The 41,106-nt window shown below is 63.6% G+C and carries 38 protein-coding genes and 1 riboswitch; of the genes, 16 read left to right on the forward strand and 22 right to left on the reverse strand.

Annotated elements, in window-relative coordinates:
• The first annotated feature begins 165 nt into the window (after positions 1 to 165).
• Both ACVOLV_RS12860 and ACVOLV_RS12865 read left to right on the forward strand, forming a co-directional pair.
• Complete coding sequence (locus tag ACVOLV_RS12860; RefSeq protein WP_481554743.1) at positions 166 to 897, forward strand: AraC family transcriptional regulator; 732 nt, start codon at positions 166 to 168, stop codon at positions 895 to 897.
• An 86-nt stretch (positions 898 to 983) separates the two neighbouring features.
• Positions 984 to 3,647: a M1 family metallopeptidase gene (locus tag ACVOLV_RS12865; RefSeq protein ID WP_481554744.1), complete on the forward strand. Its 2,664-nt coding sequence runs from the start codon at positions 984 to 986 to the stop codon at positions 3,645 to 3,647.
• 167 nt (positions 3,648 to 3,814) lie between these two features.
• On the opposite strand, the gene ACVOLV_RS12870 is transcribed toward ACVOLV_RS12865, so the two are convergent.
• Together ACVOLV_RS12870 and gcvP are read right to left on the reverse strand one after the other, a co-directional pair.
• Positions 3,815 to 4,030: a hypothetical protein gene (locus tag ACVOLV_RS12870; protein WP_481554745.1), complete on the reverse strand. Its 216-nt coding sequence runs from the start codon at positions 4,028 to 4,030 to the stop codon at positions 3,815 to 3,817.
• Between the two features lie 75 nt (positions 4,031 to 4,105).
• Positions 4,106 to 6,970: an aminomethyl-transferring glycine dehydrogenase gene (gcvP, locus tag ACVOLV_RS12875; protein ID WP_481554746.1), complete on the reverse strand. Its 2,865-nt coding sequence runs from the start codon at positions 6,968 to 6,970 to the stop codon at positions 4,106 to 4,108.
• A gap of 112 nt (positions 6,971 to 7,082) precedes the next feature.
• A riboswitch (glycine riboswitch) is annotated at positions 7,083 to 7,191 on the reverse strand.
• Between the two features lie 334 nt (positions 7,192 to 7,525).
• Between gcvP and ACVOLV_RS12880 the strand changes: the two genes are divergently transcribed.
• Positions 7,526 to 8,746 (forward strand): multidrug effflux MFS transporter, encoded by a 1,221-nt coding sequence (locus ACVOLV_RS12880; protein ID WP_481554747.1) that lies wholly within the window; start codon positions 7,526 to 7,528, stop codon positions 8,744 to 8,746.
• Positions 8,747 to 8,820: 74 nt separating this feature from the next.
• Complete coding sequence (locus ACVOLV_RS12885; RefSeq protein WP_481554748.1) at positions 8,821 to 9,237, forward strand: hypothetical protein; 417 nt, start codon at positions 8,821 to 8,823, stop codon at positions 9,235 to 9,237.
• 567 nt (positions 9,238 to 9,804) lie between these two features.
• Here the strand turns inward: ACVOLV_RS12885 and ACVOLV_RS12890 are convergent.
• Entirely contained in the window at positions 9,805 to 10,203 is a 399-nt protein-coding gene (locus ACVOLV_RS12890; RefSeq protein WP_481554749.1) for a hypothetical protein, read from the reverse strand.
• A gap of 262 nt (positions 10,204 to 10,465) precedes the next feature.
• Between ACVOLV_RS12890 and ACVOLV_RS12895 the strand changes: the two genes are divergently transcribed.
• The 4 genes from ACVOLV_RS12895 to ACVOLV_RS12910 are packed head-to-tail and all read left to right on the forward strand — an operon-like array spanning position 10,466 to position 15,228.
• A complete protein-coding gene (locus tag ACVOLV_RS12895) occupies positions 10,466 to 11,146 on the forward strand; it encodes a vWA domain-containing protein (protein WP_481554750.1) in 681 nt (226 codons plus the stop codon).
• 2 nt (positions 11,147 to 11,148) lie between these two features.
• Positions 11,149 to 11,904 (forward strand): PP2C family serine/threonine-protein phosphatase, encoded by a 756-nt coding sequence (locus tag ACVOLV_RS12900; RefSeq protein ID WP_481554776.1) that lies wholly within the window; start codon positions 11,149 to 11,151, stop codon positions 11,902 to 11,904.
• A 4-nt stretch (positions 11,905 to 11,908) separates the two neighbouring features.
• Positions 11,909 to 13,309, forward strand: a complete 1,401-nt coding sequence (locus ACVOLV_RS12905) for a hypothetical protein (RefSeq protein ID WP_481554751.1) — start codon at positions 11,909 to 11,911, stop codon at positions 13,307 to 13,309.
• Positions 13,306 to 15,228, forward strand: a complete 1,923-nt coding sequence (locus ACVOLV_RS12910; protein WP_481554752.1) for a TonB family protein — start codon at positions 13,306 to 13,308, stop codon at positions 15,226 to 15,228. Before ACVOLV_RS12905 ends, ACVOLV_RS12910 begins: the two co-directional genes overlap by 4 nt.
• 571 nt (positions 15,229 to 15,799) lie before the next feature.
• Here the strand turns inward: ACVOLV_RS12910 and ACVOLV_RS12915 are convergent.
• The 7 genes from ACVOLV_RS12915 to ACVOLV_RS12945 form a co-directional block, all read right to left on the reverse strand.
• Entirely contained in the window at positions 15,800 to 17,026 is a 1,227-nt protein-coding gene (locus tag ACVOLV_RS12915) for a hypothetical protein (RefSeq protein ID WP_481554753.1), read from the reverse strand.
• A 98-nt stretch (positions 17,027 to 17,124) separates the two neighbouring features.
• On the reverse strand, positions 17,125 to 17,727 hold the full coding sequence (locus tag ACVOLV_RS12920; RefSeq protein WP_481554754.1) for a hypothetical protein: 603 nt from the start codon (positions 17,725 to 17,727) through the stop codon (positions 17,125 to 17,127).
• Between the two features lie 193 nt (positions 17,728 to 17,920).
• Positions 17,921 to 19,948: a M2 family metallopeptidase gene (locus ACVOLV_RS12925; RefSeq protein WP_481554755.1), complete on the reverse strand. Its 2,028-nt coding sequence runs from the start codon at positions 19,946 to 19,948 to the stop codon at positions 17,921 to 17,923.
• Between the two features lie 69 nt (positions 19,949 to 20,017).
• Positions 20,018 to 20,452 carry an EamA family transporter gene (locus tag ACVOLV_RS12930; RefSeq protein ID WP_481554756.1) on the reverse strand — a complete coding sequence of 145 codons (435 nt, stop codon included), beginning with the start codon at positions 20,450 to 20,452 and terminating at the stop codon, positions 20,018 to 20,020.
• Between the two features lie 315 nt (positions 20,453 to 20,767).
• Entirely contained in the window at positions 20,768 to 22,423 is a 1,656-nt protein-coding gene (locus ACVOLV_RS12935) for a phosphoethanolamine transferase (protein ID WP_481554757.1), read from the reverse strand.
• Positions 22,420 to 23,190 (reverse strand): phosphatase PAP2 family protein, encoded by a 771-nt coding sequence (locus ACVOLV_RS12940; RefSeq protein ID WP_481554758.1) that lies wholly within the window; start codon positions 23,188 to 23,190, stop codon positions 22,420 to 22,422. Before ACVOLV_RS12940 ends, ACVOLV_RS12935 begins: the two co-directional genes overlap by 4 nt.
• A 219-nt stretch (positions 23,191 to 23,409) precedes the next feature.
• Positions 23,410 to 25,185, reverse strand: coding sequence for an ArnT family glycosyltransferase (locus ACVOLV_RS12945; protein WP_481554759.1), 1,776 nt, complete (start codon positions 25,183 to 25,185; stop codon positions 23,410 to 23,412).
• 119 nt (positions 25,186 to 25,304) lie between these two features.
• Between ACVOLV_RS12945 and ACVOLV_RS12950 the strand changes: the two genes are divergently transcribed.
• Positions 25,305 to 25,997: a response regulator transcription factor gene (locus ACVOLV_RS12950; RefSeq protein ID WP_481554760.1), complete on the forward strand. Its 693-nt coding sequence runs from the start codon at positions 25,305 to 25,307 to the stop codon at positions 25,995 to 25,997.
• Entirely contained in the window at positions 25,994 to 27,274 is a 1,281-nt protein-coding gene (locus tag ACVOLV_RS12955) for a sensor histidine kinase (RefSeq protein WP_481554761.1), read from the forward strand. Before ACVOLV_RS12950 ends, ACVOLV_RS12955 begins: the two co-directional genes overlap by 4 nt.
• Before the next feature lie 120 nt (positions 27,275 to 27,394).
• On the opposite strand, the gene ACVOLV_RS12960 is transcribed toward ACVOLV_RS12955, so the two are convergent.
• From ACVOLV_RS12960 to ACVOLV_RS12980, 5 genes are read right to left on the reverse strand one after another with little or no spacing between them, the layout of a single operon-like run.
• Positions 27,395 to 27,886, reverse strand: a complete 492-nt coding sequence (locus tag ACVOLV_RS12960) for a hypothetical protein (RefSeq protein WP_481554762.1) — start codon at positions 27,884 to 27,886, stop codon at positions 27,395 to 27,397.
• Between the two features lie 40 nt (positions 27,887 to 27,926).
• Positions 27,927 to 28,178 carry a cell division topological specificity factor MinE gene (gene minE / locus ACVOLV_RS12965; RefSeq protein WP_057630107.1) on the reverse strand — a complete coding sequence of 84 codons (252 nt, stop codon included), beginning with the start codon at positions 28,176 to 28,178 and terminating at the stop codon, positions 27,927 to 27,929.
• Positions 28,179 to 28,180: 2 nt separating this feature from the next.
• Positions 28,181 to 28,990 carry a septum site-determining protein MinD gene (gene minD / locus ACVOLV_RS12970; RefSeq protein ID WP_481554763.1) on the reverse strand — a complete coding sequence of 270 codons (810 nt, stop codon included), beginning with the start codon at positions 28,988 to 28,990 and terminating at the stop codon, positions 28,181 to 28,183.
• A 32-nt stretch (positions 28,991 to 29,022) separates the two neighbouring features.
• Positions 29,023 to 29,799 carry a septum site-determining protein MinC gene (gene minC / locus ACVOLV_RS12975; RefSeq protein ID WP_481554764.1) on the reverse strand — a complete coding sequence of 259 codons (777 nt, stop codon included), beginning with the start codon at positions 29,797 to 29,799 and terminating at the stop codon, positions 29,023 to 29,025.
• 1 nt (position 29,800) lies between these two features.
• Positions 29,801 to 30,391 carry a GNAT family N-acetyltransferase gene (locus ACVOLV_RS12980; RefSeq protein ID WP_057630113.1) on the reverse strand — a complete coding sequence of 197 codons (591 nt, stop codon included), beginning with the start codon at positions 30,389 to 30,391 and terminating at the stop codon, positions 29,801 to 29,803.
• A 149-nt stretch (positions 30,392 to 30,540) separates the two neighbouring features.
• On the opposite strand from ACVOLV_RS12980, the gene ACVOLV_RS12985 reads away from it, so the two are divergent.
• The 5 genes from ACVOLV_RS12985 (at position 30,541) to ACVOLV_RS13005 (ending at position 34,998) form a co-directional block, all read left to right on the forward strand.
• Positions 30,541 to 31,740 carry a sensor histidine kinase gene (locus ACVOLV_RS12985; RefSeq protein ID WP_481554765.1) on the forward strand — a complete coding sequence of 400 codons (1,200 nt, stop codon included), beginning with the start codon at positions 30,541 to 30,543 and terminating at the stop codon, positions 31,738 to 31,740.
• Positions 31,740 to 32,381 (forward strand): response regulator, encoded by a 642-nt coding sequence (locus ACVOLV_RS12990; protein WP_481554766.1) that lies wholly within the window; start codon positions 31,740 to 31,742, stop codon positions 32,379 to 32,381. The genes ACVOLV_RS12985 and ACVOLV_RS12990 overlap by 1 nt, the downstream gene beginning before the upstream one ends.
• A 329-nt stretch (positions 32,382 to 32,710) precedes the next feature.
• Positions 32,711 to 33,850 (forward strand): polyketide cyclase, encoded by a 1,140-nt coding sequence (locus ACVOLV_RS12995; RefSeq protein ID WP_481554767.1) that lies wholly within the window; start codon positions 32,711 to 32,713, stop codon positions 33,848 to 33,850.
• Between the two features lie 98 nt (positions 33,851 to 33,948).
• Positions 33,949 to 34,320: a DUF423 domain-containing protein gene (locus tag ACVOLV_RS13000; RefSeq protein WP_481554768.1), complete on the forward strand. Its 372-nt coding sequence runs from the start codon at positions 33,949 to 33,951 to the stop codon at positions 34,318 to 34,320.
• Positions 34,321 to 34,323: 3 nt separating this feature from the next.
• Positions 34,324 to 34,998, forward strand: coding sequence for a DNA-3-methyladenine glycosylase family protein (locus ACVOLV_RS13005; protein ID WP_481554769.1), 675 nt, complete (start codon positions 34,324 to 34,326; stop codon positions 34,996 to 34,998).
• A gap of 309 nt (positions 34,999 to 35,307) precedes the next feature.
• Here the strand turns inward: ACVOLV_RS13005 and ACVOLV_RS13010 are convergent, their stop codons facing one another.
• The 7 genes from ACVOLV_RS13010 to ACVOLV_RS13040 are packed head-to-tail and all read right to left on the reverse strand — an operon-like array spanning position 35,308 to position 39,546.
• Positions 35,308 to 36,129, reverse strand: coding sequence for a M15 family metallopeptidase (locus ACVOLV_RS13010; RefSeq protein WP_481554770.1), 822 nt, complete (start codon positions 36,127 to 36,129; stop codon positions 35,308 to 35,310).
• A gap of 9 nt (positions 36,130 to 36,138) precedes the next feature.
• The gene (locus ACVOLV_RS13015; protein WP_481554771.1) at positions 36,139 to 36,729 is read right to left on the reverse strand and encodes a PH domain-containing protein; all 591 of its coding nucleotides are present in this window, start codon (positions 36,727 to 36,729) and stop codon (positions 36,139 to 36,141) included.
• Complete coding sequence (locus tag ACVOLV_RS13020; RefSeq protein WP_481554772.1) at positions 36,708 to 38,003, reverse strand: alpha/beta hydrolase; 1,296 nt, start codon at positions 38,001 to 38,003, stop codon at positions 36,708 to 36,710. Before ACVOLV_RS13020 ends, ACVOLV_RS13015 begins: the two co-directional genes overlap by 22 nt.
• Positions 38,003 to 38,185: a DUF4177 domain-containing protein gene (locus ACVOLV_RS13025; RefSeq protein ID WP_481554773.1), complete on the reverse strand. Its 183-nt coding sequence runs from the start codon at positions 38,183 to 38,185 to the stop codon at positions 38,003 to 38,005. Before ACVOLV_RS13025 ends, ACVOLV_RS13020 begins: the two co-directional genes overlap by 1 nt.
• Positions 38,182 to 38,361, reverse strand: coding sequence for a type II toxin-antitoxin system antitoxin (locus tag ACVOLV_RS13030; protein ID WP_303747055.1), 180 nt, complete (start codon positions 38,359 to 38,361; stop codon positions 38,182 to 38,184). The genes ACVOLV_RS13025 and ACVOLV_RS13030 overlap by 4 nt, the downstream gene beginning before the upstream one ends.
• On the reverse strand, positions 38,358 to 38,642 hold the full coding sequence (locus ACVOLV_RS13035) for a hypothetical protein (RefSeq protein ID WP_481511105.1): 285 nt from the start codon (positions 38,640 to 38,642) through the stop codon (positions 38,358 to 38,360). Before ACVOLV_RS13035 ends, ACVOLV_RS13030 begins: the two co-directional genes overlap by 4 nt.
• 22 nt (positions 38,643 to 38,664) lie before the next feature.
• Entirely contained in the window at positions 38,665 to 39,546 is an 882-nt protein-coding gene (locus ACVOLV_RS13040; RefSeq protein ID WP_481554774.1) for an SPFH domain-containing protein, read from the reverse strand.
• A 237-nt stretch (positions 39,547 to 39,783) separates the two neighbouring features.
• Between ACVOLV_RS13040 and purT the strand changes: the two genes are divergently transcribed.
• Positions 39,784 to 40,968, forward strand: coding sequence for a formate-dependent phosphoribosylglycinamide formyltransferase (gene purT, locus ACVOLV_RS13045; RefSeq protein ID WP_481554775.1), 1,185 nt, complete (start codon positions 39,784 to 39,786; stop codon positions 40,966 to 40,968).
• Positions 40,969 to 41,106: the final 138 nt, after the last annotated feature.

The raw sequence follows: 41,106 nt of genomic DNA on the forward strand, positions 1-41,106 counted from the left end.
GTCGGCTCCACCCCCCCCACCCCCCCCCCCCCCCCCCCACCCCCCCGCCCCCCCCCCCACCCCCCCCCCCCCCCCCCCCCCCCCCCCCCCCCCCCCCCCCCACTACAGGGGCAGGGCTGGCTAGAATGGCTGGGCACGCCCCCCGCTGCCAGCCTGACTGACCCGATGCGTATTGATCCTGCCGAAATCGAAGCCCTGTTCGACGCCATTCCCAGCGTGCTGTTTTTCGCCAAGGACGTCGATGGGCGTTACACCCACGTCAACATGACGATGATGCAGCGGTTGGGCATGAAGTCACGCAATGACGCCATCGGCAAACGCGCTGATGAGCTGTACCCGGTGGGTATGAGCGAAGCCTATACCGAGCAGGATGCGCGGGTGCTGGCCGGCGAGGTGATCGAGAACGTGATGGAACTGCAGCTGTTCCCCAACCAGCAGCCGGGGTGGTGCCTGACCTGCAAGCGGCCGATCGTCGAGAATGGCAAGGTGGTCGGGCTGATCGGCATCTCGCGTGACCTCGGCCAGCGCGGCGGTCTGGAGTCCCAATACGAACCGTTGCGGCTGGCACTGGATTACCTCAACACGCATTACGCCGAGAACGTACGCATGCAGACCTTGCTGGATATCACCGGCTTCTCGCTGTCCAAGCTGGAGCGCTCGTTCCGCAAAGTGTTCCAGATGACGCCGCAGCAAGTGTTGACGCGGCTGCGCATCCAGATCGCACTGCACCTGCTGCATGGCGAGGACAGCGTGGCCAGCATCGGCCAGGCCTGTGGCTTCAGCGACCAGAGTGCGTTTACCCGCAAGTTCAAGGCAGAAGTCGGCATGGCGCCACGACAGTACCGGGCGATGATCGCCGAGCGCGCGCAGCAGGAAGCCGCCCGCGCCGGGCTATGACTTCCGGGAGTGTTGGGGGGCGTTGCAGGGGCAGATGATGCGGAGTTGGTGGGCGTCACGCCCATGTCTTTCCGTCAGGAGCTTCGATGCGCCGTTCCCTTGTTGTCGCGATCAGTCTTGCCCTTTCCTGCGTTGCCACGCCTGCTGCCTTTGCTGCTGAGCCAGCAGCCCGCGCTACGCCCCGCAATGAAGCCACCACGCAGCTGCCGCGCACTGCGCGCCCGGATCATTACCGGGTGGAGATCACTCCGCACCCAGCGCAGATGGGTTTCGATGGCAAGGTCAGCATTGATCTGGAAGTGCTGCAGCCCACCAACAGCATCGTGTTGCAGGCGGCAGGCATGCGCTTCGGCAAGAGCCAGCTTCAGCCCGCCGGCGCTGGCAGGGCGATGCCGACCACGGTCAGCGTGGACGAGGCCAATCAGACCGCCAGCTTTGTGGTGGCCAGCCCGCTTCAGCCCGGTCGCTACACGCTGAGCATCGACTACAGCGGCACCATCAATACCCAGGCCAATGGCTTGTTCGCACTGGATTACCCGGTTGCTGATGGCAGCAAGAAGCGTGCGCTGTTCACCCAGTTCGAGAACTCCGATGCGCGCCGCTTCATTCCGTCGTGGGATGAGCCCGGCTTCAAGGCCACGTTCGACCTGAGCGTGACCGTGCCGGAAGCCGAGATGGCGGTCAGCAACATGCCGGTGGCCAGCAGCAAGTCGCTGGGCAAGGGTTTGAAGCAGGTGGTGTTCCAGACCACGCCGAAGATGTCGACTTACCTGCTGTTCTTCTCCAGCGGTGAGTTCGAGCGCGCCGCCGTCAAGGAAGGCGACACCGAGATCGGTGTGATTGCCCAGACCGGCAAGGTCGGGCAGGCGCAGTTCGCGCTGGAAGGCAGTGCGGAAGTGTTGCGTGAATACAACGACTATTTCGGCGTGAAGTATCCGCTGCCCAAGCTCGACAACGTCGCTGCACCTGGTGGCAGCCAGTTCTTCAGCGCGATGGAAAACTGGGGTGCGATCTTCACCTTCGAATATGCGCTGCTGCTGGACCCGGCCGTGTCCAGCGTCTCCGACAAGAAGGCGGTGTTCTCGATTGCCGCGCATGAGATCGCGCACCAGTGGTTCGGCAATCTGGTGACGATGGCGTGGTGGGATGACCTGTGGCTCAACGAAGGTTTCGCTTCGTGGATGGAGGCGCGCACCACCCGCAAGCTGCACCCGGAATGGGACATCAACAACGTCGATGCCGCACATACCAGCCGCGGCGCGATGGGCCGCGATGCCTACGTCACCACCCATCCGATCGTGCAGCACGTGGCGACGGTGGAGCAGGCCAGCCAGGCCTTCGACGGCATCACCTATGGCAAGGGCTCGGCGGTGATCTCGATGTTCGAGGATTACGTGGGCGCGGATGCATGGCGTGATGGTGTGCGCCGTTACATTGCAACCCATGCTTATGGCAATGCCGTCACCGATGACCTGTGGGCCGAGATCGACAAGGCGGCGCCTGGCAAGCGTTTCATGGAAGTCGCACATGATTTCACCCTGCAGCCGGGTGTGCCCTTGATCCGCGCCAGCAGCAGCTGCGTGGCCGGCAACACCCAGGTGAAGCTGAGCCAGGGCGAGTACACGATTGATCGCAAGGACAAGCAGCCGCTGCATTGGCGCGTGCCGGTGAGTCTGCGCGTGGGCAATGGTGAGGTGGTGCACACGCTGGTCGACGGCGATACCAACGTACAGCTCCCGGGATGCAGTGGGCCGCTGCTGGTCAATGCCGGGCAGAAGGGCTATTACCGCACCTTGTATGCGCCGACGCAGTTCAAGGCGCTGAGCGCAGGCTTCGACAAGTTGCCGGTGGTCGACCAGTTGGGTGTGATGATGGACACCAGCGCACTGGCCGCAGCCGGCCTGCAGCCCGATGCGGATCTGCTGGATCTGATCGCGAAGATCAGCGCCGATGCGCCTATCGATCTGTGGGACATGGCCTCCGGCACACTGAGCGGCATCGACGGCATGTTCGACGGCGATGCTGTGCGGCAGGCCGCCTTCCGCAGCTATGCACGTTCGCGCCTGTCGCCGGTGCTGCAGTCACTGGGTTGGGACGGCAAGGACAGCGACTCGGCGCAGACCAAGGAGCTGCGTAGCGGGCTGATCGGCACTTTGGCGGCGCTGGACGACGCGCAGGTGATTGCCGAAGCGCAGCGTCGCTTTGATGCCTTCCTGGCCAAGCCGGACTCGCTGTCGCCGGATCTGCGCAGCAGTGTGCTGGGTGTGGTGGCACGCAATGCGGACGCGGCAACCTGGGACAAGTTGCACACGCTGGCCAAGCAGGAAACCTCGGCAATGGTGCGTGACCAGTATTACGGCCTGCTGGCCCTGCCCAAGGACAAGGCGCTGGCGCAGCGTGCATTGGACATGGCGCTGACCGACGAGCCGGGCGCAACCAACAGCGCAGGGATGATCGGCGGTGTGTCGCGCGAGCATGCGGATCTGGCGTTCGACTTCGCCGTTGCCAATCGCGAGAAGGTGGACACTCTGGTCGACAGTACTTCACGTGCGCGGTACTACCCGGGCCTGGGGCGTAGTGCCGACAACCTGCAGATGGTGGACAAGATCAAGGCATTTGCCGATGCACATATCGCACCGACCTCGAGACGTGATGCGGAGACGGCGATTGCCGGGATCCAGACCAAGCTGCGGTTGCGCGCAGAGCGCAAGCCGCAGGTGGATGCCTGGTTGAAGCAGAAGGGGTATTGAGGCGCTGCAGCTGCGCAGCGGCAAATGCAATTGCAGCTTTTAAGCCCCTCTCCCGTTTACGGGGTGAGATGGGTAGCTTGCGAACCACGGGTTCGCGGCCCATCGAACGCCCTTGCGCCAGCGCAAGGGCCGGGGCGCGGAGCGGGGGTTGGGGTGAGGGGAGGCTTCTAGCTAAGCAAAGTCAAAAGCCCCCTCATCCGCCCGTTGGGCACCTTCTCCCGTAAACGGGAGAAGGGAAGGCCAAAGCAGAAGCCAAAGCAGAAGCCAAAGCCAAAGCCAAAGCCAAAGCCAAAGCCAAAGCCAAAGCCAAAGCCAAAGCCAAAGCCAAAGCAGAAGCCTTGCCCCCGCTGTTTGTGGTGATCAAGAAAGATCAGCTGTTCCACTCCCCCAATCGTCACAAGAAAACAGCCGGCTTCCGCCGGCTGTTTTCATTCACGCATCAGGCAATCAACACTCGATCACGCCTCAACATCTTCCTTGTACGCATCCACCGGGATGCAGGCGCACATGATGTTCTTGTCGCCGTAGACGTTGTCCACGCGGGCAACCGGCGGCCAGTACTTCTGCAGCTTCAGCGACGGCAGCGGGAAGGCTGCCAGCTCACGCGGGTACGCATGGGTCCACTCGCTGGCCGTTACCGCACCTGCGGTATGCGGGGCGTGCTTGAGCGGGTTGTCCTCGCGGTCCAGCTTGCCGTCTTCGATGGCCTGGATTTCCTCGCGGATCTGGATCATCGCGTCGATGAAACGGTCCAGCTCGTGCTGCGATTCGCTTTCGGTCGGCTCGACCATCAGCGTGCCGGCAACCGGGAAGCTCAGGGTAGGGGCGTGGAAGCCGAAGTCGATCAGGCGCTTGGCCACGTCCTCGGCGCCGATGCCGGAGGTCTTCTCCAGCGGACGCACGTCGAGGATGCACTCATGCGCCACCAGGCCGTTACGGCCGGTGTACAGGGTGGCGTAGTGCGGGGCCAGGCGCTTGGCGATGTAGTTGGCGTTGAGCAGGGCAACCTGGGTTGCCTTGCGCAGGCCGGCGGTGCCCATCAGGGTGATGTACATCCAGCTGATCGGCAGGATCGAGGCGCTGCCGAAGCTGGCGGCGCTGACCATGCCGACCGGGCCGTTGTCGCCGAGCTTGCCCGGCAGGAACGGGGCCAGATGCGACTTCACCGCGCACGGGCCAACGCCCGGGCCGCCGCCGCCGTGCGGGATGCAGAAGGTCTTGTGCAGGTTCAGGTGCGACACGTCCGAGCCCCACTTGCCGGGCTTGGCCACGCCGACCAGGGCGTTCATGTTGGCACCGTCGGTGTACACCTGGCCGCCGTGCTTGTGGATGATCTCGCAGATCTCGACCACTTCTTCCTCGAACACGCCGTGCGTGGACGGGTAGGTCATCATGATCGCGGCCAGGCGGTCGCTGTACTTCTCGGCGTTGCGACGGATGTCTTCGACATCGACGTTGCCGTTGCTGTCGGTCTTGGTCACGACCACGGTCATGCCGCACATCTGTGCCGAGGCCGGGTTGGTGCCGTGCGCCGAGTCCGGGATCAGGCAGATGTCGCGATGGCCTTCGTTGCGCGAACGGTGGTAGGCGCGGATCGCCAGCAGGCCGGCGTATTCGCCCTGCGCGCCGGAGTTCGGCTGCAGGCTCACCGCGTCATAGCCGGTGCACTCGACCAGCATTGCTTCCAGGCCGTCGATCAGTTCCTTGTAGCCCTGCGCCTGATCTGCCGGTGCCAGCGGGTGGATGTTGGCGAATTCCGGCCAGGTCACCGGGATCATCTCGGCGGTGGCGTTGAGCTTCATGGTGCAGCTGCCCAGCGGGATCATGGTGCGATCCATCGCCAGGTCCTTGTCGGCCAGCGAACGCAGGTAGCGCAGCATCTCGTGCTCGCTGTGGTGCGTGTTGAACACCGGGTGGGCGAGGAACTCGCTGCTGCGTAGCAGGGCCTTCGGCAGTGCGTCGGCGGTGCTGGCATCCAGTGCATCCACCTCGACGCTGGCACCGAACAGCTGCCCCAGCGCGACGACGTCGGCGCGGGTGGCGGTTTCGTCCAGGCTGATGCCAACCGAACCGGCATCGATGATGCGCAGGTTGATGCCGGCGGCTTCGGACTTGGCCTTCAGCGCGGCCGAATCAACGCCGGTGATGTGCAGGGTGTCGAAGAAGTCGTTGCCGACTGCCACGCCCTTGCCACGCAGTGCGGCGGCGAGGATGGCAGCCAGGCGGTGGGTGCGGCGGGCAATGCGCTGCAGGCCTTCCGGGCCGTGGTAGACGGCGTACATCGAGGCCATCACGGCCAGCAGTACCTGTGCGGTACAGATGTTGGAGGTGGCCTTCTCGCGGCGGATGTGCTGCTCGCGGGTCTGCAGGGTCAGGCGGTAAGCGGCCTTGCCTTCGGCATCGACCGAGACGCCGATCAGGCGGCCCGGCATCGAGCGCTTGTAGGCATCACGGCAGGCCATGAAGGCGGCATGCGGGCCGCCGAAACCGAACGGCACGCCGAAACGCTGGCTGTTGCCGATGGCGATGTCCGCGCCCCATTCGCCGGGGGCGGCGATCAGGGTCAGCGCCAGCAGGTCGGTGGCTACGGCGACCAGGCCTTGGCGGGCGTGCACGGCCTCGACCAGCGCCTTGTAGTCGCCGATGTTGCCCAGGCTGTCCGGGTATTGCAGCAGCACGCCGAAGGTGTCGGCGGTCAGCGCCTGCGCCGGCTTGCCGATCAGCAGTTCGATGCCCATCGGCTCGGCGCGGGTGCGCAGCAGTTCCAGCGTCTGCGGGTGCACGCTGTCCTGCACGAAGAAGACCTTGGACTTGGACTTGGCCGAACGCTTGGCCAGGGTCATGGCTTCGGCTGCGGCGGTGGCTTCGTCCAGCAGCGAGGCGTTGGCGATCTCCATGCCGGTCAGGTCGGCGACCATGGTCTGGAAGTTGATCAGTGCTTCCATGCGGCCCTGCGAGATTTCCGCCTGGTACGGCGTGTACGCCGTGTACCACGCCGGGTTCTCGAGGATGTTGCGCAGGATCACGTTCGGCGTGTGGGTGCCGTAATAGCCCTGGCCGATGAAGCTGCGCAGCACCTTGTTCTTGTCGGCGATGGCGCGGATCTTGGCCAGCGCGTCGACTTCGGTCAGCGACTCGGGCAGCGCCAGCGGCGCCGGCGACTTGATCGAACCGGGCACGATGGCATCGGTGAGCGATTCCAGCGAATCATGACCAACGGTGCGCAGCATCTGCGCGATTTCAGCGTCGTTGGGGCCGATGTGGCGGTCAACAAACGCGGAGTGGTGTTCGAGTTCGCGCAGCGAAGAGTTGTTCTGGGTCATGGCTGACGTCCGGAGAAGGCATGCAGGGCAGGGGCGGTGAGCCAGGCTTGCCCTGCTGCCGTCCGGTTGCCGCGCACGCGCGACAGCACAGCCGGCAAGCCAAAGGCTTACCTCGCGCCCCTCTGTCCTTTTGCCTGAGAGTTTGGAAGCGACGCGACGAGGATCGTGCGCTTCGTGCACCTTCGGCGCCGGATTGAACCGGTCTCTCCAGAGTTTTGCTACGGGTGGTATCGGGCCTGAGCGATTACGGGCGTTTGCGCCTTCGGCAGCGGGGTGAGCCGCTTCTCCCACCTTGTTCGTACAGCTTGGCGATTATAGCCCGGTAAAGCCCCGGGGCAGACCCGCGCAGCGGCTTGGATTACCATCTACGTCCCGATTTCAACCCCGCGCCTTTCAGGCGTACGGCCGGGCATCCCGGAACCGCTGGCTGAAGCGGGTGAATGTCCGGACAAATTGTCGCATCATGGCCGTTCGCGCCGTCGCGCCCGGTCCTGTTCATTCCGTCCCCACCCTACATCGGCCCCACGCCGGTGCCGTTGCTGGTTATTGAAAGCCATGGAAGCAAGCAAGCAGGTTTCACTGCGTCGTATCGCCATTCTGGTGGCCGGTCTGTCGATGTTCGGCCCGTTCGCGATCGATGCGGTGTTCCCCGCGTTCCCGCAGATGGGTGCCGATCTGGGCGCCGACAAGCTGGCGATGCAGCAGGTGATCAGTGTCTATCTGCTGGCCTATGCGCTGATGAGCCTGGTACATGGCGCGCTGTCCGATGCGCTCGGCCGCAAGGTGGTGATCATCGGCGGGCTGGTGGTGTTCATCGGTGCATCCATTGGCTGTGCACTGTCTACGGACATGGGGACCCTGCTGCTGTTCCGCTTCCTGCAGGGGCTGTCGGCTGGTGTCGGCTACATCATTGGCCGCGCGGTGATCCGCGATCTGTACGACGGTGACGACGCGCAGCGGCTGATGAGCCAGGTCTCGATGATCTTCTCCATTGCCCCTGCCATCGCCCCGATCATCGGCGGCTGGTTGCTGGGTTGGACGCATTGGCAGGGCATCTTCTGGTTCCTGGTTGGGTTCTCGGCACTGTTGCTGCTGATCACCTGCATCTGGCTGCCGGAAACCCATCCGCCGCATGCGCGGCTGAGCCTGCATCCCAAGCGTCTGCTGCAGGACTACATCAGCATCGGCATCAATCCGCGCTTCCTGCGCCTGGCCTTGGCCGGCTCGCTCGGCTTTGGCGGCTTGTTCCTGTACATCGCCTCGGCGCCTGCCTTCGTGCTCGATCTACTGCACATGAATGAGCGTCAGTTCGCCTGGTTGTTCATCCCCACCATCGGCGGCATGGCCTTGGGCGCCTATGCCTCCGGCCGTGCGGCGGGGCGCGTGGATGGCGCGCGGGCGGTGCGGATTGGTTACTGCTTCATGGCGGTCGCGGCAATCTACAACATCAGCTACAACGCCTTCGCCACCGAAATGACCGTGCCTTGGGCGGTGCTGCCGTTCACCCTGACCTCGTTCGGCGTGGCCCTGATCTTCCCGATCCTGACCCTGGCCATTCTCGACATGTACCCGCGCCAGCGCGGCACGGCCTCGTCGATGCAGGCATTCAGCACCCTGGTCACCAACGCCATCATTGCCGGTGTGCTCTCGCCGATGCTCAGTCGCAGCGGCTTGAGCCTGGCCATCGGCGCGGCCCTGTTCGGCCTGGGTAGCTGGGCGATGTGGAAGTGGGAGCGGGTCAGCCAGCGCGCCCAGCGCGATGAAACCGCGTCCTGACACGAATTCACCCCCGCATCGGGGACAATAGCTGCGCCGCCATCACCGGCGGCCGTTCAAAGAGTGAACAACTGATGTCGATCCAATCCAAAGGCCGCCGCGAGGCGAAGAAAAAGCTGGCCGAGCGCGAACGCAACCAGGCTGAAGCCAATCCGCCGGTAAAGGCCAAAGTGGAACCGCATGCCGAACTGCGCGACCAGAACCGAGCATTGCTGGCCGGCATCGTCCGCCGTGATGGCGAATGGGTGCTGGGCATGGATGGCAAGATCGCCGGTGAGACCACCAGTGCCGCACGTGTGCTGGCGCTGATCATGCAAGCGGCCGAGTGGCACGAAAACAACGACACGCCGGTGCGGTTGATGTATTCCGATGCACTGAAGGACGCCGCGCATGCCGAAGCGGCAGAGCAGGGCATCGACTTCGATACCTACAAGCGCAATCTGGCCGGTGAGCTGGGTGCCAAGGGCAAGGCGACCGCGGGTACGCATTGAGCGTGCTGACAAGCGGGAGAACGACAAGGGCGCCGTTGGCGCCCTTGTCGTTTGTAACGAGCGCTGATCGTATCCCCCGCTCTTGTGGGAGCGGCGTAAGCCGCGAAGCATGTAGAGGAACCGTCGCAGCGTTTGGCATTTGTAGGAGCGGCGTGAGCCGCGAAGCACATGCAGCGTCCAGGTCTTTTAATCATTTTTATCGGTGAAGCCCCTGCCGAGCATGGCTCGGCACTACAGGAGCGATTGGTTTGTGTGGGAGCGGCGTAAGCCGCGAAGCATGTAGAGGAACCGTCGCAGCGTTTGGCATTTGTAAGAGCGGCGTGAGCCGCGAAGCACATGCAGCGTCTGGGTCTTTGAATCATTTTTATCGGTGAAGCCCCTGCCGAGCATGGCTCGGCACTACAGGAGCGATTGGTTTGTGTGGGAGCGGCGTAAGCCGCGAAGCATGTAGAGGATCCGTCGCAGCGTTTGGCATTTGTAAGAGCGGCGTGAGCCGCGAAGCACATGCAGCGTCTGGGTCTTTGAATCATTTTTATCGGTGAAGCCCCTGCCGAGCATGGCTCGGCACTACAGGGACCGTTGGTAGTTCCACAGCGGCCGGAACGCGCTGCGGTGCAGCCATGCCAGGACCGCGAGATAGCAGAAGTGAAACGTGCCCCACGGCCAATCGTGGTTGAGGAACAGGTGGAAGATGAAGATGCCTGTCACCAGCGGTGCAAGAACCGCGATGCCAAGCGGCGCGGTGCGCTGGAACAGCAACAGGATGCCGCCCGCCAGGCAGCTGCCGGCGATCAAGGGATCAACGATTCCACTGTCGGTCAGCGCGGTGGTAAGTGCTTTGGCGGCGGGCGCCTCCTTGTGGTCCGGCCACGCGGTGCCGAACAACTTATAGGAGAACCAACTGGCACCAACGTAGGTGTAGAACAGGGCGAACAGCCAACGAGCAACAGCAATGATCCAGGTCATGCCAGGTACTCCTGTGGTGCCGCCGGGTGGCGGTTGATGTCGGGGCGATCCGTCCTTTTGCCGGTGCTGCTGTCCGGCAGCCGCTGCTCCCCTATGTGGCGGATGGTAGCGCAGCGTTGCTGCTTCTGAAGGGATTTCGCGCGGATCAGCTGGCTTGCGCGGTCTCAGGCAGGTAATGCGTGGCTTGCCGGTGAAAGAGCCGCAAACGCAGTTGTGGCTATAATCCCGATCACGACGTCCCCTGAGCATGGAGGCACACCTGATGTCTGTTGCAGCTATTCCTGATGTCTCGCTGGTTGATAACAGCGAGCAGCGCACGCCCTTGATCCTGGTGCTGGATTGTTCCGGCAGCATGGGCGGTGAACCCATCGCGCAGTTGAATGCCGGACTCAAACTGCTGGAGCAGGAGTTGAAGGGGGATGTGATCGCAGCCAAGCGCGTGCGCGTGCTGCTGATCGAATACGGCGACATGGACAACGCGGCGATTACCGGTGACTGGTGTGACGCGATGGACTTCAGCGCGCCGGAGCTTACCGCCAATGGCACCACGCCCACCGGCGCGGCGGTGGAACTGGCGTTGCAGGAAATCGAAGACGAGAAGGCCCGCTTCCGTCAGGCCGGCGTTGCCTATACGCGGCCGTGGCTGTTCCTGATGTCCGACGGCAACCCCACTGATGCATGGGAGGCAGTCGCCGAACGCTGCCGTGATGCCGAACAGCAGAACAAGGTCGCGGTATTCCCGATTGGCGTTGGCAACGCCGACATGGGCGTGCTTGGCCAGTTCAGCCGCAATGGCGAGCGTGGTGTAAAGCGCCTGCAGGGGCTGCAGTTCAAGGAGCTGTTCATGTGGCTCAGTGCCAGCATGCGGGTGGTATCCAATTCCACGCCCGGTGGCCAGGTACAGCTGCCGTCGACGGATAGCTGGTCGAACGTGACGGTTTGACCATGGGCTGGCGGGTGATGGCCGCATCGGCCACGGGACGTTCCCATCTGGATCGCGGGCAACCGTGCCAGGACGCCTATGCATGGGCGAGCGTCGGCCGCGTGTTGGTTGCCGCGGTGTGTGATGGCGCAGGTTCTGCTTCGCACAGTGATACCGGCGCAAAAACGGTTTCCGCTGCGGTAGTGGCGGCGGTTGCCGCGCATCGCCAGTTGGGCGGCGAACCTACGGCCCTGGCAGTGGAGGCGGTGCGGGAAATCATCGAAGCTGCAATCGTCGATGCTCGCGAGCAATTGGGCAGTGTCGCTGCGGCCAAACAGCTGACGCTCGCCGATCACGCCTGCACCTTGGTTGGCGTTGTGGCGGACATGAACGGCGGTTGGTTCTTCCATGTGGGTGATGGTGTTGCAGCCAGCGAGTTCGCGCCGCCGCAGCTGCCGGCGGTATCGCTGCCGGCCAATGGTGAGTACGCCAATGAAACCTGGTTCGTTACCGGCGGCAACTGGCGCGAGCAACTGCGCCTGACCCGCTTCGATGGGCAGGCGCAGGCCATCGTGCTGATGTCCGATGGTGTGCAACCGTTTGCGATGACGCGTGATGGCAGCGGCTTGTTCCAGCCATTCATCGCGCCGGTGCTGCGCTACCTGGGCGGCGTGGACACTGAGCATGGCAGTCAGGCGCTGCAGGCGACCCTGGCCGACCCGCGTACCGATCACATCACCGGCGACGACAAGACGTTGCTGGTAGCGTTGCCGGTCTAGGCGCATGGCCGCACAAGCCGGCGATACCATCTACGACGACCGCCGTGCACCGTTGACGCTGGGCAGGCTGCTCAAAAGCGGTGGCGCTGGCAGCGTGTTCCTGATCAAGGAACGCCCGCTGGAGGTCGCCAAGCTCTATCACTCGGACAAGGGCGGGCAGGTTTACGAGCGCAAGGTACGGGCGATGCTGGAACTGCGTCCCGACCTACCCGATGTTGAGGACAAGGGCGTGCGCCAGGTGCAGATCGCCTGGCCTACCGGTCTGCTGCGGGACAGGGCGCGACGCTTCATCGGCTTCACCATGCCGGTGCTGGATGTGGCGGCCACCAGTGACCTGGAGCATGTACTGCAGGAGCGGCAGGCGCGCGAAGAAGGACTGCCAACCGCGCTCGGGCCCAAAATGACGTTGGCTGCCAACCTGGCGGTGATGTTGGCGGCGCTGCACGAGCGACAGCACTACGTGGTGGACCTGAAGCCGCTCAACGTGCGCTTCTACCGGAAGTCCTTGTTCATCGCGATGCTGGATTGCGATGGCTTCAGTATCCAGGGCAAGGGCGAACGTTTCCTTTCCGAACAGGTCACGACCGATTACCTCGCTGCGGAGTTCCAGCAACGCGGTGTCGCCTCCGGCGAAGAGGAAGCGCAGGACAGGTTCGCGCTGGCAGTGATGGTGTTCCAGTTGCTCAACTCGGGCCTGCATCCGTATAGCGGGCGTCCGAATGGCAGCACATTGCCCAGCGATCTGCCGGGGCGCATCGCCGCAAACCTCTATCCATACGGAGCAGCGAAAAGCGAAACGCGGATACTGCCTTCGCCGGTCAGCGGCCATGAGGCGTTTCCAGCCGAGCTGCGCGAAATGTTCGATCGTGCCTTCGCCAGCCAGGCGCGGCGACGCCCGGCGGCGGCGGAATGGTCGTCGCTGTTGCTACGCTATGCACGGCGGGCCAACGGCTTGCTGGTGAAGTGCGCAAAGGATGGCTCCCATCAGCATTTCAGTGGCATGCCGTGTGCAGGCTGTGCACGTGCGGAGTTGCTGGCAAGCAGCGCGCGTGCCGGGCAGTCGCGGGCAAAGCAGACGTTAGCCACTGGCAGGAAAGTTAGGCGTGTGCCGCGCCGGACCCGTACGGCCACGCCCAATGTGGCTGCTGCCTTGACCGCGGCAACGCAGGTACCGGCGACACAGCCGGTTGGGCTGGGCATGCGGATGTTTTTTGCAGTGATCGGGCCGGTGCTGTTGGGCTGGGCAACCACTTGGGGAATGACGGCCTATCGTGACTACCTGGCGGACAAGGATCCGGGCTGGTGGTTGACCCTGGGGCTGGGCTTCCAGAGCGGCCTGCTGATGGCTGCGGTGTTGTTGTTCCTCGTCTGCGTGCCGGTGTTGATTTTGAGCAAGCGGCCATGAAGATCGCCATCGGCATATTCGTCGCGCTGCTGATGCTGCTGTTCGTGGTGGTGTTTGCTGGTTGGTTGGGTGTCTACATCTATGGCGGAGTTGAATGGATCGGGCATCGGTTCGCCACGGGTGCATTGCCGGATGGCAGGGCGGCGTTCCGTGCCGGTGTGCTGGTGGGCAGTCTGGTCTCGGTAGGTGCGCTGCTGCGTGTGGCGATCAAGGACAAGTCCCATGTGTACGCGGGCGCGGCGCTGGTTGTGGGGGTTGGGTTTGCCTTTCTGCTGTTTGCCACCCGCTTGTCTCCATATGTCGTAATACCGGAAGAGGGAACGCTGAGCGCCGGCGCTGCAGGCAGTTCGCCTGCGGTCAAGCGTACCGAGATTCCCGAATGGTATTCACGCAGCAGCTACGAGCGTGACGCAGCTGGGAAAGTACATGCGCTCGCCAGGGCTGCTGCACGTCAGGATCAGCAGCGGGTAGATGCCGGGCTGGAAGAACTGCAGCTATGGGCGCGCAGGGGCGTGCGTGTTGGCGGCGATCGCGAGGCGTTCAATGCTGCGCGCGACAGGTTCAATGCCACCTTCGACATACCGGCAAGCAGGGAAACAAAGGAAAAGCAGGCCTTGCAGCGCCATGCCGCACTGAAGTCAATGTGGCAGGCCGTACCTGACGTGGATATCGCCGGGCGGCGGGTGTTGGTGCAGGACATGGCTGTGCTTGCGTTTGCCTTGCAGCTGAAGGCTGCGCGCGGTTCCGCTCAGGATGCCGCGGTGGATGACGATGGCTTGCTGGAGGAAAAATTCATTGACCTGATTCGCCTGCAGGAGGCCATCCTCGGCTATGCACCCAAGTCCGCCGAGTTCTGGTCGAGCTATGCCGCCACCATCGTGGATGCCGACGAAGAAGTGGCGTTGGGAGCTTTGCTGCTTGCCGACCAGTTGCGACGCTCGGCTGGATCCGGTCGCTCCGCGATGACGATGTCGATCAGCGATGAGATGCTGTTTCAATCGGATATGCGGACCAGCACCCGCTTGCTGCCGGATGGCTCGCGCCTGCGTTTGGATTTTCTGAAGGCGCGTGCTGCAGTGATCATCGGCAACACCGCGTCCGCAGCGGGAGAGCGCAGCGCCTTGGCAGAAGAGGGGAAAAACTTTTCCTCGGAGCTGGCGCTGCCTGCGCCACAGTTCGTGCACACCGGCAAGGGCTTGCTGCCTTCGCCGCCACCGGCACCGCCGGCGGTGTCGCCTGTGAGTTCTGCTGAGGAGTTGGTCAGGATTGATCTGCCCTCTGCGGGGTTTGAGCAGCAACAGCGGCCTGTGGTGCTGCCGTCGGCAGGCATCAGCAGTGGTGGCAGCGTGCTGGTGGCGGTGGACGTGTTGGCCGATGGCAGCATCAGTTCGGTCCTGATTGAGCGCAGCAGCGGCGATCCGGCGCTGGATGATTCCGTGCGATGGTCGGCACGCCATTGGAAAGCGCTGACGCCAATTGCCGCGAATGGGGAGCGGCGGCGCGTGCAGGTGCGATTTGAAGCACCACAGCCGGTGGAGGAAATGCCTGACTGGCCACCACCACCGATGGTGCCGGGCAGGGAGTCTGTGGCAGCACCGGCCAAGGCGGCGTCACGACCGGTTTCGCCGCTCACCGTGCAGCATCTGCAGGAGCTGGTAGCGCGCCAGGCGCGCTTCAACCCACCACGCTATCCCACTGCCGCCTGGAATGAAAAGGCGGGTGGCACAGTGGTGCTGGCAATCAGGCTGGCCGGATCAGGCGAGGTCCGCGGAGTCAGTATCACCCGGAGCAGTGGCAATGCCTTGCTGGATAATGCCGCCCGCGAAGCGGCCATGGGCTGGAGTGTGTCGCCTGGGGAGACGGCGGCTGGTGTGGACGAGGTGATGCTGCATCTGCCGGTGATGTTCAGGGCGGAGTAGATACGCAAATCAACGTTCAGTTGATTTCGCCCCGCTATAACCTCGAGTCGTTGCTGCCCTCCACCGAATGGAAGGAGGCGGGGTTGCTGCAAGAACGGGGGAAGATGGGCGCGCGGGCTTCTACAGTCCGTGGCGCTCGAAGAGCGCGCGATAGATATTCGGCTCATCCCCGTTGGGTGAGAACATGGGGTGTCCAGGATCGCGCTGCCACACTCCCAGCATGCTTACGATTTTCCGGAGCTCGCCTATGAACGCCTCCTCCCGCGATGATCGAGAACTCTTTGAGGCCGCAGCATGCTCGGCGATGCTTGTGCATTCTTCGTAGAAATCACGGGAAATCCTGTCGCGACGTATGCCCAGCTTTGCCAGTTCAGCGGAGACGATCGTGGAGCCGGACCATTCGACAGGGTTGCGAGACGATGGGAGGCAAGCAGTGATCGCCGCGACAATGCAAGCCATTACAAGTATGAAGAGCGGTATCAATTTTGACCTCTTGCTGCGTGCATGTTTCAAGTCGTTTCAAAGCTTCAGGACAAAGGCTGATCGGGATGGCTGTTGTGCGCAGCCCTGCTCAATAGTCGCGCGCTGCATCGAACCATTGCTGTGAGAGATCATCGTTTACGCCGATGCGCAGGGCATGCTCTGAACGGCCGAGCTGCCAGATCGCCTCGCCGAGGTCGTCGCGCTCGGAGGTCTCGATGCCCTTGAGCGTATTGAAGCATACGCTGAAGCAGGTAAGAGCAGCTTCCCCTTCGGCGAGCGTTCGTGCGGATTTCAATGCCGCCAAAGCAGTGTCGTAAGCCTCATTGGCCTGCTTGGCCAAGCGCTTTGGCCACGCCGAGAAGGGGCGGCCGAACTCGCTTTCCCACCAGCTTGCTTTGCGAAGCTGCGAGACCGAGGCATGCCCGGTCCAGGCGCGCTGCTGGGCGCGTGCCTTCAACTGCTGGCGTAGGCGCTTGCCTGCAGTTTCTTCGACATTGAAGGCAATGAAGCCATCCAGCACAGGCCAGCAGCCAAGTGCTGGCAGACCTTCCAACGACGGCATGTAACGCAGCTGCAGGTTCTGCAGCTGCGGCTGTGCAGCAAGTACTTCAAGGTCGACGAAATTGCCATACAGGCTCAGCGACGTCAGATGTTTGAAGCGCGACAGGCATTTCAGCGAGATGGGGCGTGCCATCGGTTTGTTGACCAGCATCAGGTCGTGGACGGCATGCAGCTCGCCCATGTCCGGTAGCTGGAATGCAGTGGTCTCCCTGCGCGAACCCGTTTCCGGGGCCAGCGATAGCGAGCGGGGCAGGTTTCCCTGTGCGGAGAAGCGGCCGATGTCGCCGGAGATGCTCAGGTGCAGGTTTGCACCGATTTCCTGCCCGGGCAGGAGCATCTGCAGGCGCGCACCCGGCACGTCCAGTTGAATCGCCAAGGTGCGGATATTGGATTGGCTGGCATCGATCAGGGTATCGGTGTTGAGCCCAGGCACCCAGGTCAGCTGCTCGATGGGACGCTGGTGGGCCCACTCGAAGATGCTTTGATCGTTGCCCGTGTAGTGGATCACCCGCGGCCAGGGTGAGCCGGCTGGCGTGGCGAATGGAGTGAACGCTGCCCAGTTGATCTTGAGATCAGCGGCGACCTGAAGATCTGACTTTGCTGCCGAGCCAGCAGGAGCGATCGCCAGGCTGCCCACACCCAGCGTACGAACCAGGGTATGACTGCCGGTGCCAGTGAGATCGATCGGATAGCTGCCGGGACCGGTCAGGAGGGTGTCGGGATTGTTGTCCGCTGCGGTGTTTCTGCTGTCCATCTTCATCCTTGGAATGACTGCCGTCCGTTTGCTTGTGGCGTTGTTGCCCGTGCCTGCTGATCGCTGCTACTGGAACGATCGGAGGACCGGGGCATGCATCACTGGCCCTCGATGCTCAGGCTGTCGAGCACGGCATTGGCTTTGGCCGCAAGCCCAAGGTCGCGATTGTCGTCGGTGTAGCGATGGTAGTAGCGCAACTCGTAGCCGACGCCCTTGGACTGCAGTGAGCCGCAGGAGAGTGCGTACTGCTCGCTCCATTGTCGTTGCCCATCGGCCGCTGGCTGCCGCGCTTCGAGCAGCAGATGGATCTTTGCGCAGCGCGGGTCCGCAGGATATTCGCTCACCTGGAGTGCGCTGATCTTGAAGCGGGGGCTGCTGGCGTAGCCCTGCTCCAGATTGCGTTTGATGGTTCTGATGTAGCCGGATAACGGCGAAATCGGTGCATCAAGCGTGGTCATATAGGCTTCGATCTTGCGGTTGTCCGAAGCGGATTCCGCGTTCCAGCTGAGGGTCGTGCTCGTTCCCGAACCATTCCTGGTCCAGCCTTCTTCGTCCGGAGGCGTGAATGCAAGGCCAAACGTCCTGCTCGCATCGGTGATGCCGACATGTATCTGCCCGGTGCCGGTGCTTTCGTTGGCGAGCGCCGGGCTGAGCAGGGTCGAATGAATGACGAGTGTGAAAAGGCCTGCAGCGAATTTCATTGTTGCCTCCCAAAGTTACCGGGTAACCATGCCACGGCATGACGATGTGTCAAGGCAGGTGCGTGGCACATCGTGGTGTGCCAGCTCTGCGGGTTGCTACCGGTGGCATTTGCTCTCGACGCAGATGCTGCGCGAGCGGAAAAGCAAAGGGCGCCATTGCGGCGCCCTTTGCGTGCTTCTTCAGCTGCAGCGCTTACGGTGCCGACGGCTGCGCCGGTGCGGCCGCTGGAGTACTAGCCGGTACAACAGCCGGAGCCGCGGCCTGCCAGCCGCACATCTGCCCTTCGTTCTGCTGCTTCAGCCATTCCTGCAACGGTGCGAAGTATTCCAGCATCGGGCCGGCATCGAGCTTCTCGGTGCCGGTCAGTTCCTTCAGCGTGGCCTGCCACGGCTGGCTGGAACCCTTGCTCAGCATTGCCCAGAACTTCTGCCCGGCTTCCTTGTTGCCGTAGAAGCTGCACTCGTTGAGCGGGCCGGTGTAGCCGGACGCGTCGCACAGGCCCTTGTAGAACTGGTACTGCAGGATGCGCGCCAGGAAGTAACGCAGGTACGGGGTGTTGCCCGGCACGTGGTACTTGGCGCCGGCGTCGAAGAACTCTTCGCCGCGTGCGCTGGCCGGGGCCACGCCCTGGTACTGCGCCTTCAGTTCCCACCACTTCTGGTTGTACTGGTCCGGCTTGATCGAACCGTCAAACACGCCCCAGCGCCAGCGGTCGATCATCAGCCCGAACGGCAGGAACGACACGCCCGACATCGCCATGCGCATCTGCGCATTGATGGTGGCTTCGCGGCTTTCCTGCTGCGCGCCGACCAGACCGATCGAGTTGAGGTACTTGGGCGTCATCGCCAGCACGATGGTGTCGCCGATGGCTTCATGGAAGCCGTCGTTGGCACCGCCCTGGAACAACGGCGGCAGCGGGTTGTAGGCCAGGTCGTAGTAGATGTGGCCGAGCTCGTGGTAGATGGTGGTGAAGTTTTCTTCGTTCGGGGTGATGCACATCTTGGTGCGCACGTCCGGGCCCACGTCCTTGCCGTCGCCGCCCATGTTCATGTCCCAGGCGCTGGCGTGGCAGACCACATTGCGGTCCAGCGGCTTGATGAACTGGGTGTTCTGCCAGTAGCTCTCCGGCAGCTTGGGCATGCCCAGCGAGACGTAGAAGTCCTGCGCGCGCTCGGTCATCTGGCGGGCGGTGACCAGCTCGGCCTCACGCTGTGCCTTGAAGCGGCTTGCCGGGTCGGCGCCACCGGCCTTGGCGAGGGCGGCGCTGAGGTTGGTCTGGTACTGCTTCTCCAGCGCGGCGGTGATGTCCAGGCTGCCTGCGTTCGGGTACGGCGCAGTCATGTCCCACAGGTTGCTCCAGTCCTGCTGCCACATGTTGCCGGTCAGGTGCGCGGCAATCATGCCGCCGCCCACTTCGGCCTTGTCCTTGCCGTATTCCTTGTCCAGCTTGGCGCGGGTATAGCAATGCACCTGCTCGTACAGCGGCTTGACCTGCTCCCACAGGCGGTCGGTTTCCGGGCCGACCTGATCGGCCGGCATGTCATAGCCGCTGCGCCACATCTGGCCGGCGTCGGTATAGCCCAGTTCGCGGGCGCCTTCGTTGACCAGTTCGACGAAGCGCTGGTAGTTGGCGCGCGACGGCACGGCGGTGGACTGCCAGCCCTGCCACGCATCGAGCTGCTTGTCGTAATCGCGCGAGGTGGCCAGTACCTTTTCCAGATCGCCGAGCTGGCGGCAGTTCTTGCTGTCACCTTCGCCCACGCAGTAGGTGCCGGCGCCGTAATCGCCTTCCAGCTTGGTGGCGATGCCGGCCAGTTCGGCCAGCTTCTGCGGGTCGCGCGGAGCGGGCATCGAGGTCATCAGCTTGAGCAGGCTGATGGCGCGCTTGGTGTCGGCGCTCATCGGCTGGCCTTCGTACTTGTTGGCCTGCTCGATCCAGCCATTGAGCACGGTCAGCCAGCGCTCGTTGGCCTTGGCCGCCACACGGGCCGAGTCGTCATTGATGTAGGTGGACGACAGCCACTGGGCCGAGGTCATTTCCGGGTACATGGCCTTGTATTCGGCATTGACCCGGGCGATGAACTGGTCAGCGCTTTCGGCCGGTGCGGCCTGGGTGGTGGCCGGCTTGGCGGCGTCGGTGGCGGCGTCCTGTTTACAGGCAGCCAGCGAGAGCACGGCCACGCCAACGGCGGCGGCCAGGACCAAATGACGATTCTTCACAGCAAACCCCGGTTTGTAAGTACCGGCGAAGGCTAGTGGGGCAGCGGCCGGGCCGCAAGTGGAGAAAGCTCAGCGCTTGAGCGCCATCAGCAGAACGCCACCGCCGATCATCGCCACGCCCAGCCATTCACGCCAGGCCAGGCGCTCGTGCAGGAAAGCCACGGCGAAGAGGGCGACCAGCACCACGCTGAGCTTGTCGACCGGGGCTACCTGCGAGGCTGGACCGCGTTGCAAGGCACGGAAATAGCACACCCAGGAGGCGCCGGTGGCCAAGGCGGACAGCGCCAACCAGCCGATGGTTGTGCCGGGCAGCTGCAGTGGATTGCTCCATTTGCCGGTTGCGGCAACGAACACCGCCAGCACCACGCTGATGATGATCGTGCGCAGCAGCATCGCCATGTCCGAGTCGATGTTCTGCAGGCCGAGTTTGGCGAAGATCGCGGTCAGCGCCGCGAATACTGCGGAAAGCAGTGCCCAGGGAAGCCATTGCGGGAAGGTGGCCATGAGAGCTCCTTGTTGCAGGTGGCAGGTTGTTTTGTGGAGGCGGCTTGCTTGTAGGAGCGGCGTAAGCCGCGAAGCTGATGGATCATCACAGCAACGTAAAGCAAGCAACTGCAACAGCTCCCCCCATCCGCCCTTCGGGCACCTTCCCCCGCAAGCGGGAGAAGGGACGGTAGAGCCAAGGCCAAGAGCCAAGGCCAAGAGCCAAGAGCCAAGAGCCAAGAGCCGAAGGATCCCGTGTTGCCTATCTCGACACTTGCCGCCCTTGAAACTCCCAAGCCTGCATAGCAGCAACCCGAAGCCAATCCCGTCAATCCATCAACCCGCACACTCCGCAAACACATCCCGAGACCGGTCATACACCGAAGTCTGCACCTGCATCAGGCCAAGCACCGAGGGAAACAGGTTGTCCTGGTCGGTGCGCTGCGCAGACCGGCGGCGCACGCAGCTCATGTCCAGGCCACGATCTGCGGTAAACCCCGGCGAGAACCACATCACCATCGGTACCCGGGTCTGCTCTTCCGGGGCGATCGCATACGGCACGCCGTGCAGGTACAAGCCCTTTTCACCCAACGATTCGCCGTGGTCGGACAGGTAGACCATCGCCGTGTCGTAGTCGTCCAGCCCGCGCAGGGCGGCGATGGTGCGGGTCAGGAAGTGATCGGTATAGCGGATCGCATTGTCGTAGCTGTTGACGATGTCCTCGCGGCTGCACTTGCCCAGGTCCGCGGTGTCGCAAGTGGGAGCGAACTGGCGGAATTGCGCCGGATAGCGCTGGAAGTAGCTCGGGCCGTGGTTGCCCAGCTGGTGCAGCACAACCACGCGATCGCCAGGCTTGGCCCGAACCTGATCGGCAAGATTTTCCAGAAGAATCTCATCCATGCAGCGGCCGTCGGCGCACAGGCCCGGCGTGGTTGCATCATCCAGGCGCTGGATCTCCAGACCATCGCAAACGCCCTTGCAGCCGGACTGGTTGTCGCGCCATAGGGTTGCGATGCCCGCATGCTCAAGCACATGCAGCAACGACTGGTGGCCGCGGATCTTCTTCTCGTCGTAATCATGGCGACCGAATGGCGAGAACATGCATGGCAGTGACACCTCGGTGCTGGTGCCGCAGGAATGCATGTCGGGGAAGTTGATCACCCCGGTCTGTGCCAGTTCCGGCGTGGTCTGCCGGGCATAGCCGTTCAAGCCCCAGTTCTGCGCACGCACGGTTTCGCCGACCACCAGCACCAGCAGTCGCGGCTTGCTGCCGGCTGCGCGTGGCATGGCCTTGGCATCGGTGCCCAGCGGCAGCTTGGGTTGTTTCTGTATCGGGCTGGAGCTTGCAAGGTTCTGTTTCAGCGCGATGATGTAGTTGACCGGCGTGGCCAGATAGCGCACTTCGCGGTGATTGCGCATCAGCGCTGAGATGTTCTGGAACGACAGCATGGTGCCAGCACCGCCAGCGACGATCACGGCAAGCAGGAAGGCCACGCGCCATAGCACGGTGCGGCTCCAGCTGCGCTTGCGCAGGCGTACGCGCCACAGCAGAACGGTTGGCAGCAGGCCGTAACCGATCAGTGGCAGCAGCAATGCCGGCGTCATCAGCTCACGTGACTCCTTGTGGTCGGTGGCCAGGACATTGCGCAGCATGTCCGCGTCCAGATAGACGTTGTAGCTGTTCATGTAATGCGTTGCGAAGGCGGTGGTGATGAACAGCACCGTCAGCACGAGCTTGGCGTTCCAGCGCCAGATCAGCAGGCTGAAGAGGATGGCATGCACACTCACCAGCAAGGCAAACAACGAGACCGCGAACAGCACGCTGCTCGGATTGGTGGCAATCGCGCTGCGCCAGAACAGGTTGTTGCAGACCAGCGCAAAGAACGTGCTGGCGATCAGGATCAGGGTTTCAGTGCTGATCTCAGGGCGCCACTCCCGCAGGAGTGACCATGACAGCGGAAAGCCAAGGCGGCGAGGGGCGACAACGCTCATGTGCGTTCTCCAACAGGTGTGATGTGCGACAGCGAGTTGGTCGCCGCAGGTGACGGGAACATCCACAGATAGAGCACCGTTGCGACCAGCCAGCTGATTGCCAGTGACCACAGGTCATGCGAGGCGAAGTGGGCGCCGCGCAGCTGCTGGGCGAGGCCGAAAACCATGCCGACCAGCAGTGCGATGCTCAGTGCCGGCCAGCGCCATTGCGGGCGTACCTGCAACATGAAGAAGAACAAGGCGACCCAGGCGTAGCCGGAACCGGCATGGCCGGCCGGGAAGCAGGCGGCATGACCCAGTGCAACCGGGCGCTGTTCGAACAGGCCGATGAACGGACGCAGGCCGCCATAGCGTTCCAGGTCCCACGGGCAGTCCATGTGGGTCCAGGACTTCAGCAGCGCGACGATGCCGGTGGACAGTGCTACCGACGACAGCAGATAGGCCAGCGGACGCCGCAGCGGGCGCCAGCGCGTATCCATGCCGCTGCGGATCAACCCGAGCAGTACCAGCAATGCGACAAACCAGGTCAGGTTACGGCCGCCCTTGTGGATCAGATTGCTGGTCCACCACGCGTTCTTGAAGGCCCATTGGCTGCCTTCCCAGCGATAGAGCTGATCTGCGAGCCATTGGTCACCATTGCCGGCCATCAGCAGCACGCTGCCGACGACGGCCAGCAGCAGTGGGATCAGCAGGGTGCGCCCGGCGAAGCTCAATCGGCTGCGTTCGGCAACCGGTAGCAGGGTGGTGGAGGTGGGTTGCTGCGACATGGAGCAGGGGCACCATCGGACTGGGTGCGGCCATGCTGTGTCGGCGTGTGTCGGAGACTGGTCGGAGCGATGTCGTGATTTTGTCGGTGCTTCAGTTTCGCAGCCGACGAGAGCATGGCGCTACAGAACGCAGGAGGGACTGCACCGGTTCCGGCACAGCCACTCCTGCTCGATGTTTCAACGGATGTGCGTCAACAGCAGTCGTTCAGCGTGCTGGCGTCAATCGCTGTCACTATCCAACGCACCCTCGCTGCCAGCGACGACGCCATGTGTCCTGGCAACACAGTCGGCGTGCAGGGCAGTGCCGGGCAGCAACTGCCAGTTGTTGCGGTTGGCGCTGCCGATGTCGATGATCTGGTTGCGATCAGCGCACGGCGTCATTGCCTGGTCGAGGACGAACAGCCAGCGTCGCCGCGGGTCCTGCGTCACCCAGCGCGCCGCGTCTTCCCATTGCTCGGCGACGGGACGTTTGAAGCCGAAATCGGTGGCTTGCGGATGGGTTTGCAGCAGGTTCTGCTCACGCCAGGCAAGCATGCCCAGCTCCGCGTCCGGGCCGATGCGCGCGCGCACCTTGTCCATCACCAGCGATGCGGAACTATAGGGATCAAGTGCAGGCATCGCGCCCAACCCGTACATGGCCCATAGCAATACCGTGCTCAGTACCACGGCCAGCCCGGCCCGACGCAGGCGCAACACCAGCACCAGCAGCAGCGAGGCCGAGGCAAAGCCGATCAACCACCAGCCCACCTGTGGCAACACCCATGGATCGATCGCGCGCTTGATCGCGTTGCGTTGGGCCCAACCATCGCCGTGCACGGCGCCGTAGCCGACCACCATGGTGGCAACGGCCAGCACCAGCACGTAGATCAGCAGCAGCCAGCGCACGCCGGTGCGACGTAGCAGGCCGGGCAGCAAGGGCGCTGCCGCGATGGCCAGGGCCGGCAGCATCGGCAGGATGTAGACCTCGCGCTTGCCCGGGCTGGCGCTGAAGAACAGCAGTACCAGCAAGGCCCAGCCCAGCAGCAGGAGGTAGCGCGGATCTGCGCGGCGGCAGCGTCGCCACCATGCCGGCAGCAGCCATGGCGCCAGCAGGCTGCCTGGCAACCACAGCGTCGCCATCACCTGCAGGTAGTACCAGAACGGTTGATGGTGATGCCAGGCATTGGCGTAGCGGGTACCTGTCTGCTTGAACAACAGTTCCTTGGCATAGGACTGCAGGTGCGGCTCCGGGTTCTGCAACAAGGCAATGGCCAAGGGGCCGAGCCAGATCGCGGTGCCGGCGAGGAAGGCGGGCAATAGCAGCCACCAGCCCCAGCTGCGGCCAGGTCCTGCCGCCTGCGGGTGGCGCCAGCGCCAGGCCATCCACGGCAGCAGCATCAGCAAGGGCAGGAAGCCCACGCCCTTGGTCACGGTGCCAGCACCGGCGGCGAAGGCAGCCAGAGCCAGCGCCCACCAGTTCGGTCCGAGCAGCAGATGCCGCACCAGCCCCCACAGCGCCAGCGTGGTCATGCCCACCAGCACCATGTCGATCTGCGCGCGCTTGGCCATCAGCCCGAACTGGATGCAGACAAACAGGCCAACGACGGCATAGCGGGCGACCTGCCGGTTCCATAGGCACCGGCTCATGTCCCAGGTCAGCCACAGGGTCAGCAGGGCGGCCAGTAGCGACGGCACCAGGAAAGACAGGTTCCAGTCGCCGATGACCTTGTAGGTGGCCGCCTGGATCCACATGAAGGTCGCGGGCTTCTCCGCGTACAGCTCGCTGCCGCGGTGGGGCAGCAGCCATTGCCCGGTCTCCACCATGTGCCGTGCTGCCAGCACGAAGCGGGGTTCGTCCGGTGGCTGCGGTGAACGCATGCCGAGCCCGGCCAGCAGGCTGGCGATGACCAGCACGATCAGGATGGCAAACCACAGCGTGCTGCGGGAAGAGCGGGGCGGGTTTGGGCTCACGAAGGGCTCGGTGTCGAAGGCTGGCAGGATGATGACGTGGACCATGTTGGAAACACGTCGAAGCCAGGATGGCTGGCCTGGATGGCATTCCGACGGCAATCCGACAAAGGCGGCGCTAGGATACGCCAGAGGCGTCCCGACCCGGGACAGCAAGGTCCTGCTGCATGCGGCTGCTGGTCATCGAAGACAATCGCAATCTGATCGCCAATCTCTTCGATTATTTCGAAGCGCGCGGGCATACCCTGGATGTCGCCCCGGACGGAATCACCGGTCTGCACCTGGCCGGCACCCAGAGCTATGACGCCATCCTGCTGGACTGGATGCTGCCGCGCATGGAAGGGCCGGAGGTGCTGCGCAAGCTGCGTGAGGAGTTCCGTTCCGAAGTGCCGGTGATCATGCTGACTGCCCGCGACGAATTGCCGGACAAGATCACCGGCTTCCGCGCAGGCGCCGATGACTACCTGACCAAGCCCTTCGCGCTGCCCGAACTTGAGGTGCGGCTGGAAGCGGTGCTCGCGCGTACCAACGGGCGCAACCCGCGCAAAGTGCTTGAGGTGCATGATCTGCAGCTGGACATGTCCACGTTCGAGGCCCAGCGCGCAGGGCAGGTGCTGCACCTGTACCCTGCGTGCCGCAAATTGCTCGAAGTGCTGATGCGCGCCAGCCCGGCGGCGGTTACCCGCGATCAGCTGGAATATGCGCTGTGGGGCGATGAGCCACCGGATGGCGACATGCTGCGCTCGCACATCTACGAGCTGCGCCGCGCCGTCGATGGTCCGTTCGAGCAGAAGCTGCTGCAGACTTTGCCGCGCGTTGGTTACCGCCTGTCCGCACCTGCGGCGGGTAATGCGCAATGACACGCCGCACGCTGCGGCGCAAACTGCTGGGCTGGTTGGCGATCTATGTCGCGCTGGTGACGCTGGCGGTGTTCAGTGCCGCCAACTATGTGCATGAACATGCCGAGCACGCGGTGTGGCGTTCGCTGTTGAACACCGAGCTGGACAGCATCATTGGCCAGATGCGCAGCGACCCGACCTACCACTGGCAGGATTCGGACACGCTGCGGTTCTACACGGCGGTTGAGCCGGGCGGAATCCCTCCGAGCCTCGCCCAGCTGCACCCGGGGCTGCATGACGGCCCACTGTTGGACGGCAAGCAGACTGCGGTGATGGTGCGCGAAACCAGCGACTATGGCCGGGTGGTGCTGGCGCTGGATATCTCGGATTTCGGCGAGCTGGAGCACTTCATCACCCGCTGGGCGCTGCTGGCGGGTGTGGCCTTGCTGCTGGTGACCTTGCTGATGGCCTGGGTTGGCATGACCCGCCTGGTGCGGCCCTTGTCGGTGCTGGCGCAGGATATTGCCAAGCTGAGCCCCGAACGGCGGGGGCAGCGGGTGCTGGTGGACAAGCGCGGCAGTACCGAGCTGGAAGTGATAGCTGGTGCCTTGAATGATTACCTGCAGCGCAACGAGCATTTTGTCGAGCGCGAACGTGCGTTCATCAGCACCGCCAGCCACGAGTTGCGCACACCGATCGCGGTGATCACCGGTGCAGCCGAATTGGCGTTGGAGCAGCCGGGATTGCCGGACAGGGCGCGCCAGCAACTGCTGCGGGTGCGCAGCACATCGACCGGCATGGAACAGTTGATCCAGTTGCTATTGGTGCTAGCGCGTGACCCGGCCAAACTGTCGGCGATGAGTGAGTTGGTTGCCTTGGATGAACTGCTGCCGGAGGTTGCCGAAGACCATCGCTACCTGGCCAAGGGCAAGGAACTGGAGCTGGTATTGGTGGAGTCCGCGCCGTGCCAGGTGCTTGCACCGTTGGCCGTGGTGCAGGCGGCGGTTGGCAATCTGCTGCGCAATGCCATCGAGAACAGTGATCGCGGCGTGGTGCGTGTCGGTGTTTCCGCCGATGCCGTGCTGACCATCGAAGACCCTGGCCACGGCATGAGTCCGGAAGAAGTGGCGCAGGTGTATGCGCGCATGAGCAAGGGCGAGCGCAATCCGGGCGCGGGCATTGGCCTGGACCTGATCGCACGCTTGTGCGATCACCTGGGCTGGCGGCTGGAGATTCATTCGCAGCCGGAGCGGGGCACCCGGGTGACCCTGGATATGCGGAGTTCCAGGCCGCGCTGAGACGAAGGGGCGAGGATCTTGTAGGAGCGGCATAAGCCGCGAAGCTGGCAATGCTTGTGGGCTGGCAACCTTCGGACCGGATGGCCTATCGGCTTCGCGGCTTACGCCGCTCCCACAAGGTCATTCGCCCGGCAACAGCTCGCGCTCCAGGAGCCAACGCTTTGCGTCGTCGGCGTCCTGTTCGAACCAGGCCTGGGTCGAGCCCAGCCGGTAGGTGTAGCCCCAGCTGTCCATGTCGGCCATCAGCCGCGCGCTGCCCACACCCGGCAATTGCCCGGCCAGCACGATCTGCAGGTAGCAGGTGGCGTCTTCTTCAGGAACCGAGTCGGTGGCGTCGGTATGCACCTGTGCACGGCGCTCGGGCGGCAGCACGATCAGGTGGCAGGATTCGTGCAGCATCGAGTGCACCGGCGTGTCGTCGCGCACATAGACATCGCAGGCGATGATGCCGGCCTCGGGCTCGCCCCAGTAGCTGCCGGGAATCTTCTCGCCGGCGGCAACGTGGTTCAGCTGCAGGCCGTGGCGCGCGAGCAGGCTCGCCGCATCGGCCCACTGGATATCGCCAACGCACAGCACGGGCCGGGTTGGTTGATTGGCAGGAGTTTCGTTCACGGCTATCCGAGTCCCGGCGGCCGTAGCCGCCGGGCTGTCATCACTTGTCGTCGGGCAGGGCCACGGAGATGTCGAGCACGTCGTTGGCGCCGTCCTTGACCAGGTCTACGCGGACCGCGTCGGCGTCGATGTTGACGTACTTCTTGATCACTTCCAGCAACTCACGTTGCAGCAGCGGCAGGTAATCCGGGCCGCCACGGGTGCTGCGCTCCTGCGCGATGATGATCTGCAGGCGGTTCTTCGCCGTTTCGGCGGTCGTCTTCTTCTGTCTCAGGAAGTCGAGCAGTCCCATGCTTATCCTCCAAACAACTTGCTGAAGAAGCCCTTCTTCTCCACGGTGGTGAAACGCATCGGGCGCTCTTCGCCCAGGATGCGGCTGACCGCGTCATCGTAGGCCTGGCCGGCCGGCGATTCCGCGTCAAGGATGACTGGCTCACCCTTGTTGGAAGCGTTCAGCACATCGCCCGATTCGGGGATGACGCCGATGGCTTTCAGGCCCAGCACTTCTTCCACGTCGGTGATGCTGAGCATCTCGCCGCTTTCGACGCGGACCGGGCTGTAACGGGTCAGCAGCAGGTAGGCCGGCACCGGCTTGCCTGCTTCGGCATTGGCGGTCTTGGAGTCGAGCAGGCCGATGATGCGGTCCGAGTCGCGCACCGAAGACACCTCCGGGTTGACCACGACAACGGCGCGATCGGCGAAGTACATCGCCAGGAACGCGCCCTTCTCGATGCCGGCCGGGGAGTCACAGATGATGTAGTCGAAGCCGTCCGCAGCCAGGTCCTTGAGGACCTTCTCCACGCCTTCCTTGTTCAGCGCGTCCTTGTCGCGGGTCTGCGAGGCGGCCAGCACGTAAAGGTTGTCGAAGCGCTTGTCCTTGATCAGGGCCTGCTTCAGCGTGGCCTCGCCGTGGACGACGTTGACGAAGTCGTACACCACCCGGCGCTCGCAGCCCATGATCAGGTCAAGGTTGCGCAGGCCGACGTCGAAGTCGATGACGGCCACTTTCTTGCCGCGCCGCGCGATGCCACAGGCGATGCTTGCGCTGGAGGTGGTCTTGCCAACGCCACCCTTGCCGGAAGTGACTACGATTATTTCAGCCAAAGGATCTCTCCTGAATGTCGTTGTGAGCTGCGTCAATCCAGCGCAGCAATCATGATCTGGTCCTGTTCCAGCCACACCTGCACGGCCTTGCCGCGCAGATTGTCCGGAATATCGTCCAGTACCTTATACCGTCCTGCAATCGCGACCAGTTCAGCGTGGAAGTCGCGACAGAAAATGCGTGCGCTGGTGTTGCCCTGGGCACCGGCCAATGCGCGGCCACGCAGCGTACCGTAGATATGGATGCTGCCGTCGGCGATGACTTCGGCGCCAGCGCCTACTGTTGAGAGTACGGTCAGGTCGCAGTTCTCGGCGTACAGCTGCTGGCCTGAACGTACAGTGGTCAGCTGCATCCGGCCCGGCTGCGGCGCTGCGCCATCCGCGGGCGGTGCGGCAGGTGCTGCCACCGCGGCGGCGCGCTTGCTCTGCTTGGCAGCGGGAGCTGCGGCGGGAGCCGTTTCGGCTTCGACGGGTTCGTACTGGGCGCGGAACTTGGCCAGTACCGGCAGGCCAAGTTGCTGGGACAAGGTTTCCGTTTCGCTGCTGCCGTAGGCCAGGGCGACCGGCAGTACACCGGCGTCGCGCAGGCCATTGACCAGGCTTTGTGCCGTAGCCAGGTCCGGCAGCTGGCTCAAACCGCCGAAGTCCAGGATTACCGCCGCGCGGCCGAATAGCTTGGGTGCGCGTGCAACGCGCTCGCGCATTTCCTGGGCCAGGCGCTCCACGTCGAGGGTGCGGATGCGCAGGTTGGCAATGCCGACCTGCCCGATTTTCAGTTCACCAGCTTGCTCGTAATCCAAATTCACTGCCATCTCAGGTTCCGGTCGGCCGCTGTTGCAGCAGCCGGCGTGTGTTGCCTACCCAGGGAACGTCGGGCAGGTTGTCGCCATAGGTCTCTTTTACCCACTCGTAGCTGCACAGATCCTTGAGCAGCATGCTGGCCCGGACATCGACCGAAGGCATGGTGTTCTGGCCGACCTCGCGGAAGCCGAAGCTGCCGTGGAACAGCAGGGCGGCATCGGCGCCGTGGTCGAGGAAGACCTCGCAGGCCATCTGCGGGTAGCGCAGCTCAGCGTAACTCTGGGCATCGGCATAGAAGGCGCGGCCGACACCACCGCCACGGCGGCGGCTGGCCACCACGATGCGGTCGATATAGAAGAAGCTGGGGTAGCGCTGCTGGAACCAGGCGAAATTGCAGCTGTCATGGGCACTGTTGCTGCCGTAGCCGACCAGAAAACCAGCCATGTTGCCGTCGCGTTCGGCAACCCGGAAGTATTCGGCGGTTTCATAGAAACGGCGGAGCTTGGCTGCATCCAGCGGAAGAATCGCAAGACCAGCGTTGTTGTTCAGTGCCAGGACGGAATCGAGCTCGTGCTCGCGCACGTCGCGGATAACAATCGACATTGTGACTCCGTGGGGTATCGCGGTCGGCCCGGTGGGCTGTGGCGCGATTATCGCATGGGTGGCACGAGCCCGGCGAGCCACACGCGATGGTTGCGATGCATGACTTCCGAGGGAGGGCGCTGGGGCGGCCGGGTCCTTACCATGCACGGATGTTGGGATACCTCAGCCATACCCGAGTCCTCCGCCTGGCCGGCCTGTTTACCTGGGCCCTGGTCAGCTTGCCCCTGGTCTATACCCAGTACGCACCAGAGGAGGGCGTGCTGCAGCCGGCCGCCGGCGAGGCGATCTGGCTGTTCGTGGCCTACCTGACCTTCGGTGGCTGCTACTTCTGGCTGACCCGTGGGCTCAATGCCGCCGGCCACACCAGCTGGTACGACCGGCTGGCGCTGCTGTTGCTGACGGTTTCGGCGCTGGTGGTCAGCTATCTGTCGGCGACTGGCCTGGGCAGCATCCTGATGATGGTCGCCGCCGGGGTCATCCCGTGGCTGCTGAGCCGTTGGGTGGGCGTCATCTGGCTGGTGCTGAGCCAACTGGCGGTATTGCCGGTTTATAACCTGATCCTGGGCCTGCCGCTGTTCGAGGCGCTGCTGCAATCGCTGCTGTACGGCGGTTTCTCGATGTTCATCTTTGTCACGAGTCTGGTGGCCCGGCAGCAGACCCAGGCGCGCGAGGAACAGCGGCGTTTGAATGCCGAACTGCGCGCCACCCGCCTGCTGCTGGCCGAAAGCGCCCGGGTCAATGAGCGCACCCGCATTTCCCGCGAACTGCATGACCTGCTTGGCCATCACCTGACCGCGCTGAGCCTGAACCTGGAAGTGGCCGGGCATATCACCGAAGGCCAAGCACAGGAACACGTGCGGCAGGCGCATACCCTGGCCAAGCTGTTGCTCACCGATGTGCGCGAGGCGGTCAGTCAGCTGCGCGAGAGCGGGGCGATCGACCTGGCGGCTGCCCTGCGGCCGTTGACCGAACGGGTGCCGTCGCTGGAAATCCACCTGCAGATCGACGACCCGTTCAGCGTCGAAGACCCCGAGCGCGCGCATGTGCTGCTGCGCTGTACGCAGGAAATCATCACCAATGCGGTACGCCATGCTGGCGCCCGCAATCTGTGGATCGAGGTCGAGCGGGACGCCGCCCAGGTAGTCATCAGTGCGTACGATGACGGCATCGGTGGTGATTTCGAGGAAATAATGCCCGGCAACGGCCTGCGTGGCATGCGTGAGCGGCTGGCGCAGTATGGGGGTGTGCTGGATGTGTCGGCACGGAGCGGTGAGGGTTTCCGTCTTCGCGCCAGCCTGCCACTGGTTACCAATATGATGTTGGCCTCGGGGCCGCAAGGAGTGAATTGATGATCCGTGTCTGTCTGGTCGACGACCAAACCCTGGTACGGCAGGGCATTCGCTCGCTGCTGGCGCTGGATGACAGCATCGAAGTGGTGGCCGAAGCCATCGACGGGCGGCAGGCGATAGAGTTGATTCCGCAGGTGCAGCCGGATGTGGTGCTGATGGACATGCGCATGCCGGTGATGTCGGGGCTGGAAGCTCTGCAGACGCTGAGCCGCGCCGGCACGCTGCCGCCCTCGATCATCCTGACCACGTTCGACGATGACCAGTTGGTGCTGGCTGGGCTCAAGGCCGGAGCCAAGGGCTATCTGCTCAAGGATGTGACCCTGGAGCAGCTGGTGGGGGCTATCCGTACCGTGGCGAACGGTGGCTCGCTGGTGCAGCCGGCGGTGACCCAGCGCCTGCTGTCGGGGCTGGAACACATGCGCAATGAGTTCGTCAGCCTGGATCGGCCGGACCCGTTGACCGACCGCGAGACCGAGATCCTGCGGCTGATGGCCAGCGGCTTCTCGAACAAGGAGATCGCCAACTCCCTGGGCGTGGCCGAGGGCACCATCAAGAACCACGTGTCGAACATTCTGTCCAAGCTTGGCGTGCGTGACCGTACCCGCGCTGTGCTCAAGGCCTTTGAGTTACAGCTGGTGTGAGCGGCATGCAGAAGGCGCGCCGGGCAGGATGAATACGCTGGCCAGGGCGCGGCAACTGATTCGCGAAAAGTTGCCGCAACCACTGGTGCTGGACACCTTGGACGGTGGAAAATAGTGCCGCTACGGACGAAGTGCAGTCCAAGCTATCGGCTGAAGGCGCGCAGGGTTGGTGGTTGATACGCTACCCTGCGGCCTATCGATTGAGATAGCGCATTCTGGTAATGGAAACCGGTGCGCCAAATGTGCTGAACAACCTGCGGAAAGCCTGCTAGGATGGGGGCTTCCCTTCAAATCAACCCGGCCGTGGGATCGGCCCCGGAGACTCCTGAATGACCCGTATTATCGAGTTCCTGATCGCTTTGGGGATCGTGGCTGGCCTGTTTGTCCTCATTGGCGTGTGTCTGCCGGGCGAGCGCCACATTACCGAAAGCATCGAAACCAACCGCAAGATGACGATCGTGTATGACACGGTCAACAGCCTGCGCCGCTTCAAGGATTGGAATCCGCTTGTGCTGCGCGACAAGGCCGTGGAGCTGAAGTTCAGCGGCCCGGACGCCGGCAAGGGCGCCCGCATGGACTATTCCTCCAAGGACATGGGCCAGGGCAGCTGGGAAATCACCGATAGCGAGAAGAACAAGCGCGTCGTGATTGCCATCGAAGATCCGACCCGCGGTACCGACAAGGTGACCTCGTTCACCCTCGAGCCGACCGGCAAGAACGACCGCAACGTCAAGATCACCCAGGACTACAGCGTCAAGTACGGTTTCGACCTGTTTGGTCGTTACGCCGGCCTGTACGTCAGCCGTCACATCGGTGACGACCTGAAGCTGGGTCTGTCGCGCATGGCCAACATGCTGGCCTCGGTGCCGAACGTCGACTACGCCGCTGCCGAAGCACCGCTGACCGACCTGAAGGTCATCCAGGTGCCGGCTGAAAACCTGCTGGTGGTCAACGCCGGTAACATCGATCGCAACAACGATGCCATCCAGAAGTCGATTGACGACAATATGGAATGGATCAAGCGCACGATGGATGCCAATGGCCTGGTTGCCGCTGGTCCGGTGCGTATCGTCACCACCGATTTCGGTGCTGAGAAGTATGCCTTCGACGTGGCTCTGCCGGTTCGCAAGGGCGGCGCTGCTGCTCCGGCGGCCGACAAGAAGGACGGCGAAGCCGCCGCTCCGGCCGTTGCTGCCGCACCGGTTGCTGCTGGTGATGCTGCCGAGCTGAGCGTCAAGATCCCCGCGGGCAACCCGGTGACTTACGTGCATGCTCCGGCACACCGTTCGGCATTTGCTTCCTACACCGGCCACATGGCTGGCCTGGACCTGGCCCGTAACGGCCTGCGTGCATGGGCTACCACCACCGGTAACGAAGTTGTCGATCGTCCGTATGAGTCGTGGAAGGGTGGTGTGGCCAAGGCCTTCACCGTCGATGGTTCCTACGACCTGTACTGGGCGGTCAAGTAATCATCGGTTGTTGTCGATGATCTGATCGAGAAAACGCGCCGCTTCTAGCGGCGCGTTTTTTTTGCGGACGACATTTGCAGGGTTGATTGGAGAACGACATGTTGGGAGTGGAACGGCGGACGCGTAAGCCTTCGTTTCTTGCATTCTGTGGTGGCCTGTTGGCTGCGGCAGCGGTCGGTTTGTCGGCTTATGCCTCGCATGGCGTGAGCGAGGCATTGGCGCAGTCGCATCTGAATACCGCAGCCCTGTATGCGTTTGGGCATGGCGTGGTGCTGGTGGGGCTGGGCGCGTCCTCGGTAAACCAGTGGGGGCGGTGTGCGCTGTATGTGCTGCTGCTGGGCACCTTGTTGTTCTCCGGCAGCCTGGTCGGCAATGTGCTGATGCAATGGCCGACGAGGCTGGCCCCGGCCGGCGGCATGACCCTGATGGGTGGCTGGGTGCTGCTTGCGCTCAGTGCCCTGCGCCGCTGAGCGATGCCGCGCTATCGACGTGGTTTCGATATCGATGCTGCGCACGCGCACCTGCAGCGGGTGGACAAGCGACTGGCCTCCTGGATGCGCCGCGTGGGGCCCTTGGCGGCACCGCAAGGCTGGGCGCGTTCGTTTGACCCGGTCGATGCGCTGGCGCGGGCAATCCTGTTCCAGCAGCTCAGTGGCAAGGCCGCCTCGACGATAGTCGGGCGGGTGGAAACGGCGATTGGCAGCAAGCGTCTGCATGCGGCCAGTCTGGACCTGATCGATGATCCTGGGTTGCGCGCCTGTGGTGTATCCGGCAACAAGGCCTTGGCCCTGCGCGACCTGGCCCGCCGCGAAAGCGCGGGTGAGTTGCCGAGCCTGCGGCAGATGTCGGTGATGGATCACCAGGCCATCGTCGACGCGCTGGTGGCGGTGCGCGGTATCGGCCGCTGGACCGTGGAGATGATGTTGATGTTCCGCCTCGGCCGGCCCGACATCCTGCCGATTGATGACCTGGGTATCCGCAAAGGCGCTCAGCGCGTGGATGGCGGTGAGACGATGCTCACGCCCAAGGCCTTGGCCGAGCGCGGCGAGCGCTGGGCTCCGTACCGCACCTGGGCCAGCCTGTATTTATGGCGCATTGCCGATTTCAGCACCGAGCCGAAGCAGACAACCAATCGTTCGCAGGATTGAGCAGCAACGTGGACGATGCTGCGCCTTTGTAGGAGCGGCATCAGCCGCGAAGTCCATGATCCGTCAGGTAGCAGGTATGCCAGGTAGTGCCGAGCCATGCTCGGCAAGGCCTTGCAGGCAATGCATCGGACAGTCCACCAGCTTCGCGGCTTACGCCGCGACTACAAACAGCGGCGTGCTCCAGATTGTGGGAGCGGCATTGGCCGCGAAGCCCATGATCCGTCAGGTGGTAGGTATGCCAGGTAGTGCCGAGCCATGCTCGGCAGGGCCGTGCAGGCAATCCATCGTACAGTCCACCAGCTTCGCTGCTTACACCGCTCCTACAATTGCAGTGCTGCGATAACGCCAATGCCACGGCTCGTAGACGATGCCGTGCGGGTTGTCGCGCGGGTAGCTCATGTGGAAGCCGAAGTGCGCCGCATGCTGCTGCAGCCAGGCGAATCCTGACGTGAGCTCGAAGGACTCCTCGGCAGGCGGCTCGCCCGGTGTGCTGATGTCCAGTGCGTCACCGCCGTGGTGTTCGCTGTAGCCTGGTGCGGCGTTGACGGTGAGGATCTCGTCCACGCTCAGTCCGCGCGCCAGCTTGCGTTCGAAAATACCGAGCTGATAGTCATGGCTGCGATAACCGGAGATCGCATCCAGCGCGACGCCATCAAGGGCCGCGGCCTGCTGCATGCGCTGCCAACCGCGCGCAGCACCGCCAGTCAGCCAGAGCGGGCGGCGGTAGCGATCAAAACCGGCAAGGCGCAGATGCGCCGGTTCGGCCACCAGCGGTAAACCTGTCTGCGTGGCATAGGTGCCGGCATCCAGACCCAGTTGCTGCAGATGCAGATGCAGTTGATGCAACGGCAGGCTGCCGCTCGCAGGTGGAATGCGGGATGGCTGCGTGCGCAGGGTTTCCAGTGCGGTCAACGCAAAGTCGATGCCGGGTTCATCCGCCAGCCGGGTCACCAGGGGCATTAGCCCGCCGCGTAGCTGTGCGGCCAGAAAGCGACCATCACGCTTGCGACGCAGTACCTGCGTTGCCCGGGCCAGTACACGGGCATCGTCGCTGCTGCGCGCGCGCAGCAGGCCGCCGGGCCAGATCTCGATGTCGGGTGTGTTGAGCAGGATGTGGGGAGCATTGCGCATACGCGCAGCTTAGGCCCGTGCGCCGCTGTCGGCCAGTCGCTTGAGTTCATCCAGCAGGGTGCGTGGCTGCTCGGGGCTGACCAGTACAGTGTTGCCGTCGCGCAGCGGAATCACCAGTACGCGGTTGGGATCGGTGATCAGGCAGAAGGCCTTGCCGCCGCCCTTCATGTGGAAGTGGCCCGCGCGGAACCCGGGAAACTGGAAGCCATTGGATTTCCCGCCCGGCTTGAGATCTGGGTTCTCTGCGAAATTGACGACGCGCGCGCGTTCCAGTCGCATCGAACTCAGCGTCACGCGTCGGGTATACAAGGTGGCGGCGATGGTCAATTGCTTCGGCTCCACGCGCAGTTCGCGTCGTCGGTAGGCCAGGGTCAGCGCTGCGCCAAGCAGAGACAGTATCAACCAGCCACCCCAAGAGGCGAATGTCGCCTGGAACGGCGGCTTGCCGGCGAACAACCTGATCAGTGGGTCGATGCTGAGCACCAGCAACATGGGTGCCCACAACCAAAGCAGGAGTGAGCTGGTTGGTTTGGCGACGTTGAACGTTCTTGTCTCGGTTGGCGAGGTGTTGCGGCCGTTCATCGCTGTGCCTTGATCCATTGCGCGATGTCGTTGATCAGTGCTGGCTCGACGTGGCCCGGGCGCGTGTATTCTTCAAGTGAGCCCTTGCCTTCACCGGCGATGCCGAGGTGATTCAGCGCCGGGTAGTGCCGGAAGCGGTAGCGCTCGCCTTGCAGCCCGTTGTTCCACAACTGCCAGTCGGCATCGACCACCTGGAAGTCACGGCCGCCTTGCAGCAACAGCACTGGCAGCGTGCTGTTGCGCACATCGGCGATGGGATCAACGCTCTCCAGTTGTTGCCAGAAGCGGCCGGGAATTTCCATCAGGCGCGCATCGGGATTGCTGCGCACGGCAACGATGGCTGCATCGAGTGCCTTGAGTTGTGCTTGCTCGTCGGTGCTGATCGCACCATCGAGGCCGAGCATGTAGCGGTTCTGTTCGGCCAGCAGATCGAGGATTGGGCGTGCCGGTGCAGCGAGCAGAACGAGTCCTGCCAGCTTGCCATCGGCGGCCTTGGCGATGCGTCCGGCCAGCAGTCCACCTTGGCTATGGCCCAGCAGATAGATGTGCGCGGGGTCGATGCTGGGCGTAGTGGTCAGTGCGCGCACCGCTGCGACTGCATCGTCGGTGGTTTCGTCATCGATGCTGAAGCTGCCTTTGAAATCCTGCGGCCGTGCGTGACTGCGTTTTTCATAGCGCAGCACGGCATTGCCCTGTGCGGCCAGTCCGCGTGCGATATCGAGGAAGGGGCGGTTGGGGCCGATGGTTTCGTCGCGGTCCTGTGGGCCGGAACCGTGCACCAGCACGACGGCGGGAAAGCGGCCCGTGCCCTTGGGTAAGGTCAATGTGCCGGGCAGCGCAGCGCTGGCGGTGCCGCTGGCCGGCACGTTGAAATCCTGCTCAGTGAAACCGGCATCGGCGGCGGGCGCCGGAGCCGGCGCGGCGGCTGCGGGCTGCACCAGGAAGCCGGCAACCTTGTCGTCCTTGTCCAGCACGATGCGTGCCTGCAGGGCGCCATTGGCGTAATGCAGTGGAATGACGACGATGCGCAAGCCGTCGGCTTCACTGCTGCTGGCCGCGCCGCGCGGGCCGGCGGCGCCCATCTGCGCGGGTAGGGATTCCCAGACTGCCTTGAGTTTCGCTGCAGGTACCGCGGCCTTCATCTGTGCCGAAAAGCCCGCTTCAGCAGCTGTGTACTGGCCAGCATCAAGTTGGTCCGGCAACTGCTTGGCCAGTGTGGCCGGGTCGGCAGCATGTGCGCTGCCGGCAAGGAAGAGAACCGCTGCCGTGATCCATCCGCCCCGGCCTTTCATCACTGTGCCTTCTTGAAGATCAGGGTTGGAGTGGAGACGGTCGGCGTGGCGTGGACCACGTTCACCAGTTCCCAGCCAAGCCGGCCTTGCTTGTCCAGCTCTTCCTGCAGTGCTTCGGTCTTGAAGCTGCCCATCAGGGTGGTTTTCAGTTCGACAACCAGGTACTTCCACTGCGTGCTCATTGCTCGTCCTTGGGTTCTTTCTGAGGTTTGGGGAGACGCCCGGCCTTGCGCAGGGCGTCGCGGATCACATACTCGATCTGCGCGTTGAGGCTGCGCAGTTCGTCGTCGGCCCAGCGCTGGGTCGCGGCCAGAACATCAGCGTTGATGCGCAGCGGATAGGCCTTCTTCTCGCTCACCGGCGGGGTGCTCCGTTGTTGCCGCGACGCAGGTGCAGCACCAGTGAAATGCCCAGCGCGTTGACCGCCACCACCAGCGCGATGATCACGCCGTAGGCGATGTTGCGGTTGTCACCGGCCAGGTAGACGCCGGTGGCAGCCACGAACATGCACAGCGCGATCAAGGCCCAGCGCAGGCCCAGCCCGCGTGCGTGTGCGGTGCCGGGGCGTCCGCTCCATACCGCGAAGCAGAGAGCCGGGATGCCCGTGGCGGCGATGATCAGGGGGGCGAATACATTCACTGCGATTACCTCACTACGTTGTTCAGTACAGCGAGCCGGCATTGACCACCGGCTGGGTGCCGCGGTCCGAGCACAGCACGGTCAACAGGTTGCCGACCATCTGCGCCTTGCGCTCTTCATCAAGGGTGACGACGGCATTCTTCTCAAGTTCCAGTAGCGCCATTTCGACCATGCCGACGGCACCAGCGACGATCTGCGTACGGGCGGCGATCACCGCGCTGGCCTGCTGGCGCTGCAGCATTGCCTGGGCGATTTCCGGCGCATAGGCGAGGTGGCTGATACGGGCATCGAGCACCTGCACGCCGGCATCGGCCAGACGCTCGGCCAGTTCGTCCTTCAGGTGCTGGGAGATCTCGGTGGCATGGCTGCGCAGGGCAAGCTGGCCTTCGGTGTGCTGGTCATAGGGATAGCTGGTGGCCATCGCACGCAGTGCCGACTCGGACTGGATGTGCACGAAGCTCTCGTAGTCGTCAACGTTGTAGACGGCTTCGGAGGCGTCGATCACCTGCCAGACGATGACCGCGGCGATCTCGATCGGCGAGCCATCCAGCTCGTTGACCTTGAGCTTGCCGCTCTCGAAGTTGCGCACGCGCAGGCTGACCGCACGCTTGCTGTAGAAGGGATTGTTACAGCGCAGGCCGTTTTCCTTGACCGTGCCCACGTACTTGCCGAACAGGCTGATCACCGCGGCCTGGTTGGGTTGGACCATGTACAGGCCGCAGCTGAAGATGATGCCGACGATGACCAGCAGGATGCCGCCGATCACCAGCATGCCACCGCCGCCGGTGCCGTTCTTGGTGACGACGATCGCGCCGATGATGGCGACGCTGCCGACCAGCATCAGCAGCAAGGCGCCAAGCAGGGTGGGGATGCCGGACATGGAACCGAGGGACTTCTCTTTCATGGCACATCTTCCGTGGTAGTTGGAATGAAAGATATCAAATTGATATCAACATGCAAGCGATATTGACGAGGGTCCGGACGGCGCCGGAACCCGTAGCCCGGGGAGCCGCCGTGCAGCCGGGCTACGGGTTCCCGGCGCCGGTGACAAGGAGATCGCGCGACCCCGGGTGCGCTCGCGCTTACCCGGGCTACGTTGCCTAGAATAGGCACCCTCTTTTGTGCCTCCCGGAACCGCCTGATGATCACCCTCGGTACCCCGCTTTCCCCATCCGCCACCCGTGTCCTGCTGCTTGGTTCGGGCGAACTGGGCAAGGAAGTGGCCATCGAGCTGCAGCGCTTCGGCGTGGAAGTGATTGCCGCCGATCGCTATGCCAATGCCCCGGCCATGCAGGTCGCACACCGCAGCCATGTGCTGGACATGCTCGACCCGGCCGCGCTGAAGGCCTTGATCGCGCAGGAGCAGCCGCACCTGGTGGTGCCCGAGATCGAGGCGATCCATACCGAAACCCTGGTGCAGCTGGAAGCCGAACAAGGCCTGCGGGTGATCCCGACCGCGCGCGCCGCGCGCCTGACCATGGATCGCGAGGGCATTCGCCGGCTGGCCGCCGAAACCCTGGGCTTGCCGACTTCGCCCTATCGCTTCGTCGATACCGAAGCCGAGTACCGTGATGCCGTGGCCGCTATCGGCCTGCCGTGCGTGGTCAAGCCGGTGATGTCGTCCTCGGGCAAGGGCCAGAGCACGCTGCGCAGCGACGCCGACATTGGCCCGGCATGGGAATACGCGCAGACCGGCGGCCGCGCCGGCGCTGGCCGCTGCATTGTCGAAGGCTTCATCGACTTCGATTACGAGATCACCTTGTTGACCGTACGCCACGCCGATGGCACCGCGTTCTGCGATCCGGTTGGCCACCTGCAGAAGGATGGCGATTACCGTGAAAGCTGGCAGCCGCAGGCGATGTCGGCCAAGGCACTGGAAGGCGCGCAGCAGATCGCCCGCGCCATCACCGAGGATCTTGGTGGTTGGGGCTTGTTCGGTGTCGAGTTGTTCGTGAAAGGCGACGCGGTGTGGTTCAGCGAAGTCTCGCCGCGTCCGCATGACACCGGTCTGGTGACCTTGGTATCGCAGGAACTGAGCGAGTTCGCGCTGCATGCGCGCGCGATTCTGGGTCTGCCGATCCCGACCATTCGTCACAACGGCGCATCGGCATCGTGCGCGATGCTGGCGCAGGGCAATGGCGTGCCGTTCTTCAGCAACGTCGCCGAGGCATTGATCCATCCGGATTCGGCGCTGCGCCTGTTCGGCAAGCCGATGGTGCAGGGCCAGCGTCGCGTTGGCGTGACCCTGGCACGGGCTGCAGATGTTGATCAGGCGCGTGCGATTGCGCGTGATGCGGCAGCGGCGATTGGAATCGAGCTGCGCTGAGCTTGGTTTTGCCCCCTCCCTTTGCCGAAGGCAAGGGGAGGGTTGGGGAGGGGTAAGGCTCTACCGCTCTTGTTGGTGCCTCAGCTTCGCGGCTTACGCCGCTCCTACAAACGCAGGCGAGCATCATCAGCTTGTAGG

This window comes from Stenotrophomonas sp. STEN023 (genome assembly GCF_056760135.1).

Coding starts and splice junctions, on each gene's coding strand:
- ACVOLV_RS13025 (WP_481554773.1), bottom strand. CDS start 38,185: ATGAGCACGCAGTGGAAGTACCTGGTTGTCGAACTGAAAACCACCCTG.
- ACVOLV_RS12990 (WP_481554766.1), top strand. CDS start 31,740: ATGATCCGTGTCTGTCTGGTCGACGACCAAACCCTGGTACGGCAGGGC.
- ACVOLV_RS12930 (WP_481554756.1), bottom strand. CDS start 20,452: ATGGCCACCTTCCCGCAATGGCTTCCCTGGGCACTGCTTTCCGCAGTA.
- ACVOLV_RS12955 (WP_481554761.1), top strand. CDS start 25,994: ATGACACGCCGCACGCTGCGGCGCAAACTGCTGGGCTGGTTGGCGATC.
- ACVOLV_RS12995 (WP_481554767.1), top strand. CDS start 32,711: ATGACCCGTATTATCGAGTTCCTGATCGCTTTGGGGATCGTGGCTGGC.
- ACVOLV_RS12950 (WP_481554760.1), top strand. CDS start 25,305: ATGCGGCTGCTGGTCATCGAAGACAATCGCAATCTGATCGCCAATCTC.
- ACVOLV_RS13015 (WP_481554771.1), bottom strand. CDS start 36,729: ATGGATCAAGGCACAGCGATGAACGGCCGCAACACCTCGCCAACCGAG.
- ACVOLV_RS13010 (WP_481554770.1), bottom strand. CDS start 36,129: ATGCGCAATGCTCCCCACATCCTGCTCAACACACCCGACATCGAGATC.
- ACVOLV_RS12860 (WP_481554743.1), top strand. CDS start 166: ATGCGTATTGATCCTGCCGAAATCGAAGCCCTGTTCGACGCCATTCCC.
- ACVOLV_RS13000 (WP_481554768.1), top strand. CDS start 33,949: ATGTTGGGAGTGGAACGGCGGACGCGTAAGCCTTCGTTTCTTGCATTC.
- ACVOLV_RS12940 (WP_481554758.1), bottom strand. CDS start 23,190: ATGTCGCAGCAACCCACCTCCACCACCCTGCTACCGGTTGCCGAACGC.
- ACVOLV_RS12895 (WP_481554750.1), top strand. CDS start 10,466: ATGTCTGTTGCAGCTATTCCTGATGTCTCGCTGGTTGATAACAGCGAG.
- ACVOLV_RS12885 (WP_481554748.1), top strand. CDS start 8,821: ATGTCGATCCAATCCAAAGGCCGCCGCGAGGCGAAGAAAAAGCTGGCC.
- gcvP (WP_481554746.1), bottom strand. CDS start 6,970: ATGACCCAGAACAACTCTTCGCTGCGCGAACTCGAACACCACTCCGCG.
- ACVOLV_RS12905 (WP_481554751.1), top strand. CDS start 11,909: ATGGCCGCACAAGCCGGCGATACCATCTACGACGACCGCCGTGCACCG.
- ACVOLV_RS12900 (WP_481554776.1), top strand. CDS start 11,149: ATGGGCTGGCGGGTGATGGCCGCATCGGCCACGGGACGTTCCCATCTG.
- ACVOLV_RS13005 (WP_481554769.1), top strand. CDS start 34,324: ATGCCGCGCTATCGACGTGGTTTCGATATCGATGCTGCGCACGCGCAC.
- ACVOLV_RS12985 (WP_481554765.1), top strand. CDS start 30,541: ATGTTGGGATACCTCAGCCATACCCGAGTCCTCCGCCTGGCCGGCCTG.
- minE (WP_057630107.1), bottom strand. CDS start 28,178: ATGGGACTGCTCGACTTCCTGAGACAGAAGAAGACGACCGCCGAAACG.
- ACVOLV_RS12920 (WP_481554754.1), bottom strand. CDS start 17,727: ATGAAATTCGCTGCAGGCCTTTTCACACTCGTCATTCATTCGACCCTG.
- ACVOLV_RS13020 (WP_481554772.1), bottom strand. CDS start 38,003: ATGAAAGGCCGGGGCGGATGGATCACGGCAGCGGTTCTCTTCCTTGCC.
- ACVOLV_RS12945 (WP_481554759.1), bottom strand. CDS start 25,185: ATGGTCCACGTCATCATCCTGCCAGCCTTCGACACCGAGCCCTTCGTG.
- ACVOLV_RS12880 (WP_481554747.1), top strand. CDS start 7,526: ATGGAAGCAAGCAAGCAGGTTTCACTGCGTCGTATCGCCATTCTGGTG.
- ACVOLV_RS12935 (WP_481554757.1), bottom strand. CDS start 22,423: ATGAGCGTTGTCGCCCCTCGCCGCCTTGGCTTTCCGCTGTCATGGTCA.
- ACVOLV_RS12910 (WP_481554752.1), top strand. CDS start 13,306: ATGAAGATCGCCATCGGCATATTCGTCGCGCTGCTGATGCTGCTGTTC.
- ACVOLV_RS12865 (WP_481554744.1), top strand. CDS start 984: ATGCGCCGTTCCCTTGTTGTCGCGATCAGTCTTGCCCTTTCCTGCGTT.
- minC (WP_481554764.1), bottom strand. CDS start 29,799: ATGGCAGTGAATTTGGATTACGAGCAAGCTGGTGAACTGAAAATCGGG.
- ACVOLV_RS12980 (WP_057630113.1), bottom strand. CDS start 30,391: ATGTCGATTGTTATCCGCGACGTGCGCGAGCACGAGCTCGATTCCGTC.
- purT (WP_481554775.1), top strand. CDS start 39,784: ATGATCACCCTCGGTACCCCGCTTTCCCCATCCGCCACCCGTGTCCTG.
- ACVOLV_RS12915 (WP_481554753.1), bottom strand. CDS start 17,026: ATGGACAGCAGAAACACCGCAGCGGACAACAATCCCGACACCCTCCTG.
- ACVOLV_RS13040 (WP_481554774.1), bottom strand. CDS start 39,546: ATGAAAGAGAAGTCCCTCGGTTCCATGTCCGGCATCCCCACCCTGCTT.
- ACVOLV_RS12890 (WP_481554749.1), bottom strand. CDS start 10,203: ATGACCTGGATCATTGCTGTTGCTCGTTGGCTGTTCGCCCTGTTCTAC.